Source organism: Marinobacter flavimaris (assembly GCF_002933295.1).
Taxonomy (GTDB): domain Bacteria; phylum Pseudomonadota; class Gammaproteobacteria; order Pseudomonadales; family Oleiphilaceae; genus Marinobacter; species Marinobacter flavimaris.
In genome coordinates this window covers 454,302-498,990 of sequence record NZ_PSSW01000003.1, presented here as the reverse complement: position 1 = coordinate 498,990, position 44,689 = coordinate 454,302, and the positions used below count along the sequence as shown (strand labels likewise).

35 protein-coding genes (1 of these 35 running past the window's edge) are annotated in these 44,689 nt (G+C 57.7%); 11 read left to right on the top strand and 24 right to left on the bottom strand.

What is annotated here, in order from left to right; genetic code table 11:
* Positions 1-166: 166 nt before the first annotated feature.
* Both MDHKLMBL_RS08345 and MDHKLMBL_RS08340 read right to left on the bottom strand, forming a co-directional pair.
* Positions 167-1,411, bottom strand: coding sequence for an alginate export family protein (locus MDHKLMBL_RS08345; RefSeq protein ID WP_050898258.1), 1,245 nt, complete (start codon positions 1,409-1,411; stop codon positions 167-169).
* A gap of 453 nt (positions 1,412-1,864) precedes the next feature.
* Entirely contained in the window at positions 1,865-2,950 is a 1,086-nt protein-coding gene (locus MDHKLMBL_RS08340) for an OprO/OprP family phosphate-selective porin (RefSeq protein WP_104270575.1), read from the bottom strand.
* A gap of 280 nt (positions 2,951-3,230) precedes the next feature.
* Between MDHKLMBL_RS08340 and MDHKLMBL_RS08335 the strand changes: the two genes are divergently transcribed.
* The 5 genes from MDHKLMBL_RS08335 to MDHKLMBL_RS08315 all read left to right on the top strand — a co-directional run bounded on the left by MDHKLMBL_RS08335 (position 3,231) and on the right by MDHKLMBL_RS08315 (position 10,279).
* Positions 3,231-3,959, top strand: a complete 729-nt coding sequence (locus MDHKLMBL_RS08335) for a TorF family putative porin (RefSeq protein ID WP_062363658.1) — start codon at positions 3,231-3,233, stop codon at positions 3,957-3,959.
* Between the two features lie 286 nt (positions 3,960-4,245).
* Entirely contained in the window at positions 4,246-5,547 is a 1,302-nt protein-coding gene (locus MDHKLMBL_RS08330; RefSeq protein WP_104270574.1) for a TolC family protein, read from the top strand.
* Positions 5,548-5,610: 63 nt separating this feature from the next.
* Entirely contained in the window at positions 5,611-6,795 is a 1,185-nt protein-coding gene (locus MDHKLMBL_RS08325; protein ID WP_036208657.1) for an efflux RND transporter periplasmic adaptor subunit, read from the top strand.
* A 14-nt stretch (positions 6,796-6,809) separates the two neighbouring features.
* A complete protein-coding gene (locus MDHKLMBL_RS08320) occupies positions 6,810-9,917 on the top strand; it encodes an efflux RND transporter permease subunit (RefSeq protein WP_036208660.1) in 3,108 nt (1,035 codons plus the stop codon).
* Between the two features lie 17 nt (positions 9,918-9,934).
* Entirely contained in the window at positions 9,935-10,279 is a 345-nt protein-coding gene (locus tag MDHKLMBL_RS08315; protein ID WP_053113976.1) for a P-II family nitrogen regulator, read from the top strand.
* A 50-nt stretch (positions 10,280-10,329) separates the two neighbouring features.
* Here the strand turns inward: MDHKLMBL_RS08315 and MDHKLMBL_RS08310 are convergent, their stop codons facing one another.
* Positions 10,330-11,061: a hypothetical protein gene (locus tag MDHKLMBL_RS08310; RefSeq protein ID WP_041333833.1), complete on the bottom strand. Its 732-nt coding sequence runs from the start codon at positions 11,059-11,061 to the stop codon at positions 10,330-10,332.
* Between the two features lie 356 nt (positions 11,062-11,417).
* Here MDHKLMBL_RS08310 and MDHKLMBL_RS08305 point away from each other — a divergent pair, with 356 nt between their 5' ends.
* From MDHKLMBL_RS08305 to MDHKLMBL_RS08295, 3 genes are read left to right on the top strand one after another with little or no spacing between them, the layout of a single operon-like run.
* On the top strand, positions 11,418-12,557 hold the full coding sequence (locus MDHKLMBL_RS08305; RefSeq protein WP_227513165.1) for a TolC family protein: 1,140 nt from the start codon (positions 11,418-11,420) through the stop codon (positions 12,555-12,557).
* A gap of 21 nt (positions 12,558-12,578) precedes the next feature.
* On the top strand, positions 12,579-13,862 hold the full coding sequence (locus MDHKLMBL_RS08300; protein WP_104270573.1) for an efflux RND transporter periplasmic adaptor subunit: 1,284 nt from the start codon (positions 12,579-12,581) through the stop codon (positions 13,860-13,862).
* 14 nt (positions 13,863-13,876) lie between these two features.
* On the top strand, positions 13,877-17,074 hold the full coding sequence (locus MDHKLMBL_RS08295) for an efflux RND transporter permease subunit (RefSeq protein WP_104270572.1): 3,198 nt from the start codon (positions 13,877-13,879) through the stop codon (positions 17,072-17,074).
* Between the two features lie 52 nt (positions 17,075-17,126).
* Here the strand turns inward: MDHKLMBL_RS08295 and MDHKLMBL_RS08290 are convergent, their stop codons facing one another.
* Positions 17,127-18,515 (bottom strand): ATP-binding protein, encoded by a 1,389-nt coding sequence (locus tag MDHKLMBL_RS08290; RefSeq protein WP_241956198.1) that lies wholly within the window; start codon positions 18,513-18,515, stop codon positions 17,127-17,129.
* Complete coding sequence (locus MDHKLMBL_RS08285; protein ID WP_104270570.1) at positions 18,475-19,146, bottom strand: response regulator transcription factor; 672 nt, start codon at positions 19,144-19,146, stop codon at positions 18,475-18,477. The genes MDHKLMBL_RS08290 and MDHKLMBL_RS08285 overlap by 41 nt, the downstream gene beginning before the upstream one ends.
* Before the next feature lie 234 nt (positions 19,147-19,380).
* On the opposite strand from MDHKLMBL_RS08285, the gene MDHKLMBL_RS08280 reads away from it, so the two are divergent.
* Both MDHKLMBL_RS08280 and MDHKLMBL_RS08275 read left to right on the top strand, forming a co-directional pair.
* Positions 19,381-21,219, top strand: a complete 1,839-nt coding sequence (locus MDHKLMBL_RS08280; protein WP_274540923.1) for a copper resistance system multicopper oxidase — start codon at positions 19,381-19,383, stop codon at positions 21,217-21,219.
* A gap of 11 nt (positions 21,220-21,230) precedes the next feature.
* Positions 21,231-22,004 (top strand): copper resistance protein B, encoded by a 774-nt coding sequence (locus MDHKLMBL_RS08275; RefSeq protein ID WP_063744308.1) that lies wholly within the window; start codon positions 21,231-21,233, stop codon positions 22,002-22,004.
* Positions 22,005-22,171: 167 nt separating this feature from the next.
* Here MDHKLMBL_RS08275 and MDHKLMBL_RS08270 read toward each other — a convergent pair whose 3' ends face one another.
* Complete coding sequence (locus MDHKLMBL_RS08270; protein ID WP_104270568.1) at positions 22,172-23,527, bottom strand: hypothetical protein; 1,356 nt, start codon at positions 23,525-23,527, stop codon at positions 22,172-22,174.
* Between the two features lie 481 nt (positions 23,528-24,008).
* On the opposite strand from MDHKLMBL_RS08270, the gene MDHKLMBL_RS08265 reads away from it, so the two are divergent.
* Positions 24,009-24,512, top strand: a complete 504-nt coding sequence (locus MDHKLMBL_RS08265; protein WP_104270567.1) for a hypothetical protein — start codon at positions 24,009-24,011, stop codon at positions 24,510-24,512.
* Positions 24,513-24,720: 208 nt separating this feature from the next.
* Here the strand turns inward: MDHKLMBL_RS08265 and MDHKLMBL_RS08260 are convergent, their stop codons facing one another.
* The 18 genes from MDHKLMBL_RS08260 to MDHKLMBL_RS08175 all read right to left on the bottom strand — a co-directional run.
* A complete protein-coding gene (locus MDHKLMBL_RS08260) occupies positions 24,721-25,857 on the bottom strand; it encodes an NAD(P)/FAD-dependent oxidoreductase (protein WP_158254278.1) in 1,137 nt (378 codons plus the stop codon).
* A gap of 100 nt (positions 25,858-25,957) precedes the next feature.
* Positions 25,958-26,278 carry a P-II family nitrogen regulator gene (locus MDHKLMBL_RS08255; RefSeq protein WP_092031077.1) on the bottom strand — a complete coding sequence of 107 codons (321 nt, stop codon included), beginning with the start codon at positions 26,276-26,278 and terminating at the stop codon, positions 25,958-25,960.
* Between the two features lie 136 nt (positions 26,279-26,414).
* Positions 26,415-27,860, bottom strand: coding sequence for an NADH-quinone oxidoreductase subunit NuoN (gene nuoN, locus MDHKLMBL_RS08250; protein ID WP_413540213.1), 1,446 nt, complete (start codon positions 27,858-27,860; stop codon positions 26,415-26,417).
* The gene (gene nuoM / locus MDHKLMBL_RS08245) at positions 27,857-29,380 is read right to left on the bottom strand and encodes an NADH-quinone oxidoreductase subunit M (protein ID WP_104270565.1); all 1,524 of its coding nucleotides are present in this window, start codon (positions 29,378-29,380) and stop codon (positions 27,857-27,859) included. The genes nuoN and nuoM overlap by 4 nt, the downstream gene beginning before the upstream one ends.
* Complete coding sequence (gene nuoL, locus MDHKLMBL_RS08240; protein WP_104270592.1) at positions 29,377-31,239, bottom strand: NADH-quinone oxidoreductase subunit L; 1,863 nt, start codon at positions 31,237-31,239, stop codon at positions 29,377-29,379. Before nuoL ends, nuoM begins: the two co-directional genes overlap by 4 nt.
* 2 nt (positions 31,240-31,241) lie before the next feature.
* Complete coding sequence (gene nuoK / locus MDHKLMBL_RS08235; protein WP_008169467.1) at positions 31,242-31,550, bottom strand: NADH-quinone oxidoreductase subunit NuoK; 309 nt, start codon at positions 31,548-31,550, stop codon at positions 31,242-31,244.
* On the bottom strand, positions 31,547-32,071 hold the full coding sequence (nuoJ, locus tag MDHKLMBL_RS08230; RefSeq protein ID WP_008169466.1) for an NADH-quinone oxidoreductase subunit J: 525 nt from the start codon (positions 32,069-32,071) through the stop codon (positions 31,547-31,549). The genes nuoK and nuoJ overlap by 4 nt, the downstream gene beginning before the upstream one ends.
* Positions 32,072-32,089: 18 nt before the next feature.
* Positions 32,090-32,650, bottom strand: coding sequence for an NADH-quinone oxidoreductase subunit NuoI (gene nuoI, locus MDHKLMBL_RS08225; RefSeq protein WP_039881756.1), 561 nt, complete (start codon positions 32,648-32,650; stop codon positions 32,090-32,092).
* Positions 32,651-32,659: 9 nt separating this feature from the next.
* Positions 32,660-33,637: an NADH-quinone oxidoreductase subunit NuoH gene (gene nuoH / locus MDHKLMBL_RS08220; protein ID WP_008169464.1), complete on the bottom strand. Its 978-nt coding sequence runs from the start codon at positions 33,635-33,637 to the stop codon at positions 32,660-32,662.
* Positions 33,634-36,390, bottom strand: coding sequence for an NADH-quinone oxidoreductase subunit NuoG (gene nuoG / locus MDHKLMBL_RS08215; protein WP_104270564.1), 2,757 nt, complete (start codon positions 36,388-36,390; stop codon positions 33,634-33,636). Before nuoG ends, nuoH begins: the two co-directional genes overlap by 4 nt.
* Before the next feature lie 60 nt (positions 36,391-36,450).
* Positions 36,451-37,851: an NADH-quinone oxidoreductase subunit NuoF gene (gene nuoF, locus MDHKLMBL_RS08210; protein ID WP_104270563.1), complete on the bottom strand. Its 1,401-nt coding sequence runs from the start codon at positions 37,849-37,851 to the stop codon at positions 36,451-36,453.
* Positions 37,848-38,363, bottom strand: a complete 516-nt coding sequence (gene nuoE / locus MDHKLMBL_RS08205; RefSeq protein WP_008169459.1) for an NADH-quinone oxidoreductase subunit NuoE — start codon at positions 38,361-38,363, stop codon at positions 37,848-37,850. Before nuoE ends, nuoF begins: the two co-directional genes overlap by 4 nt.
* Complete coding sequence (gene nuoC / locus MDHKLMBL_RS08200; RefSeq protein ID WP_104270562.1) at positions 38,363-40,141, bottom strand: NADH-quinone oxidoreductase subunit C/D; 1,779 nt, start codon at positions 40,139-40,141, stop codon at positions 38,363-38,365. The genes nuoE and nuoC overlap by 1 nt, the downstream gene beginning before the upstream one ends.
* A gap of 48 nt (positions 40,142-40,189) precedes the next feature.
* Positions 40,190-40,867: a NuoB/complex I 20 kDa subunit family protein gene (locus tag MDHKLMBL_RS08195; protein WP_008169455.1), complete on the bottom strand. Its 678-nt coding sequence runs from the start codon at positions 40,865-40,867 to the stop codon at positions 40,190-40,192.
* Between the two features lie 87 nt (positions 40,868-40,954).
* Positions 40,955-41,362 carry an NADH-quinone oxidoreductase subunit A gene (gene ndhC / locus MDHKLMBL_RS08190; protein WP_008169454.1) on the bottom strand — a complete coding sequence of 136 codons (408 nt, stop codon included), beginning with the start codon at positions 41,360-41,362 and terminating at the stop codon, positions 40,955-40,957.
* 350 nt (positions 41,363-41,712) lie between these two features.
* Positions 41,713-43,089 (bottom strand): NADH-quinone oxidoreductase subunit N, encoded by a 1,377-nt coding sequence (locus tag MDHKLMBL_RS08185; RefSeq protein WP_104270561.1) that lies wholly within the window; start codon positions 43,087-43,089, stop codon positions 41,713-41,715.
* On the bottom strand, positions 43,089-44,558 hold the full coding sequence (locus tag MDHKLMBL_RS08180; protein ID WP_104270560.1) for a complex I subunit 4 family protein: 1,470 nt from the start codon (positions 44,556-44,558) through the stop codon (positions 43,089-43,091). Before MDHKLMBL_RS08180 ends, MDHKLMBL_RS08185 begins: the two co-directional genes overlap by 1 nt.
* A 15-nt stretch (positions 44,559-44,573) precedes the next feature.
* On the bottom strand, positions 44,574-44,689 hold the final stretch of the coding sequence (locus MDHKLMBL_RS08175; protein WP_104270559.1) for an NADH-quinone oxidoreductase subunit 5 family protein. It continues 1,783 nt past the right edge of the window; the window shows 116 of its 1,899 coding nt (coding positions 1,784-1,899); its start codon lies beyond the right edge, outside the window; its stop codon occupies positions 44,574-44,576.

Genomic DNA, 44,689 nt, shown 5'->3' with positions numbered 1-44,689 from the left:
GCGGAGATATCGGAGACAATGCGGGCCATCTCAGCCGGAAGCAAGCTGTGTCCGAATACTTTCCGACGAACCAGACTCAAGGATTCGATATAGGGCGCATGATGTACTGAAACCAGGTCAGACTGAGCCACTAGGCGAATGTCTGTTCACCGCAATAGTGATAAGGTCAGAACTTGACCTCTCCCCACAACCAGGCTTTGTCCGTATCCACGCCACGACCATCGGCGGCATAGCTGGCGAACTTGGCACCCACCGTGTAGTGCTTGTTGATCGGGTAGACAGCCAGCAGCCCCAGCTCGGAGCCATAGCTCAGGCTATTGATGTCACTGCTGTAGTCATGATAAACGGCCAGCCACTTGACCCCCTTTGCTGAGGCACCCGCCGATACGTATAGATCCTGCAGGCCATCGTCCGGGGTGACCAGGAACTGGTCGGCCCAACCGTTCATCGCGTGAAGCGTCGCCAGAGGCGTCTGGAATGACCGGCCGTCGTCCGACTCCAGAGTCTCCATACCCACCTTAAAGGTCAGGCCGTAGACTGCGAGCCCCACTTCCGCCAGCCAATAAGCGGCCTCAAAGCTTTGCGGGTTGTCTGCATAGTCTTTCTGGATTGCGTACTCCAGGGTGTACAGGACCCTGGCGTCTTCCGATACATCGGTGCCACCTGCGAACCGCAAACCAAAATTCTGGGTTGAGTTGACGTCTGCGTTGGTAAAGTCGAAAAGATAACCGTAAGTGGTCAGGGTTCCGGCAGCCAAGCCATGATACTGTGCGTTGAAAATCGGCGACTGCATTGGGAAATTGCCATTAGGGCTGGCATCCGAGAACACCCGGTTAGCATTGTAAAGATAGCCCGCTGTGATCTTCGTGTCCGGAAGCGACTCGTTGGTGCCGACAAAGGCATCGAAGGTTTGCTCATTCTGGCGCCAGCCAACCGTACCGATAAACCGGTGATTGTCCAGAGCAAAGCGCTGACGGCCGTAGGTCAGGCTGGTATCCGAAAAACCTTTGTAACGCACGTAAATTTGGTTGACTTCGGTTTCCGTCGGATCAGCGACTACTGAGTGATCGGTTATGCCATTGATGGTGCTATTGTAGTTCTCATTCCCCACAGCGGACACATCTTCCGCCTCGGCAAACACCTCAAACCCCTTAAAATCACCAGTCCGGTACCCCAGTCGGGTTCGAACGGTAGAAGCATGGGCTTGATCAAGAGGGTTGTCCTGATCCACAAATTCGTAACGGTAACGAACATCAAGCGAAACCTTTCCCCCGGTTAAGGCTTCGGTAAAGGTCATGGACAGGACAGGCGTTGCGGCAGAGGCCAGAACCGAACCAATGGCAAAGACAAGCAACGACTTCTGATTTTTTTGGCCATTCCTGGCAGTGAGCGGAGTTAGCATCATTTTCATCCTAGTGGTACCTTCAGCGGCCGCATAAACGGTTGAATGGAGTCAATATTTCATCGATAAGTCGCTCATTCAGTTTAGGGCGCCAATGTCAGCGACAACCTTGATATCGGTCAGATTGAACCTGACTCTCAAGGGGTACCTCCATAGGCTCACAGGCAAAAAGAGCTGAACAACGCGCCACCACCTTATACGTCTCGCAAAGCCGTCCATACGGGCCTCCTTTTTTCAGGAATACAGCCGGATCAGAGCTTAACTGCACCTTCAGGCTGTCCAACTGATGGGGTCCACCTCAATGTACACCAGAAACCTCAGATGAACTTTATTAGCGGGGGGCGGGGTGGGGGGGGGCAGACAAAAGCATGGGCAGATTAATATCTGCCCAAAACCTGAGTATTTCATTAACTCTCAAGAACTATATCAAGCCGCAAACTCATTCAAGCGACCTCCATGCGGTCAAAATGCATATTGTAACCTCGCACGCACTTCATCTCCGCTAGCGCCATTGGCTTCTTCGCCATCCATGTAGCTCATTCCAAGTCGAACATTCTTGTTGGCGTAATAGTTAACGCCCAGTGTTGTTTGCTCACCGTCGGTCGTGGCCAGCCCCACGTCACTGTATTTTCCGTCGCCATCTTCAAAACGGGCAACAACTTCCCAGGCTCCTTTGGGCGATGACGGTTTCACTCGCTTGAACGCCCCAGCCTTGTAAGGACGGCTTTCGCCGGTGACAACCCAACCAAGCTGTACGTAATAACCATCAACATCCACCTGGCCTTCCTCGGAATCGAAATATTCGGCCTGGGCATGGAAGGGCCCGGAAGCGCCGGCGAGCTCCAGATTAAACGTATCGACCTCATCGGCCTGAGTGTCGGCATCACGCGTGGTATAACCCGCACCAAGATGAACAACCATATTGTTCGTTTGAATCGGTGCAACCGTGCCCCGTGCGGTTACTGCCGTGTTATTGAAATCGTCGCTGCCATTGCCGCCTGCCTCGAAGTAGCCGATACCGTAGGTCCAGTTGCTGCCTTTGCCGCTGAGCTGGATGCCGCCGCTGCGACCGGGGGCATAACGCTCGGTCATGGCAGATCGCTCAAGCGCTGAGATGTCTTTTGAGCTCGTTAATTCTTCCAGGCCGAATGGCTCTTTCTGTTTACCGATAGTCACGGTTGCAGCTGAGCCAAATCCCATGTAACGAATGTACAGGTCTTCAGCAGTACCGCCGTCGGCGCCATCACTTTCAGCGACGTTGAACTGGGTCTTGTACGCCCAGTCGCCAAAGTGGCCCTTGGCGTAGAGGCGTGCCCGGCGCACATCGAAATCGGTAGTGTCAACACCGTTGTCGTCAGACTGCGTGGCGTCGTAATCCCACTGAATGCGCCCGCCGAGCTGAAAAGACGCAGAGTTATCCGACACTTTCACTTTGATACCGCTGTCGGTATCGATCACAAGGTCTTCGCCGCTGGTCGTAACGTTTCCGGCCTGTGCAGCAGAAGCGGCAGAAATCGCCAAAGCCAAGCCCAAATATTTCTTGCTCATGATCTGTCTCACCTTTTTCGGTTTGCTTGTGTGTGTTGAAGCGCCATTAAAGTCTATTTGGCAAAGATTACAGAATGGTTACAGAGAATGCATCAAAACAGGGCGCTGGTCCGGGCCGGTGACAGGTTCTGGGGCGCTAGGTGTTGGGTCGTTTTTCGGGGGCAAGCTCAGAATGTGCCGATTTGTCTCTATAATAATGATAAACAAGAATAAATAAGATGTGGCAAGACTTTTGCTAAATCATATTTGGAGCAATGAAACCCAACCGAAGGTATCCATTATGAAGAAGCAGTTTTTCACCAAATCCGGATTTATCAGTATCACTTTGCTTGCAGCACTTCAGGCTGCGCCCGCCATTGTTAGCGCTGACGTCAGCTCAAATGTGAGCGCCAGCAGCAACTATCTGTTCCGGGGCGTCACCCAGACAGACGGGGCTGCGGCTGTCCAGGGAGGGTTGGATTATGAGCATGCGTCGGGCTTCTACGCCGGTGGTTGGGGTTCCAATGTCGATTTTGGTGACGGCACCAGCTATGAGCTTGATCTTTATGCCGGATTCTCCGGCTCTGTGGAAGAACTGGGTTATGACGTTGGGTACATTTATTATGCGTATCCTGACGCGCCGGACTCCATCGACTTCGGCGAACTGTACGGCGAGATCAGTTATGGCATTGCGGCCATCGGCCTGGCCTACACGATCAACAGCGACACCAGTGGTGATGGGGTGTTCGTGCAGGGGGATGCCTATTACTACGCCTCTGTTGGGGTGCCTCTGGAGGACAGCTACAGTGCCGGTGTGACGCTTGGCTATTACGACTTCGCTGATGACGGCAAGGCTTCTGTCGGCGAGGCAAGTTATTCACACGTCGCCGCCAACGTTACAAAGGATGCGGGAAACTTCGGTTCTTTCAGTGTTAACGTGGAGTACGCGGACATTGAGTCAACCGACGCGCTTGGCTCTGTCAACTCGGATGATCCGAAGTTCTGGCTGGGTTGGAGCAGGAGTTTCTGATCGGCCAAGTGATCACAAGCAATTCGGATCCAGAATAAAAAGCCGGCCCAAATGACGGGCCGGTTTTTATTTATCATGCAAGAACCCACCATCGTGCGCCTGCCTTGACGCCCGGTGACTCGACATCCTCGCCCTTACCTCTGCCCCCCCCCTGCCGCCAAAGCTCATTTCTTATCCGGTGCCTGAATTTCAAACTGTATTAAAGGTTTGTCTGTAAGGTCGTTCCAGATTCCCACGCAAAAATGCTGACTCACTGACCTCAGTCAAACAGCCAGGATGATACTGAATGAACAAACGATTGTTGTTGTGCGCGATGATAGTTCCGGGAGCCTTGGCCGTCTCTCCTATGGTGTCGGCCCAGGCAAAAGAGAGTGTGTCGCTGAAAGAATATCAGCAGGCCAAAGCCAGCCAGGCTGTTTCCCTGAACCAGGCCATGGTGATGGCTTTCGAGAATAGCCCGGTATTGGCTTTGAGGCGGGCCGCGGTCTCGATACAGCAGGGACAGCTTGATCATGCCAGCCGCTGGGCGCCGAGCAATCCAGAGTTGGAGTTGGGGGCCCGTCAGACCCCGGATCAGGCCGACGAGTCCCTGGAATATGGGGTGAGGGTTACTCAGGAGATCTGGATGGGTAATCGCGGCGACCTTGGGCAGTCGCGTGCCCGGAGTAATCTCACGTCCCGGCAACAGGAGCTTGAATACCTGAAGGTAGCCACCAAGGCGCGGGTGCGGGCCGCCTATTTCCGGATACTGCTGGCTCAGAAAGAGTTGGAAACCGCAACCCGTGCTGTTGAACTTATGCAACGCACCAAAGACCTGGTTGAAATGTCCGTAAAACAGGGTAAACAAACCCGGATTGATCTCAATACCGCAGTCATTGGGCTTGCCAGGGCCCGGAATCAAAAAGCCTCGGCGGAACAAAAGCTCGAGCAATCAAAAATTGACCTTACCGAAGTGCTCGGGGTGTCCCCCTCCGATGCCGTTGGGGTGACCGGCGAGCTTGATGTGACGCTCGAAGACCTGCCTCCGACCAGCCAGCTTGTCGAGATGGCACAGAGTCAGAGAGCGGACCTGAAAGCGGCGGCCGCCAGAATTGCAGCGGATGAATCTGGCCTTGAAGTTGCGAAAAGCCTGACGATTCCAAATCTGAAAGTCTTCGGATTTTATGATCGTGAGGAAGGCTCCAACCTTTTCGGTGCAGGGGTGTCGATGCCTTTGACCGTTTTTCATGATTATTCCGGTGAGCAGAGACAAGCTGCTGCGCGGCTGAAAACCTCCGAGCTTGAGGCAGAGGCCTTGCGCCTGGCTACAGAGCGTCAGGTTGTGTCAGCTGTGGCCCGGTACGAATCCACCGCCGTTCGGCTGCGCCAGATGAACGAGTCGATCCTGGAGCGTTCAGAGGAAACATTACAGTTGATGCAGAAAGCACTTCGGGCGGGCAAGGTCGGTGCCTCGGATGTTCTGGCGGCACAGGACAATCTCCTGTCGGTAAGGCAGGAATACGTTCAGGCGCAGAATGATTATATCGATGCCGTCCGGGCGCTGGAGATAAGCACAGGAGGTGCTCTGTCGATGTCAGCCGGTTCCTGAGGGTATGAAACTCAAAATTGACCGTTCTCTTAGTACCGTTCTCTAAATATTGAGGGTGAATGAATGATTCGCAATCTGAAGATACTGTTAATAGTTGTCGGCGCTCTGAGCTTGCAGCAGGCATACGCTGCCGGAGAAGCCGAGGGTGACCAGCACGAAAATGAAGAAGCCGAGCATGCCGGAGAGGAAAACCAGTCCCGCCAGATCCATCTGACGCCGGAGCAGACAGAGTTACTGTCGATTCAGACTGTGGCGGCTGCCAAGGGGCGCGCTGGCGCAATTGTTACGGCACCTGCCGAGATTCAGTATGTGCCGGACCGCGTGGCCGAGGTTGGTCCGCTGCTGGAGGGAAAACTGACAGGGTTGGCGGTTGATCTGGGGGATCGTGTCAATAAGGGGCAGTTACTGGCAACCCTGAACAGTGTGGAGCTGGCCCGGATTCGCTCCCGGTTAATCTCGCTGGAGGCCCGCAAAGAAGCGGCCGAGTCTGACTACAATCGTGAAAGGGAGTTGCAGGGACAGGGTATTTCCAGTGAAGAAGAGTTCCTGGATGCCAAGGCTGCCTTTCTTGAAACAAAAGCGGAGTACGATTCCGTGCGGGAACAACTGGCGGTTTACGGCAGCGAGTCGTCAGGTGACAGTGGGGGGCTGGCGCAATACGCGCTCCGCTCACCCATTGAGGGGCGTGTCGAGCAGATGCATGTTCGTCTGGGGCAAACGCTGAGTCCGTCGGATACGCCTTTCATCGTGGCGGATGCCTCGGTGTTGTGGGCCATTCTTCAGGTGTCCGAATCCGATATTGACCAGATTTCAACGGGAGACGAGGTTCAGATTTCCTCCAGGGATTCAAGTTCTGACCGGTTTCACAGTGGGCAGGTATCCTGGGTGTCGAGCATGCTCGATGAAAAGACCCGCACCATCCCGGTTCGCGTTGTGCTGGAGTCTCCCAGAGGCGACCTTCGCCCGAATACCTATGCCACGGCCAGAATCATGACGGAATCGGAGGCCTCACTGCCGCTGGTTCCGGATGATGCGGTTCAAACCATTGGCGATGACTCCGTTGTGTTTGTTCCGGGCGATGAGAAAGGGGCTTACAAGGCGGTTCCCGTCACGCTTGGCAAGGAGGCAAACGACTGGATCGAGATCAAGTCCGGCATTAGCGCAAACACGGAAGTGGTTTCAGTAGGCGCTTTTGATCTGATGTCGGCCATTACCGCCAGTGGCCGCAGCGCCGCTCACGGACACTAAACCCCGGGGGGAGCATGATCAACGCAATTGTGAATTATGCGCTGAACAATCGTCTGATGACGCTTGTTTTTGCTATCGCCGTGATCGTTGCCGGCGTATTTTCATTTCAAAAACTGCCGGTGGATGCGTTTCCGGACGCGACGCCGACCATGGTTCAGGTGTTTACCACCAGTCCTGGTCTGTCGCCGGTTGATATCGAAACGCTGATTTCCTATCCCGTTGAGATCAGCATGTATGGAATTCCCAAGCTGGAAAAAGTGCAGAGCACGTCGATTTTCGGGTTGTCGCGGGTGACCATCTATTTCGAAGATGGCACCGATATCTACTTCGCCAGGCGGCTGGTAAACGAACGGCTTTCCGAGGCCAAGCGCCAGATTCCCGAAGGGATGGGGCAGCCGGAACTCGGGCCCATAGCGAGCGGTCTTGGGCGCATCCTGATGTATTCCCTGGAAGCTGAGGATAAGGATCAATACAGCCTGCAGGAAATCCGCACGATCCAGGACTGGATTGTCAAGCCCCAGCTCAGAACCGTTCCGGGTGTAACCGGTGTGCTGTCCATCGGCGGCGAGGTAAAACAGTATCAGGTCAATATCGATGCGCAGAAGCTTCAGGCAAGGAACCTGACAGTGTCTGACGTTCGCGGCGCCCTCACCCAGAATAATCGGAACGTCGGCGCCTCTTTCATTACGCGAGGAGGTGAAGAGTATATAGTTCGCGGCTACGGTTGGGTTAATTCAGGTACCGAGGGCATCGAGGACATCCAGAACATCATTGTGTCCAAGAGTGAGGGAGAGTCTCCTATTTATGTCAGGGATGTGGCAGAGGTTAGCCTTGGACCGGCAATTCGCCGCGGCGCGGAGGTGTCCTCGGGCGAGGAGTCCGTGGGCGGCTACGTGATGAAGCTGATCGGAACCAACACCAGTCAGGTACTCGAGGACGTCAACGCAAAAATCGATGATCTGAACAAGTCACTTCCCGAAGGGCTGAAAATAGAGGCTTATTACTCCCAGGCGGAGTTGGTGGGCAAGGCCATAGGCACTGTCGAGAAAGCATTACTTGAGGGCTCGGTTCTGGTGCTGGTGTTCCTCTATCTGTTCCTCGGAAATATACGTTCCACACTGATCGTGGTGGCGACCTTGCCGTTGTCTGTGCTTTTCGCATTCATTGCGATGCGGATTTCGGGCCTGTCCGCCAATCTGATGAGTCTGGGGGGGCTGGCTATCGGCATCGGTATGATGGTGGACGGCGCCGTTGTGATGATAGAGAACATCTTCCGACATCTGGAAGAACGATCAGAGGAAAAGGTCAGTGTTCTGAGGCTTGTAGGTGAATCTGCCCGGGAAGTGGCTCGTCCGATTGTGTTTGCCATTGGCATCATTATTATCGTTTTTCTGCCGCTGTTTACGCTGCAGGGCGTTGAGGGCAAGCTGTTTTCGCCCATGGCCTACACCATCAGTTTTGCGTTGATCGGTGCGCTGTTACTCGCGTTGACGTTGGTGCCGGTTCTGGCCTCGCTGTCATTCAAGATGGGTGGACAACACAAAGAGCCGAAGCTGGTTCTGTTCCTGAACCGGCTATACAAGCCGGTGGTGAATACTGTCGTCAAAGCCCCTAAAATTGTAATGGGCGTGGCCGTCATTGCCTTTGCCGGCAGTCTCCTGCTGTTTCCCTATCTCGGGAGCGAGTTCGTGCCCACGCTCAGGGAAGGCACGTTCCAGATTCGCTCGACACTGCCTCCTGGAGCCAGTCTTGAATCCGCCATCAAGTATGGCAAACGGATTCAGTCCGTTGTCGATGAATTTCCAGAGGTCACCGGCACCTATGCCAGGATCGGTCGTGCCGAGGTGGGCGGTGATCCTGAACCCGTGAACGTTGTCGCGACGCTCGTCAATCTGAAGCCTCTGGATCAGTGGCGAGAAGATGTGAGCTATGAGGACCTTCAGAGCCGGATTGCGGAGTCTTTGGATGAGCGGGTTCCCGGGCTTGCCAACAATCTGTCACAACCGATTCAGCTCAGAACCGACGAACTCCTCTCAGGCGTTCAGGCGCAACTGGTTGCCAGCATTTTCGGCGACGACCTCGACGAGTTGGGCCGGATCGGCAAGGAAGTGGCGGCCCTGGCGAATGATGTGCCGGGGGCAACGGATGTGCGCGCTCAGCAGAGCGCAGGTAAAAAACAGATCGTTATTCGCCCCGACCGTGAAGTGCTGGCGCAGTTTGGCATCAGCATTGATAACCTGATGAGTACGGTCGAAACCGGGATTGGCGGTAAAGGCGCGGGGCTGGTCTTCGACGGTGTCCGGCGATTTGAGATCTTCGCCCGGCTGCAAGAGTCCTATCGCGGGTCCATCGATGAAATCAGAAAGCTTCCCCTCCGGGGTAATAGTGGCGAGCTCATCCCGCTTTCACGGGTGGCCGATGTTGAAATGTACGCTGGCCCCAAGAAAATTTCGCGCTCCAATGCCAGTCGGCGACAGTACGTGCAGATGAACGTACGTGGTCGCGATATGGGCGGTGTTGTTCAGGATTTGCGCAAGCGGATCGAGGAGCAAGTGGACATGCCGCCGGGGTATTTCGTGGAGTTCGGCGGTCAGTTTGAGAACCAGGAAAGGGCCATGGCGCGGCTGGCGATCGTTGTGCCCATTACCCTGGCGCTTATTTTCCTGCTTCTCTTTTCGGCATTCAGTAGTCTTCGCTATGCGGCGCTGATCTTCATGAATGTGCCCTTTGCGGTTACTGGTGGCATTGTCGCGCTGTTTGTGACGGGGCTTTACCTCTCTGTGCCCGCTGCCGTGGGATTCATCGCGGTGTTCGGCGTAGCCGTACTGAACGGTGTGGTGATGGTGAGCTACATCAATCAGTTGCGGGACGAAGGCTACGAAGTCATTGAAGCAGTCAAGTTGGGTGCTCAACGCCGTTTGCGGCCGGTTCTGATGACCGCCTCTGTGGCTATTCTGGGGCTGATTCCCCTGCTGCTGGCCGATGGCATTGGCTCTAATGTCCAACGGCCACTGGCAACGGTTGTGGTTGGCGGTCTGATCACGTCAACGTTGCTGACGTTGGTAGTGTTGCCCAGCGTGTATCAGTGGTTTGCATCCGAACGTCGTGACGTTGAAGTCTGATAGGCAGGAGAAGGCTTATGTATGAAATAAAGGCTTATGTCAGAGAGGTTATGGCAGAGCATGTGGTTGATGCTCTGGCCAGAGTCAAGGGCGTGACAAGCATTGCTGTCGTGCCTCTCAGCGAATTTGGTCATCTGGTCGGCGATGAGTCGCCTCTGGAGAAAGTGAAGATGGTCAAGCTGGAAGTAGACGTAGCGACCGATGATGTCGCTGGTGAAGTTGTGGAACTCATTGTCAGAACGGGCAGAACCCAGGATGGGCACCCGGGTGACGGCAAGGTACTTGTATCCCGCCTGGTTCGGGCTGTTCGTATCGAGGACAGCGAAACCGGTGAGAGTGCACTGGAGCCTGCTTCAAGCTAGTGCTCTGGAAACTGGATGGCGGTTCTGCGGCTTTTGGTTGCGGGCCGCCATCACAGTTCTATCTCCAGTTCCCAGCGATAGATCATATCGTCTGAGTCCGTAGTGAGGCCAAATGCAACGCCCGCCTGGAGTTCCAGAATACTGGAACCCATTCTGAACTCAGCCAGGATGGCAGGTCCCATCAAATGGTTGTTTTCGGCCCCGTAATACTCCAGCCCTGGCTGAAACGTGTCAGACTTCGTGTAGGCGAACTGTAATGAGCCAGTGGGCTCAAGCTGCTCGTCGTCTTCGCCAAATGAGCGGCTAACCAGAAGGTTCGTCAGGATGCTGTAATGCGCGTATAGCTGTCTCTCGTAAAGTGACCCAAGGGTCACTCCACCGGCTTTTTGGCCATGTTCTTTTGACAGTTCAATGAACAAGCCCGCAGCGCTCTCAGTGTCTTGAAAAAAGTTTCCAATCAGTTCGATTTCGTATTCCTCAAGTGAATACGCTCGCCCCGGTCTCTTGATTGCGTTGAAGTTAAGTTCGGCGCTCAGGCGTTCAGATAGCCCGTAACCCACCTCCCACTGATCGGCACGAAGGTTGTCAATTTCGCTCCCCTCACTGTCCAGAAACGCCCCAACCACTCCGATTTCGAGATCCCCCGCAGTTACCCGGGGGGAGTAAATTTCATCGACTGCGAGCTCTGATTTGACCGTGAGGGGCCATAACAGAACCAGGAAAGCCAGTTTGAGTTTGAATCCGTGGCGCGGTGCGCCTGCGTTATTCGTTGCTCGAGACATAGATCACCTTGAAGAAGTGACGGAAAGTAAGGGGCATCGAATGACAGGCTATTGATCTGAGCGCTACAGAAACATAAGTCTTTGGTACTCATTTTGTCCGTCAAAAGGACAGTCCGGGAATGCTGGTGGAGTTGGAGGGCGGTTTCTTTTGTGGATGACGCTTCGAATTCAAGTTCATTTCAACCTTTTCACTTACTATCTCCACCTCTACCTACCTTGTCATGGGCGTCTCGCCCCCATGAATTGTGGCTAACAACCCCTTCGGGAGAAAGTCGATGAAGGCAAGCAAGCACTCGCCCAGGGCGTTGCTGTGTTCAGTACTATTGTCTATTCCTCTGTTCGGTCAAGCGGAGACTGTGAATTGGACAAATTGGCTCACTGGCCAGATAAGCAAGCATCCGGATGTCATGGCGGCGACAGAGCAGGCGGCAGCCCGGGATGCGGATGCTGAGGCAAGCGAACAACCGCTGTATAACCCGGAGCTGTCTGTTGGAGCAGACAGAACGGGCAGTGAAAACAACTTTGAGGCAGGGCTATCACAAACGATCGATTGGTCTGATCAACAGGGTGCGCTAAAGGACAAGGCAAAGCTGATCAGGCTTTCCGCTGAAGCTGATTTGAACGAGGCGGTTTTGGCACAAACGTCCGAGTCGCTGTTTGCGCTTGTCGAGTGGCGCGCGGCGACGCGTGCCGAAGAAATTGCGGAATCCCAGCAACACCGTCTGGATGCCTTGCTGGAGCAGGTTGAGCAACGCCAGCAGGCGGGCGACCTGGGGAGTACCGATGCAGAGCTGCTTTTTTTAAGCCTTTCTCAGCAGCTCAGTGAACTCGCCCAGGCAAAGGCTGCGGTTGATCAGGCGCAAGCCCGGGTCAGAGAGCTTCTGCCGGATTGGCGGCCTCAGGATGGGGGGATCCCCGGGCACATTTGGCCGGCTCTTGCTTCCAGGGTCGATAACGACAATTTGCTGGATCATCCGTCAATTGCTGCTGCCCGCGCGAGGTGGCAGGTGTTGCGGAGCGAAGCCGAGGTGGTCAGTCGCAGAGCGGCGGCATCTCCCACGGTCGGGCTGAGCGGAGGGCGTGATGGCGGTGAGAACCTGGTTGGCCTGACGTTCTCGATCCCTCTGAATGTCCGTAATAACTACCGTGCCGAAATCCAAGCTGCCAACCGACGATCATTAGAGGCCGAAGCTCGGTTTCAGGCACTTTATCGGAAGCAGCAGTATGATCTGGCGGGCGCCCGAGCTGCCTGGAAGCGATACGACACCCAACTTCGTCGATGGACAGAACTCTCCCAGGGGCGTGTACAGCGAAGTGCTGATTTGCTTGAGAAGCAGTGGCAGGTCGGCGACCTCTCCACCTCCGAGTATCTCCAGGCGCTGGGCCAGCGCGCGGAGAGCCTGAAAACCGGTATTGAACTGGAAAAGCTGGCGCAACTGGGTCTGATTGAGCTCTTGAGTCAGTCTGGCGAACTGATCACCCTCTTCCAATACTAGTCTGGAAACTGGATATTCATTATGAAAAAAACTCTGATTTCTGTATTCGCATTGACGTTGCTTACAGCCCCACTTTCTTTTGTACAGGCAGAGGAAGATGCTCATCAGGAAGCCGGTCATGATCATGCTGCCAGTGGCGACGATCATCAGGAAGTCACCGGTGAGGAGGGCGAGTATAAGGAAGATCATGGTGAAGAAGGTGAGCATGAGGAGGAAGGTGAGCATGAGGAGGAAGGTGATCATGAAGAGGAAGGGGGGCACGGCCACGAAGACGAGAACGGTGGCCATGAAGAAGCGGCCACCGCAAGCATCAATGCCAAACAGAAAGAGCTCGCCGGCATTGAAGTAGCAACCCTCGAAAGCAAGCACGTTGACTATGAAATCTACGCTCCCGGTGAGCTGCTGACCAACGGCTATACCAGCTATCACGTGTCCCCCCGGGTTGCCTCAGTGGTGCTGCGGCGTCACGTGGAACTGGGTGAGCACGTAACCAAGGGCCAGCCGCTGGTAACCCTGTTCAGTGAGACGGTGGCACAGGCGCAGGCGGATTACAGGAAAGCTTTTCCTGAATGGAAGCGAATCAGCGGGCTGGGTCGTTCCGTGGTTGGCGATCAGCGGTTCAATACAGCGAAAGCCAACATTGAAGCAGCAAGGGCGACTCTGCTTGCTTACGGGCTGAACGATGATGACATTGGTGCGTTGAAGGCCAGCGGGGTGGATAGTCTCGGTGAATACATGCTCAGGGCTCGCGTGGATGGTGCAGTACTGACCGATGAGTTTGAGCAAGGACAAAGAGTTGAGGCTGGCCAGCCGCTGGTGACTCTTGCTGATGAGAGTGAGCTTTGGGTAGAAGCCCATCTGCCAGCAAGCTCCGACATTGTTCTAGAGAAGGGCGCGGAAGCCGAAGTCAGGGCAGCGGGTCGTGTGGGCGTGGCAACGGTGTCCCAGGAAGCCCACACCATTGATCCTGTGACCCGCACGCGGATTGTCAGGCTTGAGCTGGACAATCCTGAAGATCGTTTTCATCCAGGAATGTTCGCAGATGTGTATTTTCGTTTTAAGACCAGCGAGCCGGTGCTTGCCGTGCCGGAGACTGCATTGATGCGTGGCGCGGACGGCGACTGGACGGTCTATGTGGAAGAGGCCGAAGGCGAGTATGAACCCGTGGAAGTGGAACTGGGCCGCTCAATTGGCGGGCTCCGTGAGGTTTCCGGCCTGGCTGCGGGCCAACGAGTCGTTTTGCGGGGCGCATTTTTTGTGGCCTCTGAGATTGCCAAAGGCGGCTTTGATCCGCACAACCACTGATTCCGGGAGCCATTATGTTCAACCGAGTAGTCGACTGGGCGGTTCAGAACCGCCTGTTGGTTCTTATTGCACTCGCTGTGCTTATCTCCACGGCCGCATTTCAGATCCCAAAACTGAATCTTGATGCTTTCCCTGACGTTACAAACGTCCAGGTCGCTGTTAATACTGAGGCGCCCGGACTAGCGGCCGAGGAAGTCGAACAACTGATCACCTATCCAATCGAAGCGGTGATGTATGCCTTGCCCGATGTCGAGGAGGTTCGGTCCATCTCCAAAACCGGGTTGTCCGGTGTCACCGTGGTCTTTAAAGAGGGCACGGATATCTATTTCGCGCGCCAGTTGGTGTTCGAACGGTTACAGGCCGCGCGGGAGCTGATTCCGGATGGCGTCGGGGTGCCTGAAATGGGCCCGAATACGTCCGGTCTCGGCCAGGTCTACCAGTACCTGCTGATAGCGGACCCGGATTCGGGGTACGACGCAATGGAACTACGCAGCCTGCATGACTGGCTGGTCAAGCTGTTGCTGATACCTGCTGAAGGGGTTACGGAGATCCTGTCGTTTGGGGGAGAGGTTCGCCAGTACCAGGTCAACCTGAACCCGGCGCGGATGCTGTCCTATGACTTATCACAGAACGACATCATGGAAGCTCTGGAGAACAACAACTCCAATGTCGGCGGTTGGTACATGGGCCGCGGGCAGGAGCAACTGGTTATCCGTGGTATGGGCTGGTTGGACAGTGGCGAGGAGGGCCTGGAGCAGATCCGACAAGTACCCGTGAAAACCAGTGATGGCATTACGGTGACCGTGAGCGACGTCGCTCAGGTGACGCTGGGCACTGAGATTCGTCAGGGTGCGGTGACCATGACCCGGAAGGGTGAAGACGGTCAGGTTGAACAACTGGGTGAAGTGGTTTCCGGCATTGTACTCAAACGAATGGGGGCCAACACAAAAGCGACCATCGACGGCATCGAGGCCCGCGTTGATCGCATAAATCAGGCGCTTCCGAGTGGGGTTCGTTTCGAGCCCTATTACAACCAGGCGGATCTGGTGACCAAGGCCGTAGAGACGGTGACCAATGCGCTTCTGTTGGCTTTTGTGTTTATTGCGATCGTGCTTGCCCTGTTCCTGATGAATCTGCGGGCAACAACGCTCGTGCTGCTTTCAATACCAATTTCCATCGGGATTGCCCTGATGATCATGGCCTGGTTCGGTCTCTCGGCCAACCTGATGTCTCTGGGCGGCATTGCTGTGGCAATCGGCATGCTGGTGGATGGCTCTGTTGTTATGGTTGAGAACATGTTCAAGCATCTGACCCATCCTGATGCTGAGCATGACGCCCATCGGGATGAGTTGGCTGGAGATGACCCCGATCCATTGGACGCGTCACACGATGATCATGGCATTGCCCTTCGTCTCCAGGAAGCCGGCCGGGAAGTGGCGCGGCCGATTTTTTTCGCGACGGCGATTATCCTGGTCGTTTTCATGCCTCTGTTCAGCTTTGAAGGTGTGGAAGCCAAGCTGTTCCAGCCAATGGCAATCAGCATCATGCTGGCTATCGTGTCGGCGGTGATCGTCGCTCTGGTGGTTGTCCCCGCGCTGGCGTCATACATGTTCCGTAAGGGTATCCGGGAGCGGGAAAGCTTCATTCTAAAACCCCTGGAAAAGCTCTATCGCATGGGGCTTGCCTGGTCACTGAAGCATAGCCGCGTGGTTGTTGGCGCGGCGGCGGTTCTTGTTGTACTGGCGGCGCTGATTGTTCCACGACTGGGCACGGAGTTCGTGCCTGAACTGGAAGAGGGCACGATTAACCTCCGGGTGACCCTGGCCCCTTCATCAAGCCTCGATACGGCGCTTGAAGTGGCGCCGAAACTGGAGGCCATGCTGATGGAGTTTCCAGAGGTGACCTACGCCCTGTCCCGGGCGGGCCGACCGGAAATAGGCGGCGATCCGGAGCCCGTCAACAACATCGAAATCTACATTGGCCTCAAGCCAACAGCCGAGTGGACCAGCGCCAGTAATCGCTATGAATTGCAGGCCCTGTTTGAGGCGAAGCTCGAACAGCACCCGGGGCTACTGTTTAACTTTTCTCAGCCTATTGCAACTCGGGTTGACGAATTGTTGTCTGGTGTCCGCGCGCAGTTGGCCATCAAACTCTTTGGCCCGGATCTCAAGGTGCTGGCCGAGAAAGGCCAACAGATCGAAGCGGCGGTCCGAACTGTTCAGGGGACCCGGGACGTGGCCATGGAGCAGATTGCCGGTGAAGCGCAGTTGGTGGTTCAGCCAGACCGTCAGGCACTTTCCCGGTACGGACTCGCCGTGTCTGATGTGATGAGTGTCGTCCGGGACGGACTGGGTGGTGCCGCCGCGGGCCAGATCATCAACGGAAATGAGCGGTACGATATCTATGTGCGCCTGGCCAAACGTTTCCGGGAAGACCGGGATGCCATTGCTGATCTCAGGTTGCAGGCGCCTTCCGGAGCCTGGGTGAGACTCGGTGATGTGGCCGATGTGTCTATTGAGTCCGGCCCGCCCCAGGTGCGCCGCGACGACGTTCAGCGCCGTGTGGTCATTCAGTCCAATGTGCAGGGTCGTGACATGGGCAGTGTGGTTGCCGATATTCAGGATACCATCGCGTCAGAAGTGAACCTTCCCCCCGGCTATTCGGTGGATATTGGTGGTCAGTTCGAAAACCAGCAGCGAGCTCAGAAACGATTGACCATTGTGGTACCTGTATCTCTGGGGCTGATTGCGCTGTTGCTCTACTTCGCTTTCAGTTCGGTTGGTCAAGCGCTGTTGATTCTGGTCAACGTGCCGCTTGCCGTAATTGGTGGTGTCTTTTCGCTCTGGGTCTCCGGCCAGTATCTTTCAGTGCCCAGTTCCGTTGGATTTATCACACTGTTTGGTGTGGCGGTGCTTAACGGGGTCGTTATGGTCGAAAGCATCAATCAGCGAATACAGGATGGGTTGAACGTGGATGCCGCGGTGTTTGAAGGTGCCGTCTCCCGTTTACGTCCTGTCTTGATGACAGCAATAACCTCGGCGCTCGGCTTGATACCGATGCTGTTGTCGACGGGCGTGGGAGCGGAAATCCAGAAGCCACTGGCCAGCGTGATTGTTGGTGGTCTCGTGACTGCAACTTTCCTGACACTCTTTGTTTTGCCGGTTCTGTTCGGTCGCTTTTCAAGAGCCAAGGTGAGTGATATCCAACGGTAAAAAATGGGAGAAGCCGCGCTGCGTCATCGACGGTTGCCTTTCTGGAGGTTTTCTAATCCGGAAGTGGCAGTAGAATGACAATGCTGGCTCCTCCGTTTTTTGAGGTACCCATGTTCATCTGTCCGAGGTTGTCTTCGACAATCTCGGACACGATGGACAATCCGAGCCCGAAACCGGCGACCGTTTCATCCAGCCTGGTACCCCTGTTCATGACAGTGGCTGCCGCCTCGGGAGAAATTCCGGGGCCATCGTCCGCTACTTCTATGGAGAGTCCTGATGACGTGCGGGCGATTGTAACGTCGACGGTTGTCTGGCACCACTTCCCGCCATTTTCGAGTAAATTGCCAAGTAGCTCTGAAAGATCCTGTCGCTCCATTGGCCAGCTGAAGTTTTCAGGTAAGTTGGTGTGGAGGCGAAAAACCGTGTCAGGGAAGATTTTTTCCATAACGGTGATGACACTTGCCGTGATTTTCACCGGCATGCACGTCCGTCCCATCTGTCTGCCTGATATGTCTGCTTTGCTCATCCGGTATTTCAGGGATTTGTCAAGCTCCCGCAAGTTAGAGGCCATAAACACAACATCCTCCCGGGACGGAGGCAAGGTATCGATATCCGACAAAATGGCAAGATTGGCAGAAATAGAGGTTTTGACCAGGTGAGAGAGATCGGAATTCAGGCGGCGGTGGCGGTCCAGCCGCCGGTTTGACAGCTCGAGCAAATCATTGAGCTGCCGGATCAGCGGACGAAACTCTTCCGGCACGTGAGGGTTCAGACGACTTTGTTTCCCGGATTGGAGCCGTCTCAGGTCCTCTTTTATCCTACTGATGGGCTTTAACGTCAGATGTGTGGTGGTTCCAATCAGTGCCAGCAGTATCGCCAGAAGAACGGCCGAGGCACCGAGCAATGTCAGGTGGGCCTTCAGCGGTCGTTCAGAGAGCGCCCCCTCGGTTTCAAGAACGGTGATTGAGGCCAGCTTTCCAGTAGCAGTGAACGTACGTCTAAGCCCAAAAAGCGTGTTCGCGCCCTGCGCTATGTGAATAAAACCCTCGGGCTTATCCACAACGCCCTGCATTTGGCTCAGGTCAAAGTTGTTGCCCGTCAGGACGCTCCCGCCTGCCGTTTCGATGATGATGGCATGCCCCAGAAGCATTTCAAACTGATGGATCATGTTCCTGAGGTCGTCAGTTGTCGGGGACTCGGCTTCAATGATTGCCTGAAAGTTTTCCAGCTCTTTACTCAGGTGTTGTTTCCTGGACTCGTCCGATAGTTGTTTTATCACGTAGGCATGTGAAAAGAATATCAGGGTGAAATAGACGAGGCTGAAAACAGCCCCATACTGAATGGCTGTTCTTCGGATACTCTTTGGAGCTGGCATATGTTGACCTGGTTCGTTCGGGCGTTCAGCCAGTAGGATCTTTTTCGAAGAAGTAGCCCTGGCCACGCAAAGTCTTGATTTTATTGCCCCCTATTATTTTTCTGAGCCTGGCTATATAGACCTGAACAACATTCCTGGTGGGACATCTTTCAATGTTGTAGAGGGTTTCAACCAGTTCATCCTGTGAAAATACCCTGTCTGGTGAACGCAGGAAACACTGCAAAAGGCGGAATTCAGTGGCTGTCAGTCTGAACTCTTTCTGGTCGGGCGTGGTCAGCGTTCGGTAGCTGGCGTTGAGACGAAATCCGTCGACACTGATTTGATCTGTTGTTCTGCCATCCTTCCTTCGGATAATTGCATTGAGCCGGGCTTTCAGTTCATCAAACTCAAACGGTTTGGGAAGGTAATCGTCGGCACCCGCGTTCAACCCTTCTACTCTCTCAGTCCAGTTGGAGCGTGCGGTCAGAATAAGGATGGCCTCTTTTTTCCCGTTTTTTCTCCATCTTTGCATTAAAGACAGTCCATTTTCATCGGGCAGTCCGATATCGAGAATAACGGCCTGGTAGGAGCTTGTTTCAATCAACGAGTCTGCTTCTTTGCCGGTTTTGGCGACATCGACTGTGTAGTGCGCCTGCGCAAGCCAGTCCGATATTTTTTTGGCAAGTACCGCATTGTCTTCAACAATCAGAATTTTCATTTGTAAGCGCCGTTTTTCGTGGTGGGAAAGTTTCGCCAGTCTGCCATGGATTTTACCAGTAACGGCAACTCCCCAGAAAAACAGCAACCCGTTAAAAATGGGGGGTTACCGGTCGTCTTTTCAGTTTGATTTCAGTTGCACCGGGTAGCATCAATAATCGAGTCACGAACGCAAGAAGCTGTATATACATGGTTTTAGGAGCAACCTATGAGCGATAGACATTTCTATGCAGGTATGTCCAGGCGGCGCCTTATCCAAGGAGCTGCCACGATGGGACTTCTTGCCGGTTTCGACAGCTTGTTGCCGGCCTATGCTAGAGGACAACTGGACAACACGAACGCATTTCACACCGTGCGTAATGGCGCTGACATCTACGACCTGACCGTCGCGAGAACACCTCTCAAGATAGGGGGCACAGTCTCGGAACAGCCCATCACCATCAACGGCACTCTGCCAGCGCCTCTGGTGCGCCTCAAACAGGGGCGCGAGGCAATCTTGCGTGTCACCAATACGCTACCGGAGGCAACATCCATTCACTGGCACGGTCTGATTCTGCCGTACCAGATGGATGGCGTTCCTGGCGTCAGCTTTCCCGGCATCATGCCCGGCGAAACGTTTGAGTACCGTTTTCCGGTCGAACAGCACGGCACCTACTGGTACCACAGCCACTCTGGCCTTCAGGAACAGCTGGGCCATTATGGGCCGATTATCATTGATCCTGCCGAGCCGGAATCGGTGGCCTACGATCGCGAATACGTTGTGGTCCTCTCCGACTGGACCTTTGATTCTCCCGACGACGTATTCCGGAATCTGAAAGTGGCGGAGGGCTACTACAACTACAACCAGCGCACCGTTGGCGACTTCTTCAAGGACGTCGAAACCATGGGCTGGGATGCCGCGTGGAGCAAAGCCGGCATGTGGGGCAGAATGCGAATGAGTCCCCGGGATATCCTGGATGTAACCGGTTCTGAATATACCTACCTGATGAACGGGTCGCCTTCCGCCAGCAACTGGACCGGGCTGTTCCGTCCCGGCGAGAAAATTCGCCTGAGATTCATCAACGCCTCGGCGATGACCTTCTTTGATGTCCGTATCCCGGGACTCCCGATGACGGTTATCTCCGCTGACGGCCAACCAGTGCAACCCGTTGAAACGGATGAATTCCGCATTGGCGTGGCGGAAACCTACGACGTGATTGTACAGCCAACCGACACGGCTCACACCGTGTTTGCCCAGTCACAGGATCGGTCGGGGTATGTGCGCGGAACGTTAGCCACCCGCAAGGGAATGGAGGCGCCAGTACCGCCCATGTATCCGCGAACCGAGCGCGGTATGGCCGCCATGGGCATGGGCGCGATGAGCATGGGCGCCATGGGCAAGGACGGCGATATGAACATGGACAGCGGCATGGACATGGGTGGCAAGATGGAAATGATGTCAGGCAGCAACGACAAAGCCCATGGCCAAATGATGATGAATGGCGCCGACTCGGGAATGAACAAGATGAGCTCGGACAAAGCAACGATGAATGAGGTCCCGACGGCGGGTCGGCCGATATCCCATGGCCCTGATAATCACGGTCCCGGGGCGGCCATGGTGGCTTCCAGCCCGCAATCGCGTCTGGATGACCCTGGTGTAGGCTTTGAAACAGCCAACCATCGGGTGCTGACTTATTCCCAGTTGCAGAGCATTGAGGGCTGGCCCGACAAGCGCCCGGCCGAACGCGAGGTGGAACTGCACCTTACCGGCAATATGGAACGTTACATGTGGTCGTTCGACGGCAAAAAGTTCTCTGAAGTCGATGGCCCGGTCAAGTTCTACCATGGCGAGCGCCTGCGATTGATCCTCGTCAACGACTCGATGATGGATCACCCCATTCACCTGCATGGCATGTGGATGGAACTGGAAACCGGTGCAGGTGAATATCGTCCACGCAAACACACGATTTCCGTCAAACCCGGCGAGCGTGTATCCGCGCTGATCACAGCGGATGCACCGGGTGACTGGGCTTTCCATTGCCACCTTCTGTACCACATGGACGCAGGCATGTTTCGTGTCGTGTCGGTCGTTTAACGGGATAGGGGATGAACATTATGATGAATCGCATCAAGTGGGTTGTGGGTGCCTCAGCCTTAACGCTTGCCTCGGGAGCCGGCGCCGCCGGTACTGGCGTTCAGGCCGAACCGGACTGGACGCTGCCGATACACGACAACCAGGTGTTTGGCCAGGTTCTGTTTGACCGGATGGAATACCAGCGTGACGGCGACAACGAATTGGCCCTGTGGGACGCCCAGGCCTGGATTGGTAAAGATCGCAATCGGCTCTGGGTCGAAACGGAAGGTGAGACTGATCTATCCAGCGACAGCGGCGACATCGAAAATTTTGATGTGCAGTACAGCTATCGCTTCGATCGCTTCTGGGATATACAGACAGGATTGGGTGCCCAGACAACGTTTGGCCCCAGCCCTAATAAGGAGCGCTATTCGGCCATTGTTGGATTGCAGGGACTTGCCCCCTACTGGTTTGAGGTAGACACAAATCTCCGAGTCACCGACGACGGTGACGTGTCATACGATCTTGAAGCCGAGTACGACTGGCTGCTGACCCAAAGGCTCATTTTGCAGGGCCGCGGCGAAACGCTCGTTGCCTTCAGCGATGTTGAGGAGTGGGGCGTCGGTAGTGGCATCAATAATGTGGGCCTGGGGCTCCGTCTGAGATACCACTTTTCGAGGGAGTTTGCGCCCTACGTGGGTGTTTCTTACACCCGCTTTCTGGGCAACACAGAGGACCTTCGTGAGCGCGAGGGGGAAGACGTCGAGTCCTCCAGCTTCGTGGCGGGCGTCCGGTGGTGGTTTTAGTACGATAATGCCCAGTAGAAAAGGCTGGCCCCTTTGCGTGGGTCAGCTAGTGTCCTCATTTGGAGGATTTCGTCAAAATCATTGCCGACCTTCCGCATGTTCGGCTCAATGACAAACGGCCGGACTAAGGCCCGGCCGTTGTATCAGATCATGAAATTACACGTTGATCAGTAACTGATATTGACCATAGCTACGACCTTATAGGTATCCTCCGGGTCATCTCCGTAGAAGTCTCCCATGAAACCGTAAGAACCGCGGAGGCTGATGTCATACACGCCGGCAAACTTTTTACCAAGCTGAGCAGCGACTTCAGTACCAAGGGTTGAGCCGTTGGCCTGAGCAGCGCTGTCGGGCGCGTCGTCGGCAGCGCGGAAGTATCCTGTGCCGTACTTCAGGTAGTAGTCGTTGGAAAGTTCCTGATCACCCGAGACCATCAGCCCCATCAGACCATATCCCTGGTAAGCTGCGTCATAAACTGACTTGGCCCCCTGGGAACCATTGTTGTAGTAGTAGTCTGTTCCGAAGATTTGCAGATTGCTGCTATTCAGCTCCCAGCCTGACTGGTTTGCCGCGAAGCGATCTGCACCATTGCTGCTGTCATCAGCCGGAATGTAGATGCCGTGAATCTTGAGGCTTGCATTGCCCCAATGCCTCTGGGCATACAGATTCAACATGTACGTGTCGCCATCTGTTGCGTCAGAGTCACGCCCGGACGACTTTTTGTAAAGTACCGAGCCGCTATAGGCCATTTTGTTATAGGTAAAATCGGCGTAGGCACCGAAATAGTTGTCATCCGTTCGAGCCGCCGTACCATTCAGAGCAGCCTGACTGCTGTTGCTGATCTGAGCTCCGGTAAGGCCGTAGTGGAAAACCTCGCTGGGATGAAGTTCGGCACTCAACATGTAGAAGTCCACGTCGTCCGCAGAATCTCTATCGTTTTCTTCCCACTTGAACCAGCCACCTGTCAGCGTGGCCATACCAACATTGCCCGCAAAGGAGACGCCATTCATGTCGTCGTTGGTAACAAAGCTCTCGTACTTGCCGAAGCCATACCCCTGGATGCCCGCTCGCACCTTCCAGTCGCTGTTCGGCACCTTCAGTTCAGCGTAGGCATTTTTGGTCTCAACGCCAACGCCGTCGGCGCTGAGTTTGCCGCAATTGTCACCCTGGCAGCTTCCCTTCTCACCCCAGGGAGAATCGACCTCACCGTACCAAACCAGGCTCACGTTATCGTTGAGGTCGCCGGTGATCTTTGCACGCAGGCGCTGGTCAACAAAAGCAGTACTGTTATCGTCGGTCGTATCTAGGCTTTCTGAGGTCGCCTGCAGGCGGTAATAACCGTTCACCGTGAAGGGGGAATCGCCTTTCTTGAGCTCTTCCACTTCAGCCGTCAGTTGATTTATTTCAACCTTCAGGTCTTCTACGGTTGGTGACGCACGCCCGACCGGCTCCGCGGCCAACGCCGGTGTTGCTACTAAAGCTATCGCCAGCGGAGCGCTTATTGATTTGAAGATTTTGCTCACCTGAAACTCCTTATTTTAATTTTCATATCGACAACGATTTATTGCCTCAATATGGATGTGCCAGTTAAACGGCACTTAATCTTGACGCACAAAGCTTGTAGTGGTCAACTGAAACGAACCTGAATTTTCAGCTAAATTTCATTTTCCCGATTTTCGTACTGACATCCCCACCCGTCAGACTGTCAGACCTGACGACGCATCAAAGAGGCTATTTCGCCCCCAGCGCCCATTCTTGGAGAGGTGCTATGATTGCTCACTATTGAAAGGCATACTGGGCGCCAAGCATGCAATCCGACCATTTGGCGCATGAAATCGAGATGGCCGCAATGAACCGACGAGTTATCTCCTTGCTGCTGCCGTTGTTTTTGGGTGGACCGGTTCTGGCCATTTCCGAAATATCGGGTGGTCAGGAGGGCGCTGCGATGAAGGGTTGCGATTTCAACTTCGGCTGCCTGAAGTTAGTAGATTGGCTGGATAGATTATGCATTGTTCACGTCGACCATCACGTAGAGGCTGGTTCCTGTTTTTTTTAATCTGGTCTGTCAGCTTTTTGCTGCATTTTTTTTGGGAAATGATCCAGGTGCCTTTCTTTACAGGGATGATGGAGGCGTCCCATGGTGCGGTCGTCTGGCTGTGCACGCGGGCGGCAATCGGCGATGCCAATATTGCACTATTTGCCTATGGCGTCGCCGCAGCGGCAACTAAAGATGGCTTTTGGATACAGGGGCGGTGGCGCCGCCATGCTTTAGGAGCGTATTTTGCTACCGGTCTGCTTATAACCATAGTCTTTGAAGCCTGGGCCACAGGCGCAGGCCAGCGCTGGAGCTACAATGATTCTATGCCCCTGTTTCCCTTCCTTGGCACAGGTATCGCCCCTCTAGCGCAGTGGATTATCGTTCCAACAGTCTCGCTCTTTGGTTTGCGTTGGCTCTACAGAGGCTGGCTTGATCTCAGACGTCAGGGCCGCGATCACCCCCAGCAATGAATGCCGGAGCCCCGGGCATCATATAAACCGCCCTACAGACAACTGCACATCCACACCAATCACGAGTGTGGCGGTTAGCGACACTACACTATTGATGATTGCCACCATTGCCAGACGTAGACAAGTACGATCACAATAATACGATGTTCCACTGTGACTGATCGACTCATCCATCACTCAACTCCGAAGTCCTTGCGAACGGTTGGCATTACGTATGCCACTCCCGGCCATGCCGGCACCAGACACAGCCGCAGTCGACGTGATTGCAGCTTATATCCCGTCGCTGGCTCCGCAAATGCAAACCCGCCAACGGCGCCAGCAGACGCCTGGCAAGTGTGGGCCGGTAGAGACGGCGCAAAAACTCGCGCGCATCCAGATGGTTTTCCTGGCGGCGCATGCACCAGCGATAACCGCGGTTACCCAGCAGCCCATAAAACGCGCGGTTCACCAACGCCGCCGCCATCGGACGCTCCAGGGATTCTCGCCAAAGCCGGTTGTAGTCGTCACCATGCAGCAGGCTGCGTGCGGCCAGCACGCCGGAGGTGATGGCCGCGCGCATCCCGAAGCCCCACAGCGTATCCTGGAAACCGGCCTGCTCACCCGCTACCGGGTGCACCCCGGACAATGCGGTTACAGGGATCCGGAAGTTTCCAACACCGCCGTGCGGCTGAGGATTCATCATCTCCATGCCGGCCAGCCTCTGAAACGCACTGACAGTTCGCTCCACATACTTTGCTTCATCCCTGAAACCAGTAAACATGCAACTCTTTACCGTTCCCTTGCCTCCCATTACCAAAAGGTAGGCATACCCTTTAGGGGCAAGGTTGTTATCACAAATTGCCCAGAAACCGTCCGGCATGGATGTATCGAAATGATAGCCGACCGCAATGGCATCGGCGGCCTTTGGGCCAGTCGCCAGGATGGCCGGGCCCCGGGCATGCCGCAGCCGGCTTTTGAAATGCACCTGCACGCCCAGTTCCCTGGCCTGTCTCAGCAACGCCGTGTCCAATGTGTCTGGCCCGGAGCCACGCTCCACCAGGTAGAACAGCGGCTCAATGCTCTCAATGGCGTACGGGGAATCCCAGGCATCAAAGGCGGTACCCCGGCGGCATGGAACTCGCTTGAAGTCGGTGGTGATTCCGAGTTCCTGCAACACCGCCAGGGCATCCTGCTGCGTGCTCCAGTTCTCCAACCCCTGAAGGTCCCGTTTGAAGCGGTGCCCCACCTCGGCCCGGGCCTCATGCACGATGACTGACCGCCCCGCGCGCGCCAGTGTGATGGCGGCTGCCAGCCCGGCCGGCCCGGCGCCGGCAATCTCGACCGCGCCATTTCTGTTGTCTGACATCATGGCTCCGATACCAGTCCCAGCCTCGTTGACGCCCATCATGTCCGCACCCGCCTTCCCCTCACCTTGTCACAAAGACATAAAACACAGCGATACCCGATCACTGGGCCTCCTTGAAGTCACGGATGTGCAGCAGGTCTTCCACCGGCAGCACGGCTATGATTCCGTCGCTGGCAAGCCCCTTGTGCACCGTCCGGGCAATGAGGTCAACGATCTCGTCTGCCTGCTCGGCTTCCGTGAATATCTCCACGCGAACGGAATCGGCCATGGTGTCCTTGGCATAGTAGTTTTTATATCTGCCACGGCCATGGGTTTTAGACACAGTCATACCGGAAAAACCAGCCGCGATCAGCGCATCCTCTACTTTCTTCAAGTCCAGACTGGAGAAGATCGCAGTCACTTTGCAAAACTTCGTATTCATTTCGCCTCCTCGTCAGTGAGCTGAAGAAGGATCGCTCCGGTTCTTCGGCTTGAAAATGACAGTTAATCACCCACAACTGAACTGACACTGAAAATAGGGAACAATCTGAAACCAGCCGAGGCTATACTGATTTAAGTCAAAGAAGCCTGGCCGCCCAGGCGAGACCCGCCACCCAGTCAATAAACGGCACCGGGTAAATACCCAGCAGCAGTATTGAGACGGCAACAATCAGAAGGGCGAGTTTCTCTACCCGACCCCGGCCGGCATCCGCCACCGCCTGCTGCATACCCGGTTCGCGCAGATACAGGGTGACGATCACCCTCAGGTAGTAGAACAGCCCGATAACGCTGCCGATAACGATCCCTCCAACAAGCCACCACCGGCTGCCTTCCACACCCAGGGCGATGATATAGAATTTACCGAAGAATCCGGCGGTCAGCGGAATGCCGGCCAGGGACAACATGCTCAGAGTCAATAATGCTGCCAGCCAGGGGCTGTGCCAGAACAGTCCCCTGTAATGGTGCAACCCGGAGGCATCCTCGCCACTGCCGGTGCCGGAGACATGCATAATCACGCCAAACGCCCCCATGGTGGCCACAATATAGGTGAACAGGTAAACCCCGGTGGTTTCCAACGCCAGGGGGCCACCTACTATAACGGCCACCAGCAGGTAGCCCATATGGGCGATGGAAGAGTAGCCCAGCAGGCGCTTCAGGTCAGGCTGGAACAGGGCCAGCAGGTTGCCACCGAACATGCTGAGAAGAGCCAGCAGGCTGATCAGGCCAAGGAGCCATCCACTGCCGAAGACCGGGGCCACCAGTACCAGCCGCAGCAATACCAGAAACACCGCCAGTTTGCTCACCGTGGCCAGCACAGTGGTCGCCGGCGCCAGACCTCCCTGGTATACGTCCGGTGTCCACTGGTGAAACGGTATGATGGACAACTTGAACCCCAGCCCCACCAGTAACAGTGCGGCGCCGCCCAGAATCCAGGGGTCCGGACTGCCAGCAACCCCCGCGGCGAGTGCCGTCAGCTCAAGGTGGCCGGTGCGGGCATAGATCAACGCCATGCCAAACAGCAGAAAGGCGGTGGCGGCGGCGGACAATATGAGGTATTTGATCCCCGCCTCCAGGGACCGTTCTGTCCGGAAACTGTACGCCACCATGCCGTACAAAGGCATCGACAGCAATTCAAGGCTGATGAACAGGGTGGCCAGGTGGTTGCTGGCCACAAGGCCCAGGGCACCCGTTACCGCGCAAAGCAACAGCAGGTAAAACTCTTCCCGCGGCCCCCTGTAGCCGGCCAGGTAACCATGGCTCATGGCGGCGATAAACAGGCCGCTCACCAACACCAGCGCGCTGCCCATGAGGGCAAGGCCGTCAAAGATCATCAGCGGCGGCGAAGAGGGCGCGGCCGAGGCCAGCGGCAGGCTCGCCAGGGCCAGGGCCAGACCGCTGACAGTGACCGCCGCGGTACCACCGTGGTGGCGTCGCCAGGCGACGCCCAGCATTACCAGTACGGCTGTCGAGGCGACAATAAGCAGGGGCAGCAGCCCCACAAGATCGATCAGGGTCAGCATCAGTTCATCCCTCCTGCCCGGACCGGGCCCGCCATGAACAGGTCCGCCACCGGCCGGACCATTGACGCCGTGGTATCAAGCAGGGGTTGCGGATTCAGGCCCACTGCCAGGGTGAGTCCGATCAAGGCCAACATCATGCCGTACTCCCGCATATCCGGACCCGCGAGCAGGCCCGGTTGTTGTTCGCGACCGAAATGCACCCGCTGCATCATCAGCAGTGAATAGATCGCGCCAAGCACCAGCCCGGCGCTGGCGATGACCACCACCACCGGAGCGCTGCGGAAGGTACCGAACAGTACCATGAACTCGCCAAGGAAATTGGCCGTGGCGGGCATCCCCAGAGAGGCCGCCAGAAAAAACAAGGTCACGCCGGGCAACACCGGTATGCGGCCCCAGAGCCCGCCCATGCGACGCATATCCCGGGTATGAATGCGTTCAAAGAGCTGGCCACTGAGAATGAACAGAGCGGCACTGGAGAACGCATGGGCCACCATGAGTACGATTGCGCCCTGGATCGCCAGTTCGGACCCCGAATAAACGGCAATCAGCACGAACCCCATATGGGATATGCTGGCATAGGCAATCAGCCGCTTGATATCCTGCTGGCCGCAGGCCAGGACCGCGCCGTAAATAATACCCACGACCCCCAGCGCCATGGCCACCGGCGCAAAGGCCTGGGACTGTTCCGGAAACAGCGGAATCGCAAAGCGCAGCATGCCGTAGGCGGCGGTTTTCAGCAGAATGCCCGCAAGGTCCACGCTGCCGGCAGTGGGCGCCTGGGCGTGCGCATCCGGCAGCCAGCCATGAAAAGGCACGACAGGCAGCTTCACCGCAAAGGCAATAAAAAACCCGAGCATAATCCAGAAGGACAGATTGTCGGGCACGTCGGCATTCAACAGTGCGTCATAGCTGAAGGTTATCTCGCCGGAGCTGGTGTAATGCACGAACACCAGCGCAAGGATCGCCACCAGCATCAGCAGGCCGCTGGCCTGGGTGTAGATGAAGAAGCGGGTGGCGGCACGAATCCGGGTTTGCCCCGGGGAGCCGCTGTGCCCCCAGAGGGCAATCAGAAAATACATGGGTACCAGCATCACTTCCCAGAACAGGAAGAACAGGAGCAGGTCCAGCGCCAGAAACACACCCACGACGCCACCCAGAACAAACAGCAGATTCAGATGAAAAAAGCCCACCCGCTCGACAATCTCTTTCCATGAGCAAAGTACCGCCAAGGCACCGAGAAAGCCGGTCAGCGCAATCAGGATCAGCGACAAGCCGTCCAGAGCCAGATGAATCTCGATGCCAAAACGAGGAATCCAGGGGACTCGCCACTCCAGCAGCCACGGTCTCTCGCCGGTGCCATAGGCGCTGAAATCACCGCCTGCCCAAAGCACGACGCTGACCGCCAGCACGAACAGCATGGTGGCCAGGGCAATCCAGCGCGGCGCCTGTTCGCCCCAACGCTCCGAGTGCCAGCACAGCATGCCACCGAGGAAGGGAATCAGAATCAGCCAGAACAGAATCATGCGCCACCTCCCTGAGTCATTACCAGGCCAACCAGTATCACCGTGGCACCGAATACCATCACTTTGGCGTAAGTCCGCAGCTGGCCGTCCTGGGACCGCACCAGGCCCGCATTGCACAGGCGGGCAATCACGGCCGGCAGGTTCATCCCCAGGTTAATAAAGTCGAAACGCAGCACGCGTACCAGGGTCTGCCAGGGCCGGACCAGTGTCCGGTCGAACAGGGCATCGAAGCCCCAGGCCCGGTTGAACAGGATCCAGAGCCGCGCCCCCAGGCCCCGACCGACCTTTGCGTCAAGCCACCGGCGCCGCGCCAGGAACAGCCAGCCAGCCAGAGCCAGGCCAGCAAGCACCGCTCCGGTCGCCAGGAACTGAAACAGGGTGTGGCCGGCGTTCGTGGCATCATCGGGGGGCGGCGGGAACACCACCTCAAGCCCCGGGTACAGCCAGGCACCAACGAAGGTGGAAAGCACGGCCAGGATTGCCAAAGGCAGGTGATGCCTGAGGGGACTGGTGCCCGGCCGGGGATGGCGTGCATGATCACTGCGGGGCTGGCCATGAAAAATGCCCAGGATCAGCCGCACCGTGTACAGGCCGGTTAGCACGGCTCCGGTCAGACCCGCCGCGAACAGTCCGTAGTGGCCCGAGGCCATGGCCTGCCAGAGAATCTCGTCCTTGCTGAAGAAGCCCGCGGTTACCAGCGGCAATGCCACCAGCGACGCGCCCCCCGCCAGGAAACCGGCATAGGCGACCGGCAGTTTGCGCCAGAGCCCACCCAGCCGGCTCAGATCCTGTTCATGGTGGCAACTGATGATAACGGCCCCGGCTGAAAGGAACAGCAATGCCTTGAAGAAGGCGTGGGTCATCAGGTGAAAAATGGCCGCGTCAAACGCCCCGACCCCCAGCGCCAGGAACATGTAGCCGATCTGGCTCATGGTGGAATAGGCCAGCACCCGCTTGATGTCAGTCTGGGCCAGGGCCGCGAAGGCCGCCAGCAACAGCGACAGGGCTCCGATGATGCCCACCAGCCACATCACATCCGGTGCCAGCAGGAACAGCCCGTTCAGGCGTGCAATCAGATAAACGCCGGCGGTCACCATGGTGGCCGCGTGGATCAGGGCCGACACCGGAGTGGGGCCTGCCATGGCATCCGGCAGCCAGGTGTGCAGCGGCACCTGTGCAGACTTGCCCAGGGCACCGCCAAGGACCAGCAAGGCCGCAAGATTGGCAGTGACACTCCCCTCGGCCCAGACCCGTGGTGCCTGCTCCAGCACCAATCCGATATCGAGGGTGCCGAGTTCCACGAAGATCAGGAACAGCCCCAGGGCAAGGAATACGTCACCTGTGCGGGTCACGATAAACGCCTTGAACGCCGCCCGCCCATTAGCTTCGTTCTGATAGTAGTAGCCGATAAGGCCGTAGCTGCAAAGGCCAACGCCTTCCCAACCGAGAAACAGCAACAGCAGGTTATCGGCCAGCACCAGCACCAGCATGCTGAACACAAACAGGTTCATCCAGGCATAGAAGCGGGTTATACCGGCCTCGCCCACCATGTACCAGACAGCGAACAGGTGAATCAGGAAACCCACGCCGGTGATGATCGACATCATGACCAGCGAGAGACGATCAACCACCACGCCCATGGTCGGCTGGAACTCGCCCACGGAAACCCAGGTCCAGAGCGTGAAGCCCTGGCTGTCGCCGGAGAAGGTCAGCAGCGCCCAGGCGGTGGCCAGCGCGGCCAGCCCCACGCTGCCCACGCCAATGGCCGCGCTGGCCCGCGGTCCCAGCCGCCCGCCGGAAAAGCCGAGAACAATGGCACCGGCCAGAGGTAACAGAAATGACAGTAAAGTCGCAGCCATCATTATCCACGCATCCTGCTGACTTCGTGCAGCTCAAGTGAACGGAAACGCTGGTAAAGCTGTATCATCAGCGCCAGGCCGACGCTGGCCTCGGCTGCCGCCAGGGTGATGACCAGCAGGAACATGGCCTGCCCGTCCGGCTGGTTCCAGGCGGTGCTGCCCACCACAAAGGCCAGCGCGGCGGCATTGAGCATGACTTCCAGGCTCATGAGAACGAACAGCATACTGCGCCTCAGCATCAACCCGGCCAACCCCAGGCTGAACAGAATAACGGCCAGGATCAGGCCATGCTCCATCGGGATACCAGTCATCGGGTGCCTCCACGGTTGCGATTGCCCCGGGGTTTGTTGCGCCGGCCCACGTGGGACGCCGTCACCAGCGCCGCCAGCAGCAGAATGGCGGCCAGCTCCACCACTATCAGCCATGGGCCGAACAGGGTGAGGCCGATGTCCCGGGCGGTTATCAGCTCACCGTCAATGGTCATGCCTGCCTGCCCGTCGCTGATCAGCGCCACCAGCGCCACCAGCAACACCAGAGCCAGCAGCGACGGCCCGAGCCAGTAGCCCGGACGTAGCCACAGGGGATCCCGCTTGGCCTCCGGACGCAGGTTGAGCATCATCACCACGAACACGAACAGCACCATTATGGCGCCGGCATAGACGATAATCTCGAGAGCACCGGCAAAGGGCGCACCCAGGGCGAAGAACACCAGGGCGACGGCAATCAGCGAAACAATCAGGTACACCACCGCATGCACCGGACTGGAGCCGCTGATAAGACCGACCGTGGCCAGCACCGCCACCAGGCCGCTAAGGTAGAATCCCAGTTCCATCAGTAGTTCCTTTTTTGGTCAGGGTAAAAGCGTACGGACATCCTCCGGGACCTCCTCGTTCTGTGCCTCACCTTTATCCTTGCCGGCGATAGCCATGCCGGCAACCTTGTAAAAGTGGTAGTCGTGGTCCTTGCCGGGGCCGTTGATCAGCAGATCTTCCTTCTCGTACACCAACTGCTGACGCTGGTACTCGCCCATCTCGAAATCCGGTGTCAACTGGATGGCGGAGGTGGGGCAGGCCTCTTCACACATGCCGCAGAAAATGCAACGGGAAAAGTTGATGCGGAAGAACTCCGGATACCAGCGGCCGTCGTCTTTTTCACCTTTCTGCAGGGAAATACAATCCACCGGGCAGGCCACCGCGCAAAGGTTGCACGCCACGCATCGTTCTTCGCCGTCCGGATCCCGGGTGAGTATGATGCGGCCCCGGTACCGGGGAGGCAGATAAACCTCCTCTTCCGGATAGTTCACGGTTTCCCGCTTGCGGAAGCCGTGCATGAATACCATCCACATGGTACGCAACAGCGACCAACTGGCCGGTATCAGCCATAACACCGACAACACCTTGTTTTTTCGCATCTTTCCTCCCTATGAACCGGTCAGTAGCAGCACCGCCCCGGTAGCCAGCAGATTGACCAGGGTCAGCGGCAGACACACCCGCCAGCCAAAGCTCATCACCCGGTCATACCTGGGCCGTGGCAGCGATGCCCGGAGCAGGATAAACAGCATCAGGAAGAAGCTGGTCTTGAGGGCAAACCACACAATGGGTGGCAGCCAGGGGCCCTGCCAGCCGCCGAAAAACAATGTCACGATCAGCGCGGAAACCAGCACCATGCCCACGTATTCGCCAATGAAAAACATGCCGAACTTCATACCGGAGTACTCGACATGGTAACCATCCGCCAGTTCCTGTTCCGCCTCCGGCTGGTCGAAAGGGTGGCGGTGTGTCACCGCGATGCCGGCGATCAGAAATGTGACGAAACCCAGGAACTGGGGAATCACGAACCACAGGCCTTCCTGGGCCGCGACGATGTCGCGCAGGTTGAAGGAGCCGGCCATGGCCACCACACCCATGAGCGACAGCCCCATGAACACTTCGTAGGACAGGGTCTGGGCCGAGGCTCGCAACGCGCCGAGCAAGGCATACTTATTGCCACTGGCCCAGCCACCGATTAACACCGCGTAGACGTTGATGCCGGCCAGCGCGAGGAAGAACAGCAGCCCGATGTGCATGTCCGCCACCCCCCACCCCGGTGTTATGGGGATAATAACGAAAGACAGCAGCAGGGAAGCGAAGGCAAGGTTGGGTGCCAGCATAAACAGGGCGCGGCTGGCAAAGGGCGGAGTCCAGTCTTCCTTGAAAAAGATCTTCAGCATATCGGCAATCAGTTGAAGAGTGCCGAATGGCCCTACCCGGTTGGGACCATAACGATCCTGCCAGAGGCCCAGCAGCCGACGTTCGACCACGGTCAGTGCCGCTCCCACCACGACCACGGCAAGCAGGATCACCAGCGCCTGGAACATGGCCCAGAGAGTGGCTGCCAGTTGTGGAGTCCACCAGCTCATGACTCACCTCCCGTGGGTTTTCCTAAAGTGAGTGTCGCGCCCTGCCCCAGGCCGGGCAACAATCCCGCGGGCAGGCCAGCCCAGCCGGGGGGCCAGTCTTCCTGCTCCGATACCGTAATGTCCGGACCGCCAAACAGCATCAGGCTGTCACCCTCACGCACACCAAGCAGCGTCAGGCTGTCGCCGTCGCGCACGCCCAGCGCCTCGGCATCCGGGCGGGCCAGGATGACCACCGGCGCGGTCATCCGCTGCCGGACAGGTTCAGCCCGGGCAGACGTTTCCTCGCCCCCGAACACCCGTGGCAACACCAGCGCCCGCAGCCCGCTGCTGTCAGTGGCGCCGTCATCAAAGACCGGGTCGGGGTATTCGCGATGGCCGGGCTGAGGCCGAATCAATCTTATGCCCGGGTCCCCTCCGCGCAGGTGACCGCCCACTTCATCGGTGAACTTGTTCCACGCCTGCGGGGAATTCCAGCCCGGCGCCCAGGCGAAAGGTATCTGCTGCCGGGGCCGGTCAAATCCGCTGTAGCCTTCCATGGAGTAAGCGAAGGGTGTATCGGTATCCTGTGGCGGGCGGGGTTCATTTACATCGAGGTTGGCGCGCATGGCGGTGCGGCCGCTGTAACGCTGGGGCTCACGGGCCAGCCGCAGGCCCTCTATGCGATAATCGGCCCCGGGCGCGGCATCCACAATCCCGGCCAGGCCTGGATGGGCCCCGGCGCAGGCCCGGGTGGCCAGATCCAGGCTGATATCCCCGGGGGCTTCGCCCCGCAGCCCGGCGGCCAGGGTGTGTAACCAGCGCCAGCTCTCGTGAATTCGGGTCTCGGGGCGCAGGTAGGCCGGTTCGAACACCCGGAAGAAGCGCTGGGCCCGCCCTTCCAGATTTACCAGGGTTCCGCTCCCTTCCGCGAAACTGGCAGCAGGCAGGATGAAGTCCGCCCCCTCGGCGGTTCTCGTCCGCTGGTGGTCCAGCACCACGCGGGTGTTGGCACGGGCCAGGGCCTGCTCCACCCGGTCGGCGGGCAGGCGTTGATACAGGTCGTTCTCCAGCACCACCACCGCATCGGCCCGGCCCTCACTCAACTCATCCAGCGCCCAGTCCAGTGTCTGCCCCCCCATGAGCGACAGCCCGGTGCTGTTGGCCTCCCGCCGGATCAACACCAGCCCACCCTGCGCTGCCCGCCTGGACAGGGCCCGGGCAACCGCACCGGCGGCTTCCAGGATGGCCTCGCTGGCGAGGGAGCCGCCGCTGACAACCAGCGGCCGCGCCGCTTTTAACAGGCTGACGGCGATTTCTCCGGCCCGCTCCTGGCTGGCCGGGTCGAGGCCGTCCACCGGGGGCGCCGCCGGGTCGATGGCATGAGCCACCGCGAAACCGAGCCGGGCGATATCATCCGGCGCCAGGGCATGGCGGGCGACAGCGACACTGTCCAGCTCGGTGGGCGCTGGCCAGACAATGTGCAGCGGGTGGTACCGGTCCTGCCCCAGGGTCTTGACGGCCTCGGCATTCCAGGCCGGCACGCCGATCTGTTCAGCCAGTTCTTCCCGCCGTGACAGCACAGCCTGACGCAGATTCAGCCCCAGGCGCGCGGCGCTCTGGACCGGGTCCTCGCCCAGCACCAGAATGGCATCGTGGCGTTCTATTTCCCGGGGTGTCGGGGTGGGCAGTCCCGACGTTTCCTGCAGCCGGTTCATTATGGCCAGGCACGCCTGCTCCCGGGACTCTATCCCGGTGGAAAAGTTTTCCGGCCCCACCATGGCCAATAGCTGGTGATTGCTTTCCAGACTGGCCCGGGGCGATCCGATGCCGATGATGCGCCGGGCCTGACGCAGGGCGCCGGTGATACGCTCCAGGGCCGGATCTACCCCCAGCGTCACGGCCTCCTGCCCCGGCCGTTCGGTCCATTCCGGAACCCGCGGCCGGTCGGCGCGGTTGACGTATCCGTAACCAAACCGGCCGCGGTCACAGAGGAAGTGGCTGTTAACCTCACCGTGGTAGCGGTTTTCGATGCGGCGAATCTCGCCGTAGCGTTCCCCGGGGCTGATGTTGCAACCGACCGCGCACTGGTGGCAGATGCCGGGGGCATACTGCAGGTCCCACTTTCGGGTGTAGTGATCGGAATGACTCTGGTCGGTGAACACCCCAGTGGGGCAGACTTCGGTGAGGTTGCCGGAGAACGGGCTTTCCAGTGTGCCTTCGGCGTATCGCCCGAAGTAGATGTTGTCCCGGGCACCAAAGGCGCCCAGATCGGTGCCACCGGCGTAGTCATTGTAAAAGCGCACGCACCGGTAGCAGGTAATGCAGCGGTTCATTTCGTGGGCGATGAACGGCCCCAGGTACTGGTTGCGGCGAGTGCGCTTGTTGAACCGGTAGCGGCGGCGGTCATGGCCGGTCATTACCGTCATGTCCTGCAGGTGGCAATGGCCGCCCTCCTCGCACACCGGGCAGTCGTGGGGGTGATTGATCATCAGCCACTCCACCACACTGGCCCGGAAAGCCCGGGCTTCCTCGTCATCGATATCGATTCGGGTCTGGTCCGCCGCCGGGGTCATACAGGACATGACCAGAACGCCCTTGTTGTCGTCCTTGTCCTTGTACTGGCGCACCGCGCACTGGCGACAGGCGCCGACACTTCCCATGGCCGGATGCCAGCAGAAATAGGGAATATCCAGGCCCAGTGACAGACAGGCCTGGAGCAGGTTGTGCGCCCCGTTGACCTCGTAGGTTTTTCCGTCCACGTGAATCGTCGCCATGCTTGCTTCTGCCTTCACCTAGAAAGTACGATCACTGTTTGTTGAAAGTGACTGTTGAAACTAACGGTTGTTTGCCGGCGCGTCCGCTGCGACCCGGTCCGGAACGCCCCGGGTGTCGCCGCTTACCTTGCCAATGCCCTGCTCAAACTCCTGCCGGAAGTGCCGCAGCGCTGTTTCCAGCGGCATGGCGGCGCCAGGGGCAAGGGCGCAGAAGGTCAGCCCCGGGCCACAGTCCGCCGCCAGCTTGTCGAGCAATTCGATGTCGCCGGCCTGCCCCTGTCCCTTTTCCAGGTCCCGGAGCAGTTTTACCACCCAGGGCAGACCATCACGGCACGGAGTGCACCAGCCGCAGGATTCCCGGGCGAAGAACTCCTCCAGGTTGCGCATCAGCGATACCATGCCCCGGTCCTCGGGGACCGCCATCATCAGGCCGGTGCCCAGCCGGCTGCCGACATTGGCGATAGAGTCAAAGTCCAGGGGCAGCTCCAGATGCTCCGGCAACAGGAAGCCGGTACTGGTGCCGCCGGGCAACCACGTCTTGAGCCGACGGCCTTGCTGCAGCCCCCCGGCCCGGTCGAGCAGCTCGGCCCCGGTGACGCCCATGGGCAGCTCCCAGAGGCCCGGCTCCGCAACCGGCCCCGACACGCCATAAAGCTTGGTGCCGCCGTCACCGGTACGGTTGCCGGACAGGTTCTGATACCAGTCAGCGCCATGGAGAATCACGGCGGGTATGTTGCACAGGGTCTCGACGTTGTTAACCACCGTGGGCCTGCCCCAGGCTCCGGACTGGCCGGGGAACGGCGGCTTGGCCCGGGGATTGGCGCGCTTCCCCTCCAGTGCATTGATCAGAGCCGTTTCCTCGCCGCAGATGTAGCGCCCCGCCCCGGTATGCACCGCGATGTTGAAATCGAACCCGCTGCCATCAATATCCGGCCCCAGCCAGCCGGCTTCGCGGGCCTCATCAATGGCCCGGTTCAGCACCCGGGCAGCCTCCACGTATTCACCCCGCAGAAAAATGTAGCCTTGCCGGGCGTTGTTGGCCCGGGCTCCGAGGATCATCCCCTCAATCAGCAGGTGGGGTTGCTGCTCCATCAGCAACCGGTCCTTGAAGGTGCCCGGTTCCATTTCATCCGCGTTGCAGATCAGGTAGCCCCGGGGCATGTCACCCCCCTGCAGCGTCAGGCTCCACTTGACGCCAGCGGAAAAACCGGCGCCGCCCCGGCCACGCACATTGGCGTCTTTCACCACGGTGATGATGCCCTGGGGGTCGCTCTCGGCCAATGCCCGGCGGACCGACTGATAACCATCCTTATCCAGATATTCGCCGAGCCAGACCACCTCGCCGTCGTCCCTCAGCCTCCAGGTCAGCGGATGGGTTTCGGGTTGACGCTCGGTACCGGATTGCCGTATCCGGCTGTGATAACGCAGCGGGTTGCCTTGACCTGAGGTGGATCCGCTCATTCGTAGCCCTCCAGCAGGTCGGACAGATCCTCCGGTGTGACCGGCCCGAAGGTTTCGCCGTCAATCATCAGCGCCGGGGCACCGTCACAGGCGCCGAGACAACACACGGGTAACAGGGTGAAGCGGCCATCGGCGGTGGTGGCGCCGTAGTCCACTCCCAGCTTCTCCACCAGGGCCTGTTTCAGCGTTTCATACCCGGTCAGGAAGCAGGAGCTGCTGTCGCAGACCAGGATCACATGGCGCCCTACCGGCTGACGGAAAATCAGGCTGTAAAAGGTAGCCACGCCGTCCACCGCGGCGAATCCCAGGCCCAGCAACCGCCCAACGGCCATGATGGCACCGTCGGGAACCCAGCCATGGCGGCGCTGGACGATTTTCAACGCCTCGATACAAGCGGCCTGGGGCTGCTCGTAGTGTTCCTTTTCCCGGAGAATCGCGGCTTCGTCGTCCGGGTGCAGTTCAAAACGGTCACTGCCGATCAGTTCGGTTGTGTGCGGGGTTGTTGCCATCATCAGCGATCCACGTCTGCCATTACGAAATCGATACTGCCCAGGTGGGCGATCATGTCCGGCACGAAGCCTCCGCGCATCAAGGACGGTATCTGCTGCAGGTGCGGAAAGCTCGGAGTCCGGATGCGGGTTCGGTAGCTCATGTTATTGCCGTCGCTGGTCAGGTAATAACTGTTTATGCCTTTGGTGGCCTCCACCATTTGCAGGGATTCGCCGGGTTTCAGAACCGGACCCCAGGACACCTGCAGAAAGTGCGTGATCAGCGTTTCGATGTGCTGCAACATCCGCTCCCTGGGTGGCGGGGTGGTCAACGGGTGGTCCGCCTTGTAGTCGCCCGCGGGCATGTGATCGACGCATTGCTGGATAATGCGCAGGCTCTGCCGCATTTCCTCAATACGCAGCTGGCCCCGGTCAAAAACGTCTCCGTGCTGCCCCAGAGGCACCTCGAAGTCGAAGTTCTCATAGCCGGAATAGGGCCGCTGTTTGCGCAGATCGAAGTTGCAGCCAGTGGCCCGCAGGTTGGGACCGGTCACGCCCCATTCCAGGGCCTCGGTGGTGGTGAAGGCAGCCACATGCCGGGTCCGCTCCCGCACCAGGGCGTTTCTCATCATGGCCAGCTCGTATTCCCGCAGCCGCGGCGGCATCCAGTCAAGGAACTCCTGCACCAGTTGCTGCCAGCCCACGGGCAGGTCCTGGGCAAGGCCGCCGATCCGGTACCAGGCCGGATGCATGCGAAAACCGGTGATGCCCTCAATCACCTTGTAGGCCCGCTGGCGGTCAGTGAAGCTGTAGAACACCGGCGACATGGCGCCCAGATCCTGCAGGTAGGTCCCCAGGAACAGCAAATGGCTGCTAATACGGAACATCTCCGCCATCATCACCCGGACCGTCTTGACCCGGTCGGGCACCTCGATACCCGCCAGTTTCTCAACCGCAAGGACATAGGGAAGGTTGTTCATTACGCCGCCGGTGTAGTCGATGCGGTCGGTATAGGGAATGAAGCTGTGCCAGGTCTGGCGCTCGGCCATTTTTTCCGCGCCCCGGTGGTGATAGCCAATATCCGGCACGCAGTCGATGATCTCCTCGCCGTCCAGTTGAAGCACGATCCGGAAGGCACCGTGGGCAGAGGGATGATTGGGGCCCAGATTGAGGAACATGAACTCGCTGCCATCCCGCTCACGCTGCATGCCCCAGGCTTCCGGTTCGAATTTCAGCGCCTCCTGCTCCGTCTGCTGCCCCTCCACTGTCAGGGTGTAGGGGTCGAATTCCGTGGCCCGCGCGGGATAGTCCTTGCGTAATGGGTGGCCATGCCAGGTGGGCGGCATAAGCAGCCGTTGCAGATGGGGATGGCCGGTTGCGGTAATGCCGAACAGATCCCAGATTTCCCGCTCATACCAGTTGGCATTGGCAAACACCCGGGTCACGCTTGGCAGGTTCGGGTCGCCACCGGTCAGCGCCACCTTGATGATCAGGTCTTCATTACGATCCACCGACAGCAGATGATAGAAGACCGTGAAATCCGCGGCTGGTAGCCCGTCACGGTGGGCACGGAGCCGCTCGTCCACGGCAGAGAGATCGTAAAGCATGGAAAAAGACGCCGGCGGCGCCTTCAGGTGGCGCAGTATCTCCACTATCCGCTCACGTCGCACCCACAGCACCGGAAGCCCGGTCAGGGTGGGCTGAACGTGCTCGATGTGTTCCCGGAATCCGTCCAGAAGCCCGAGGGCCCGGTCAATGCCGGACTGGGCCGGTGCATGCCTGTCGAGAGCGTCTGTGCTCATGATACTGACTCATCTCCTGTCAAGGTTGGGCAAATCGGGAGGCGGTGCTCAGAGTTTGTCCGGAGTCCTCAGTTCGGTGGCCTCGATTCGCTGGCTCCGTTTCTGCTCCCGCTGGGACCCCATCTCGGCCTTATAAACCCCTTGATCCCCCACGACCCAGGACAGCGGCCGGCGCTCCTCCTGAATCGAGTCCTGCAACAACTGAAGTGCCTGCAGGAAGGCCTCGGGCCGCGGCGGACAGCCCGCTACATAGACATCCACGGGCAAGAACTTGTCAACCCCCTGAACCACCGAATAGATGTCGTACATACCGCCGGAGTTGGCGCAGGAGCCCATGGAAATGACCCACTTGGGTTCCAGCATCTGATCGTAGAGCTGCTGAATAACCGGAGCCATTTTGATGAAACAGGTACCCGCTATCACCATAAAGTCGGCCTGCCTCGGCGAGGCGCGGATCACCTCCGACCCGAAGCGCGCAATGTCATGGGGCGAGGTAAATGCGGTGGTCATTTCCACGTAGCAGCAGGACAGGCCGAAGTTATAGGGCCACAAGGAGTTCTTGCGCCCCCAGTTCACCGCCGAGTTGAGGACGTCACTCAGCTTGCCGGTGAATACGTTGCGTTCAAGCTGGCTTTTGACGTATTCCTCCGATGACTGCCGGCGCCCCATCGGGTAACGGTCACTGGATTCCTGCTCTTCCTCGGCCCGTGTCAGTCTGTAAGGCATGGCTGGTCTCCATATAAAGGTTTGCTGACAGTGATCAAGGTCCGGACGACAATCATCGGGAACTGAATACACCCTGGAACCGAACGATTAGCCCTCCCCGTGTCCCTGAGAACCCTCGGGGGCCCACTCCAACGCCCCGGAGCGACTGTCGTAGAGCAGGCCGGCAAGCAGTATCAGGATAAAAACCGCCGCGCCCCAGAACCCGCTCCAGCCCGTTTCCGGAATCACAACCGCCCAGGCAAACAGAAACACCGCCTCAATATCGAAGATCACAAAGAGCATCGCGACCAGATAAAACTTGACGGAAAACCGCTGGCGGGCGTCACCGACACCGACAATACCGGACTCAAACGGGATGGTTTTGCTGACGCCATGGCTGCGCCCGCCAAGCAGGCTGGAAACGCCTGCCATGAAGGCACATAAGCCGAGGGCAGCGATCACAAAAAAACCGGTTGCCCAGTAGTTGACCAGCAACTCATTGACCGTGTCCGACATACCCCCTCCTGTTCTGAATCATCACCCTATCCGCCCAGCCTGAAACGGAACTGAATCAGCAGAGCAATCGTTCTCAATTTTTGATCCCGATCAAATTCACAAGACTGTTTCCAGCCGGCCTCAGTCAGCAGAGCGCACTACTCACTGCCATAAATCAAGACCTGCAGGAAACAGCAACTCCGCGGGCATAATCGAGTAGAGCAAGGTATCTGAAGGCTTCATACTGGCGCTGCTTTGAAAGCAGGTACCGCACAGACTGTGTTGTCTACTAATATGGCTTCATCGCACCGATTGAGGCCTTCGTGCAGTAACCATTGCCAGCACGATTGCCAACATCGCCAGGGGAGGAATTAGGACGACGACCACGCTACCAGTCCCAAGAGAAAGAACTGGGCCGCCAGACCGAGGATCAGCGTGGCAGCAAAGGTTGTCACTACCACCGTGCCAAGAGCTTTGCCCACCGGCGCGAATTCCGTCGCCGCCTGCTGGTACATGGGCACGACAATGCGCAGATATACCGCCAGTGAAAGTACACTGTTGGCAATTGCAACCACCGCCAGCCAGGTGAATTGGACATCAATAACGGCGGCGAAGAGCAGGAACTTCCCAACGAAGCCGGCAAGTGGCGGAATCCCGACCAGCGATAGCAGAAAGACCACCATTGCGATGCCAATAAGCGGTTGGGCGCGCCCCAATCCGTCAAAATCGTTCAGAGTCCGTCCGATATTGGCGGCAACGGCGAAAGCGCCCAGATTCATGGCCGCATAGGCGGCAGCAAACAGTATAATGGATGGCAGAGCAAGTTCACTGGCGCCGACTGCCAGGATACCCAGAAGGAAATAGCCGGATTGGGCAATCGACGAATAGGCCAGCAGCCGAACGACGTTATCCTGCACCAGCGCGGCCAGATAACCATAGGTCATGGTCAGAACAGCCAGACCGGCGATGATGGCGGTCCAACCACTTTCCGGGGGTAGATCGCGAACCACCTGAGCGAGTGCGAACAGAGCACCGATCTTGGGCACCACTGACAGGTAGGCCGCTATTGACAGTGGCCCACCCTCATAGGCATCTGGCGCCCAGAAATGGAATGGAACCAGCGAGGCTTTGTAACCCAGACCGACAACCACCGCCACGAACCCAAGAAGAACCGCCATTGGCATGGTATCCATACCAGGAAGATCCGCGAGTAACGTGGATCCCGCAGCGCCGAACCAGTAACTCAGGCCGAAAATCATGATCGCACCTGTGACCGAGGCGAACACGAAAAACTTCATGGCGGCCTCTGTGGCAGGGTCGGTATCCGGGTAGGCAACCAAGGCAAAGGTGGCCAGGCCAGTTAATAATGTACCCAATACAAGGAACATCGTATCACCCGCGCCTGCCAGAACGAGCGCGCCGATGGTGGCAAAGCAAAGCAGGCTGTAAACCGTGCCCTCTCGCACGGTGCCTCTCACATCCACTCTCGCCAAAAATATGGCGAGGATGGTGGCCGGCAGCAGAATGAGTTTGGCCCACACACTGAGGTCGTCAACCCGGAAACTGCCACCAAACACCGTTGTGTCCTCACCAATCAGACTGACGGTCAGACCCGTGGCAACGATCAGACCGCTAACTGCGACCAGCAGCGCAATTTGCGGCCTACGCAGCATTTCCGCGATCAGCGCACCGACAGCCGTCAACAGTACGGCAATTTCAGGAATCAACAGTGCAAGATCACGAGCCATCACAGTGCCAGCGCCGATGTAGTGCGGTGGATGATACCCAGCACCCAGGAGGGTGCCACGCCAGTGCCGACAGTGAGCACCAGCAATGGCCCCACAGCAAGCCACTCACGAGCGCTCAAATCAGGCATGGACTGCCAGCGCTGCCGGGGCTCGCCCAGAAAGGTTTCCCGCAGTGCTTTGAGAAACGTACCGGCAATAATGGCAATACCCAAAATCACAACCACCGCGGCAGGCGAAGCGCTTAAAGTGGCAAGAAATATCTGAAACTCGGCCGGAAAGTGCGCCAGCCCGGGCAAGCCCAGCGATGCAAAGGCCGCCAACACAAAGGTCCAGCCGAGCATTGGGACCGTCTTGAGCAACCCACCCAATTCGCCCATTTCACGGGTGTGGGCACGGTCCTGGATCATGCCCACCAGCAAGAACAAGGCACCGGTAACCAGTCCATGGCTGAACATCTGCAATACCGCACCATCCAAAGCAACAGTTCGCACCGAGGGATCCAGAGTTATTGCCGCCACGGCCACACCGACAATGACATACCCCATGTGGTTAACCGACGTATAGGCGACCAAGCGTTTCAGATCACTCTGCGCCAGAGCGGCAAAAGCCCCGTAGAGCGCGCTGACAACACCGAGAACAAGAACAACAACGCCCGCTTCACGGAACGCATCTGGGGTCATTTGCAGGGCAAATCGAACCAGCCCGTAAGTGCCGAATTTCAGCATGACGCCGGCGAGGATGACGCTGCCGACGGTCGGCGCCTGCACGTGTGCGGCGGGCAACCAGGTATGCAGGGGCACCGCGGGGATCTTTACCGCAAAGGTGATCAGCATAGCGATCAATGCCCACATGGCCGCCGCGCCCTCCAGGGGGGGATTCTCAATCCAGGCTCGCATGTCGAAGGTCGGTTCGGGGCTGCCCAGATAAAGCCCGAGGATAGCAAGCAGAAGCGGCAGACTTCCCAGCAAGGTGTATATAAAAAACATCAACGCTGCCCGTTGCCTGTCTTCGTGGCCCCACCCGGCGATCATGAAATACATGGAGACAAGGGAAACCTCGAAGAAGACGTAGAACAGGATACCGTCGAGGGCTGTAAAGGTACCGATAGACGCAGTTTCCAGAAGAAGTACCAGAGCAATATAGGCGCGCGGACGTTCACGAAGCGACGACGCATAGATCACAGCAACCAGGAAAAGAACGGCGCTCAACAGCACCAAAGGCAGACTGATCCCATCAACTCCCACCCGGTAGGCGGCACCGATGGCCGGTATCCATTGCAGCTCTTCGACCTGGGAAAAGCCTGCACCGCTCGCACCCTGAAACCACATGGACAGAGCACCGATCAGTGTAAGGGCGGCGGTAATAATCGCTATGACGTGTACCGTACGCGTTGCGGGCTTCGGAAGACACAGAATCAGCACCGCGCCGACCAGCGGCAAAAACAGGGTGAGCGAGACAAGTGGTAACATGAATATGGGTTTCCTCTAAAAGCTCGTCGATGAAGCAAAAAGCAGAACAGCCAATGTGACGGCGATTGCGACCGCACTGATCGCCAGGCTGTGGTGGATGAGGCCGCTTTGGAGGTTTCGGGCTCGTGCAC

What these genes read in the sequence shown, in the direction of transcription:
- MDHKLMBL_RS08345 (WP_050898258.1), bottom strand. Translation starts at nt 1,411, where the DNA reads ATGAAAATGATGCTAACTCCGCTCACTGCCAGGAATGGCCAAAAAAAT.
- MDHKLMBL_RS08340 (WP_104270575.1), bottom strand. Translation starts at nt 2,950, where the DNA reads ATGAGCAAGAAATATTTGGGCTTGGCTTTGGCGATTTCTGCCGCTTCT.
- MDHKLMBL_RS08335 (WP_062363658.1), top strand. Translation starts at nt 3,231, where the DNA reads ATGAAGAAGCAGTTTTTCACCAAATCCGGATTTATCAGTATCACTTTG.
- MDHKLMBL_RS08330 (WP_104270574.1), top strand. Translation starts at nt 4,246, where the DNA reads ATGAACAAACGATTGTTGTTGTGCGCGATGATAGTTCCGGGAGCCTTG.
- MDHKLMBL_RS08325 (WP_036208657.1), top strand. Translation starts at nt 5,611, where the DNA reads ATGATTCGCAATCTGAAGATACTGTTAATAGTTGTCGGCGCTCTGAGC.
- MDHKLMBL_RS08320 (WP_036208660.1), top strand. Translation starts at nt 6,810, where the DNA reads ATGATCAACGCAATTGTGAATTATGCGCTGAACAATCGTCTGATGACG.
- MDHKLMBL_RS08315 (WP_053113976.1), top strand. Translation starts at nt 9,935, where the DNA reads ATGTATGAAATAAAGGCTTATGTCAGAGAGGTTATGGCAGAGCATGTG.
- MDHKLMBL_RS08310 (WP_041333833.1), bottom strand. Translation starts at nt 11,061, where the DNA reads ATGTCTCGAGCAACGAATAACGCAGGCGCACCGCGCCACGGATTCAAA.
- MDHKLMBL_RS08300 (WP_104270573.1), top strand. Translation starts at nt 12,579, where the DNA reads ATGAAAAAAACTCTGATTTCTGTATTCGCATTGACGTTGCTTACAGCC.
- MDHKLMBL_RS08295 (WP_104270572.1), top strand. Translation starts at nt 13,877, where the DNA reads ATGTTCAACCGAGTAGTCGACTGGGCGGTTCAGAACCGCCTGTTGGTT.
- MDHKLMBL_RS08285 (WP_104270570.1), bottom strand. Translation starts at nt 19,146, where the DNA reads ATGAAAATTCTGATTGTTGAAGACAATGCGGTACTTGCCAAAAAAATA.
- MDHKLMBL_RS08280 (WP_274540923.1), top strand. Translation starts at nt 19,381, where the DNA reads ATGTCCAGGCGGCGCCTTATCCAAGGAGCTGCCACGATGGGACTTCTT.
- MDHKLMBL_RS08275 (WP_063744308.1), top strand. Translation starts at nt 21,231, where the DNA reads ATGAACATTATGATGAATCGCATCAAGTGGGTTGTGGGTGCCTCAGCC.
- MDHKLMBL_RS08265 (WP_104270567.1), top strand. Translation starts at nt 24,009, where the DNA reads ATGCATTGTTCACGTCGACCATCACGTAGAGGCTGGTTCCTGTTTTTT.
- MDHKLMBL_RS08260 (WP_158254278.1), bottom strand. Translation starts at nt 25,857, where the DNA reads ATGTCAGACAACAGAAATGGCGCGGTCGAGATTGCCGGCGCCGGGCCG.
- MDHKLMBL_RS08255 (WP_092031077.1), bottom strand. Translation starts at nt 26,278, where the DNA reads ATGAATACGAAGTTTTGCAAAGTGACTGCGATCTTCTCCAGTCTGGAC.
- nuoM (WP_104270565.1), bottom strand. Translation starts at nt 29,380, where the DNA reads ATGATTCTGTTCTGGCTGATTCTGATTCCCTTCCTCGGTGGCATGCTG.
- nuoL (WP_104270592.1), bottom strand. Translation starts at nt 31,239, where the DNA reads ATGGCTGCGACTTTACTGTCATTTCTGTTACCTCTGGCCGGTGCCATT.
- nuoK (WP_008169467.1), bottom strand. Translation starts at nt 31,550, where the DNA reads ATGACTGGTATCCCGATGGAGCATGGCCTGATCCTGGCCGTTATTCTG.
- nuoJ (WP_008169466.1), bottom strand. Translation starts at nt 32,071, where the DNA reads ATGGAACTGGGATTCTACCTTAGCGGCCTGGTGGCGGTGCTGGCCACG.
- nuoI (WP_039881756.1), bottom strand. Translation starts at nt 32,650, where the DNA reads ATGCGAAAAAACAAGGTGTTGTCGGTGTTATGGCTGATACCGGCCAGT.
- nuoH (WP_008169464.1), bottom strand. Translation starts at nt 33,637, where the DNA reads ATGAGCTGGTGGACTCCACAACTGGCAGCCACTCTCTGGGCCATGTTC.
- nuoG (WP_104270564.1), bottom strand. Translation starts at nt 36,390, where the DNA reads ATGGCGACGATTCACGTGGACGGAAAAACCTACGAGGTCAACGGGGCG.
- nuoF (WP_104270563.1), bottom strand. Translation starts at nt 37,851, where the DNA reads ATGAGCGGATCCACCTCAGGTCAAGGCAACCCGCTGCGTTATCACAGC.
- nuoE (WP_008169459.1), bottom strand. Translation starts at nt 38,363, where the DNA reads ATGATGGCAACAACCCCGCACACAACCGAACTGATCGGCAGTGACCGT.
- nuoC (WP_104270562.1), bottom strand. Translation starts at nt 40,141, where the DNA reads ATGAGCACAGACGCTCTCGACAGGCATGCACCGGCCCAGTCCGGCATT.
- MDHKLMBL_RS08195 (WP_008169455.1), bottom strand. Translation starts at nt 40,867, where the DNA reads ATGCCTTACAGACTGACACGGGCCGAGGAAGAGCAGGAATCCAGTGAC.
- ndhC (WP_008169454.1), bottom strand. Translation starts at nt 41,362, where the DNA reads ATGTCGGACACGGTCAATGAGTTGCTGGTCAACTACTGGGCAACCGGT.
- MDHKLMBL_RS08185 (WP_104270561.1), bottom strand. Translation starts at nt 43,089, where the DNA reads ATGGCTCGTGATCTTGCACTGTTGATTCCTGAAATTGCCGTACTGTTG.
- MDHKLMBL_RS08180 (WP_104270560.1), bottom strand. Translation starts at nt 44,558, where the DNA reads ATGTTACCACTTGTCTCGCTCACCCTGTTTTTGCCGCTGGTCGGCGCG.